The organism is Shewanella sp. AS1, assembly GCF_021412565.1.
Classification (GTDB): domain Bacteria; phylum Pseudomonadota; class Gammaproteobacteria; order Enterobacterales; family Shewanellaceae; genus Shewanella.
The window spans coordinates 1-57,671 of sequence record NZ_JAKCLJ010000004.1 but is presented as its reverse complement, the minus strand read 5'-3'; the positions used below and the strand labels follow the sequence as shown (position 1 = coordinate 57,671).

Sequence of the window (57,671 nt, the reverse complement as noted above, 5' to 3'; positions counted from 1 at the left end):
TCCCGACAAATCGACCCCTGCGTTGGCAAACGCAAAAATCGGCAGAATAGCAAAGGTGCTCCAGGGATGGAGTCTGTGCTCAAGATGCTCCGAGGGTGAGGTGCCATCTTTAGCTCGCAGCGGGATACAAAATGCGATGATCACCCCGGCTAAGGTAGCGTGCACGCCAGATTTTAATACCGCAATCCAAAGGATCAGTCCTATAAATCCGTAAGGCCAAATCGCTGTGACTCCCTTACGGTTTAAGCCAACCAATCCCAAAATGGCAATTGCAGCAATAACAAGACTGACAGTAGAGAGATCTGTGCTGTAGAACATAGCGATGATCACCACAACCCCTAAGTCATCGATAATCGCTAGCGCCAGCAAGAAGACTTTTAACGCTACAGGCACGCGGTTACCCAGTAGCGCCATAATCCCCAGTGCAAATGCGATATCGGTCGCCGCAGGGATCGCCCAGCCGTTCTGAGTGACAGGATCGCTAAAATTGAACAACAGATAGATAGCCGCAGGGAAAATCATGCCACCAATGGCAGCAAAAGTCGGCAAGGATGCCTGTTCGCGGCTCGATAACGCACCTTCTAACAACTCGCGTTTCACTTCGAGGCCGATCAACATGAAGAATAAGGCCATCAGGCCATCGTTGATCCAATGTATGAGGGTCTTATCCAGATCTAGGCTGCCAAAGCGCACCTGCATCTCTGTGTGTAAAAAACCTTGATAGATACCTGATAGTGGCGAGTTTGCTAAGATCATTGCAATGACAACTGCAGCCATCAATAAGATACCACCGGCGGATTCCTGGCTTAGAAAATTTCTAATCGCCTTTTCCATATTTAACTCCATAAACACATAATCCATTGAGTCTAGCTGAATACAATCAGGCTGAATAATCGTTTGCGTCTGCGTTAAACATCGGGATTTCCGATGTATCTACTGTAGTAGGCTATAGAGCTGTGATCAACAAAAACCGAACAAAATCTGGTTTTGGCTCCTGAGAAGGTTTATGTGAAAGCGATCACGCTTAAGATCGGAGTATTTGTGGAATTTTAGAACAAATATAATCGATTACTATATCAATATATGATGAAAGAACCAGCACTATCAACTCTGAATTTCCTCACAACGGGAGTAATACTGGAAAATAGTCGACTGAGACTGAAAGCATAACCAAGCCGTCATAAAGCAAAAAAGAAGGCCGATGGCCTTCTCTCTTTCTTCGAATAAACTAGCGCTTTTTTAAATTGCTACAGGCGCCTTAATATTCGGGTAGGCGTCATAACCTTCGAGCTCAAAATCTTCGAAGCGGTAATCGTAAATCGACTCTGGTTTACGACCAATTTTCAATTTAGGCAGATCTCTTGGTTCACGAGTCAGCTGCTCACTAATCTGCTCCATATGATTAGAATAAGCATGCAGATCGCCGAAACTGACTATCACCTCACCCGGCTCCAGGTCGCACTGCTGACACAACATATGCACCAACAAAGAGAGGCTGGCAATATTGTAAGGCAAGCCGAGGAAGATATCAGAACTGCGAATGTAGAGTTGTCCCGATAACTTACCGTTCGCCACATAAAATTGATACAGAAGGTGACAGGGTGGCAGCGCCATACGTCCCTGCTCCACATTCTCCTGGGGGCTGATGGACTCATCCGGCAGGTACTCCACGTTCCAGCCATGAAAGAGAATACGGCGGCTGTTTGGATTGTGCTTTAAGGTATCCACCACGTAATCGATCTGATTGATGGCGCCGCCATCTTTAGTTGGCCATTGAGTCCACTGCTTGCCATAAATAGGGCCAAGAGACCCATCTTCCAGCGCCCACTCATTCCAGATACTCACGCCATTGTCGGTTAACCACTGGGTATTGGTATCGCCCCTTAAGAACCAGATCAACTCATTGGCGATACTCTTAAAGTGCAGTTTCTTGGTGGTCAGCAGCGGAAAACCCTTACTTAAGTCATGACGGATCTGCCGTCCAAATACCGACAAGGTGCCGGTTCCTGTGCGATCCCCTTTCTGCGTACCGTTTTCCAGCACATCCTGTAATAGATCTAAATACGTTTTCATGCTTGCTCTCTTAATCCTGTCATAAACCAATTTGCGGCTTATCTTAAATGCTCAAATGGCCAGCTGCCAAACTTATGCTTTATTCCTTAACCCAGGGCTAACTTAATCCCGGTTAACATAAGCATCACAGCAAAAATTTTCTTCAGCAGTGCAGTCGGCCAAGTACTGGCAGCCTTGGCGCCAAAAGGCGCGGTTAACATAGAGGTGGAGACTATGCCCACCAGGGCCGGTAGGTAGATATAACCTAACATATAATCGGGTAACCCTTGAGCGCCCCAACCTGCGGCAATATAGCTTAAACTACCAAACAGGGCGATGGTAACACCGGTAACAGAGGAAAACCCAATCGCCTGGCGCATCTGTACGCCGCACCAGCAGAGGAAAGGCACTAAGAGTACGCCGCCACCTATCCCCATCAGGCCCGCAATAATGGCAATCACTAAGGCGGATAAAAACAGATAGTTGGTCTTAGGTAAGACACGTTCGCTCCCTTCCACTTTCACCGGATAAACCATCTGAAGCGCCATCAGGATCACGAACACGGCGAAGGTCTGTTTCAGGAGATCTGAACTAAACAGAGATGAGATAAAACCTGAGGATAAGGCGCCGAGTATCAGCCCCGGCAGCATGACTTTCAGCAGAGGCCAGGGCACGTTGCCACGGGAATGGTGTGCCCGAGCTGAAGAGAGTGAAGTTAGGATAATCGCCGCCAGAGAGGTTGCTATGGCAACATGGGTCAGATGCTCAGGCATCACTCCAGAGAGTGGCAGCAGATATAAAAGCACAGGTACGGCGATCAAGCCACCGCCTATCCCGAGCAAGCCCGCCATAAACCCGATAAAAGCCCCTAAAAAAACACAACTTATAAATATAGTTAGCATGAGATAGCGATCATGAAAGGGTGGAAAAGGCTAGCTTAAAGCAATTTGCCGCAGATTTAAATTACGCTCAAATCATTAACATCACAGAAATGATCACAAAAACTCCTGCAGTTGCTGAGAGGTCAAATAATCGCTCACCAACTGCCTGACTTCACCACCATTCTTTAAGGCCAAAGCTTGCGTTAACAGCGCACTGAGATCTGAATAGGATACCCGGCGAATGAGGTAGTTGATCTTAGCAAGGCTACCCTGATTCATGCTCAGCTGCTGATACCCCATGGCCACCAGCAGGATAACCCCTATGGGTTCGCCGGCTAATTCACCACACACGCTGATGGACAACTGATTCTCTTCGCTCTCTTCTCGGGCACGTTTAAGGGCGCGCAAAATGCCGGGATGATAGCAATCATACAGTGTGCTCACCCTAGGGTTATTGCGATCCACCGCCAGCAGATACTGAGTTAAGTCATTCGAGCCAACCGAAATAAAATCGACCCTTTTGGCCACTTCACCGAGTTGAAACAGCAAGGCCGGAACTTCGAGCATTATGCCTATCTTAGGTCTGATCAGCTCAGGATAGAGATCCTGCTTCACTTCTAAATAAGCCTGTTCAAGCAAGGCCACGGCTTGATCTATCTCATCAAGACAACAGACCATAGGCAAGAGTATATGTAGCTGTGAGCCACCCGAAGCTGCCACTAACATGGCACGCAGTTGCACCAAAAAAAGCTCGGGATGATCTAAAGTCAGACGAATACCACGCCAACCCAAGAAAGGGTTCTCTTCGGTAATTGGCAGGTAAGATAACGGCTTATCACCACCCACATCCAGGGTACGCATCACCACGGGTTTATCCTGCACTGAGTTAAGCACCTGACGATACACTTCAACCTGCTCGGCCTCGCTTGGAAAGCGCGTCTGGATCATAAAGGGGATTTCGGTACGGTAAAGCCCGATACCATCGGCGCCCTCGGCAATCTCAGAGGCCAGACTGCTGAGCAAGCCGGCATTCAAATACAGATGAACCCGCAGCCCATCAATCGTTTGCGCCGGCAAGGATAGCTCTTTTGCATAACGCTTTTGCAGTGCCCGCTCGGCGAATATATGACTGCGGTATTCTCTGATGAGTGTTAGCGATGGCGCCACAAATACCTGCCCGCGGGTGGCATTTAAGATTAGCTGCTCGCCATCTATGCCTGCGCTCAATATGCCTTCAACCCCAATCACGGCCGGCACACCGAATGCTCTGGCTAAGATGGCCGCATGGGAGTTAACTCCGCCCAGCTCGGTGACTATGCCCACCAACTTGTGCTGTGGAAACTCGGCAAGCATGGTCGCCGTCGCCTCTTTAGTCACTAAGATGATGGGCTTTTCGGGCTGAACGTGCATTTTTTGCGGCTCAATCAGCTCGCGCAGCACACGCTGCCCAAGGTCGCGAATATCATTGGCCCGCTCCTGCAGATAGGCATCCTGCATCTGCATAAAATGATCGACATAACGCAGCGATACCCGACTGACGGCCGAAACAGCACACCAGCCAGAATCAATCTCCCGGACATATTCACCGCCCAGACTGGCATCATCGAGCAGAGACAGGAGCGCAGAAAAGATAGACTGCACCTCTTTTTCATTCTCACCATCGAAACGCTGTGACAGTGCGCTCAAGGTATTGCGACAGGCACCGAGCGCCTGCTGCAGTTGCTGCTGCTCATGGGCGATATCGCTGGCTTTTGTCTGCGCTTGCTCCAGCGAGATATCACCACCTATGACCATGGCATTCGCAATCACTATTCCATTGGCGGCAGCAGTACCACTATAGAAACATTGATCGGGCGAGGCTTTTTCCGCTTTCTTTCGCTGCTCTCGCACGGCAACGGCAAGCTGGGCTGCGAGCGTCATCAAAAACGCCTCTTCGGCCTCTGTAAACTGCCGCTCATCGCCTTGCTGAACAACCAGAACGCCTAAGATAAGTTTTTGATAGATGATGGGGACAGCCAGAAAAGCCCTAAAATCCTCTTCGGCGGCTTCAGTGAAGAGTTTGAATCTGGGATGCAGCTGAGCATTGGCAAGATTGATAGGTTCTTCGCGTTCGGCCACCAGCCCCACTAGGCCTTGGCTTAGGGGCATCTTTACATAACCAACGGCGTTAGGATCCAAACCGTCGGTGGCAGACAGAACCAGTTGCTGATCTTCGAGAATATAAATGGAGCAACACTGAGTTTCCATGGCAGACTTGGTCTGCCTGACCAAAAGAGACAAAGCGGATTGGAGATCGGCGGCAGCGGCAACAGCCTGAGTAATATCCCTAAGCGTTTTTAACACAGCCACCTCTCCTTATCGTCTCTCACTGCTATTCCTCACTGAATAACAGAGTTAATTATCTGCGGCGTCCTCTTTTCCTGCCAGAATGTCGATTGCTGTGAGGCGAGTCCTGGGTTTGAAAGGATAATGCCGTCGGCGCAAACTCTTTCATCACTTTACGATAGACATCTCGTTTAAATGACACAACCTGTCTGACCGGATACCAGTAACTGACCCAACGCCAATCATCAAACTCAGGATGACCACTGGCACTGAGATTAATCGCAGACTCCTGGCTTTTTAATTGCAGTAAAAACCACTTCTGCTTTTGACCAATACACAAAGGTTTACTGTCTTGCCGAATTAAGCGTTTCGGTAATCTATAACGCAACCAGGAACGGGTCGAAGTTAAAATCTGCACATGCTCTGCTTTTAACCCAACCTCTTCATACAACTCCCGATACATGGCCTGTTCGGCAGTTTCGCCGTCATCTACGCCACCTTGTGGGAATTGCCAGGAATGCTGACCAAATCTTCTAGCCCACATAACCTGCCCAAAGCGATTACAGATAATGATGCCTACATTTGCACGAAAGCCGTCACTATCAATCACATGGACTCCAAATTGAAAAATTTTAATAATTCGATTGTTTCACAAAGCTGCGTTCTCGGCAATTGTCTATTAACAGATATGAGGTGAATAAAAAATAATTTTTTTCATTCTTATCAACAGAAATAGGGGAGTAAAAGATGAATATCCACAATTTCTGTGGATATCTCTGTTTGAAACTCAGTTTAAAGTGTTATTTAGATTACTTTTACAACTAAAAACGAAAGTTGACCCACTCAAACCAAAAAATATAACACCATGTTATAAAAAGAATATTTCACTCTAAATTAGATCTGGAGCGGATAAAAATAAATGACTGCTTCAATTTTAACCAAAAATACAATTTTGACTTATGAGTCCAAATCTGCAACCAGGTTATTCACAGCATCGATAAAGTTGCACCAATTACCCCGAGTAAATTCGCTTCAACTCGCTGTTTAAAACCTAACTTTCACTAAACTTAAACCCTTCCTTGTCAGTTATCCAATATATCTGTGGATAACCATGTTAGGAAGAGTGGGGATATAAATGGGTAATTCGGCACCGAGTAAAACATCTCATCATCAGCATGCAAATAATTTCTTTTAATTCATTGGTTTAAATAGAGCCCTCCTGATGTTATCTTAACTTTGTTATTAAAAGGTTATTTTTTATACAGAGTTGCTTAGTGGAATAACTTAGGTAAAATCCTCCCATGATCACCACTCCCACTTCACCTAAATCCGTTGAAGAATTGATGCAACGGGCCCAAGAGATGGCAGGCCTGACTTTGGGTCAGCTCGCTGACTCGCACCATATCAAGGTTCCCAGAGATCTAAAGCGCGATAAAGGCTGGATAGGTCAGCTCATTGAATACGAATTAGGCGCCCAGGCCGGCTCTAAACCCGAACAGGACTTCTTGCACTTAGGCATAGAGCTAAAAAGCATCCCGGTCGATGACTGCGGTAAACCAATGGAAACCACCTATGTGACTGTCGCTCCGCTGATCAATATTCAGGGACTGAGGTGGGAAGAGAGCCTAGTTTTTCACAAATTACAGCGTGTACTTTGGATCCCTGTCGAAGGAATGCGCGATAAGCCGCTGGCGAACCGCCAAATAGGTATGCCTATTCTGTGGACGCCATCGGCACAGGAACAGGCCATGATCCGCCAGGATTGGGAGGAGATCATGGAGTTGATTGCTTTAGGTAAAGTCGAGCAGATCACCGCCCGTCACGGCGAAGTGTTACAGCTGCGGCCAAAGGGCGCCAATAACCGCTCTGTTACCCAGGGAATCGATGCCCAGGGCAATACCAAACTCATTAATCCCCGTGGGTTTTATTTAAAGATCCCCTTTACTCATAAGATCCTTCAACGCCACTTCGGTTAGCCTGTGTTAATAATCGCCTCCTCAAAGCTGCGACATAGACGCAAGCGCAGAAAACTTGCGACGGCAAGGGTTACAACAGATGTGCAATGAAAACTCAATAAAATAAAAACAATTTATGGCTTTTAATCAGCATGATGAGATTTTATTTCGCCGATCTGGACTTCATTTGACCTTTATCACAATTATCACTGGAAATTGTAGGGATGTTTTCTATACACTAGCGCATCTTAAAAGATTACTCGTATTCAGGATTTTTTCTTTACCGTGAGAGCACACAGACAAGCAAAGAAATTAACGTTTGCCATTGTCGCTTGGACAATTGCCATGGCGTCCTTTGTCTTTTTCCGCTATTCACAGGCACCTGAATTACCACAATGGGCAGTAGGGTCAAGTGATCTTGCTACTTTATCTATCTACATGGGGATTATTTTCGGTAGCCTGCATTGGATGTCAAACTTGATCGCAGATTTCAGTGCGATCAACCGTATGCCCTATCTGTTTTCGGTGATCTTTAAAGGGCTTTTCCTGCTTCTGGGCGCAACCACCCTCGCCTACATTACTCAGTTTCTTAATATGTGGGCCATAGAAAACCACATGACAACCCTAAGACAGATGCTGACAGCGCACATACTCTATAGCCCAGCATTTCAGGCGCTGATGATCTATTTAGTGGCTGTGCGTATCGGATTGGCCTTTATCGAACAGATGGCACTGCTGGTTGGCCCTAAGGTATTGCTCAACATAGGGCTGGGTAAATATCACCGTCCACGGTATGAGCAACGCCTGTTTCTCTATCTGGACATGGTGGCGTCCACCAGCCACGCCGAATCCTTAGGGGATTATCGCTTCAGCCGCCTGATCCAGGACTGCTTTAGCCTGTTATCTGACACCATAGTCAACAATGAAGCCGAAATTTATCGCTATATGGGTGATGCCGTCTTGATCTATTGGCCGTTAGAGGAAGGGGTAAAACTGGATCGCAGCTTCAATATCTATTATGAGTTTAGTCAGCAGCTGAGTTGGCAAAGACGCTATTTTGAAGAGCAGTACGGCTTCGTGCCAAAATTCAAAGCCGCCGCCCACTGTGGCCAGGTGGTTGCCGCCGTCGTGGGTGTACAGAAGCAGGAGATCAGTTTCTTCAGCGATGTACTTAATACGCTTGCCCGTCTGCAGGATCAATGCAATCCACTGGGACAACGTATGCTGATCTCAGGCTCGCTCTACTCCCAGTTAGATACCAGCAGCAGCGACTATCTGTTTAAAAAGCTTGGGCCGGTAAAACTCAAGGGCAAACAGCATTCTATCGAGGTCTATGGTGTCTCGGTGAAAACATCAGACAACTAGTCATCAAGGCGCTCGCCAAACAAGTTTCATTGATTCAGACTGCCAGGCTTAAGACTCACACTTGAAGGCAAAGCCTTAAGCTCAAGTGATGGGTCAAATCTAGTATTCGACTTTGCCGAGCTAGTTAGCTTTAGCCTCTCCCATCAATAACTTTTCGATCGCCTGACCTAAGGTTCTAAAGGTCATGATCCGGCTCGATGTCTGACGCCAGACTAAGCCGATATCCCGATAAGGCGCCTCGCCCAGTGGGGTTATTACTGTTAAATCAGTATCATTTAAGATACCCGCATCTATCGCCATCTGGGGCAGAAATGTTGTGCCTAGCTTGCTGTTCACCATCTGCACTAATGTATGCAGACTGGTTGCCGCAAAGGGATTGATTTTGTCACTGTCACCCAAACGGCAGGCACTGATGGCATGGCCGGTAATGCAGTGCTCCGATTGCAGCAAGAAGATGCTCTCATCGGGTAACATCTTGTAGTCTATGGGCTGGTGAATATCTGCCGATAAATCTTTGTGGATCACCATTTTAAAAGGATCGACACCCACTTTCATACTGTGATAACCGCTGGTATTGGCCGGCAGGGCGACTAACAGCAGATCTAACTCCCCTTTACCTAAAGCATTGAGCAGCCGCTCCGTGGTGTCTTCCTTTAAAAAAAGGGTCAGCTTAGGGTAATGAGCCTGACAATGTTTGACCACGCGGCTGAGCAAAAATGGCGCTATGGTTGGAATACAGCCAAGACGGATCCCGCCTGTCATAGGTTCTCCCTGGTGTTTAACCAGTTCGACCAGATCATCAACATCGGTGAGTAGCTTGCGTGAGCGCTGCACCACCTCTTCGCCGATTGCGGTAAAAATAAAGGATTTATGATCCCGCTCAATCAACTGATGCCCCAACTGCTCCTCAAGGTTTTGGATGCCGCTTGAGAGGGTAGATTGGCTGACATGGCATAGCTTGGCCGCGCGGTTGAAATTCTGTTCCTGGTATAGATTTACCAGATAATAGAGGTTTTTTAGACTCGGCAAATGTTTCATAAAATCGATTACCAATCCGTTTTTATATTTATATACTCAATCTTACTCTAGCATACTCACCTCACCCCAGCCCGCTGTCATCACACAGTTTTGTGAGCCTAAGCGCAAAACTCAGTCAATTCAAACTGGCTAAAATAGGGCAATAAAAAAACCCGATGATCTCTCATCGGGGTCTTGAAATTTGTGCTGGCTTTCGCGCTGTTTAAATCAATCAGGCTTTCGCCTCGAGGTAATGCTTTAAACTGGCCAAGTCACTGCTGGCATAGTCGACTATCACCTGTAACCAGGTTTCATGCTCTGCATCCCACTCTGGCGCTTCACCATGCTGCAACAACTGTGCGTACTGTTGGATACGCTTTAATCCTACTGAACCCGCCGCACCCTTAAACTTATGTGCTTCAGAGCATAAGGTTTCTTTGTCCTTGGCAGTTTGAGCCTTGACCAAATTGCCAACATATTCAGGCATCAGCTGCTCAAATAAGACAACACTTTTAAGTAGAGTGCCGGCGCCGATAGCACTACAGTACTGCTCAAGTGTATTGAGATCCAATATCGATTCTAACTCTGCTGTCGCCATATTAAGGCACCCCTTATAAATAATGCTTTACTAATGCAAAAACTAAACTAAGCACATAATACAGCCTATTGTTGAAGGTGCAACCAATAGACCTATTTAAAGGTAAAAACCTTTGATTCTTTAACTATTTATTAACCAAGTGGTAATCAAAATGATCTAACTTTCACTATTTATTGCCAGATTAATTAAACTTAATTAAAAGTAAAATCAGCTCAAATAATGACCCTGTCCACCCTTAGCCTCAAGGTCATCGACAATGGCAACTAATCCATCCCAGCGAAAAGCACACCAATCAGGGGCCAGTAACATAGGCTTCTTAGCATAGGCAGTAACACGGTGAAAAACTATCTCCTTGGGCGTATAACGAATAAGCTCGGCAACGCTGTAGGCATACTCCTTAAGCGAGAGTAATTTCAATCTATCCGCTCGCCAAGCCTTAGCCATAGTGCTTCCCTCTACAACATGCAGAGGGTGGATCTTAAGTCCATCAACACCGCAAGCGAGCACAGCCTTGTGGGTCGCGAGATAATCTTCATGGGTCTCGCCAGGCAAACCTAAGATAAGATGAGTACACACCTTAATACCGGCGCGGCGGGCACGGCGCACCGTATCCTGATATTCACTAAAACCATGACCACGATTGATGCGTCTTAATGTCTCGTCATTGGCGCTTTGCAGCCCGAGTTCCAACCAGACTTCGAGCCCTTTTTCCTGATAACTTGCTAACAGTTCAATCACGTCATCCGGTACGCAATCGGGGCGGGTTCCCACACACAAGCCGACTATGTCCGGGTCTTGAATCGCTTCATCATACTTGTGTTTCAATACCCTATATTCATCATAAGTACTGGTATAGGCTTGAAAGTAAGCGATAAATTTAGAACTCTTGCCTTTTGATCGCGCACGACCTTTCGCCAACTGCTCTGCGATCGAATCGATTGTCCCGTGTTCGTGACTGAAAGACTTCACATTACAGAAAGTACAACCACCACGCCCCAAAGTGCCATCACGATTCGGACAGGTAAATTTTGCATCTATGGTCAGTTTCTTAAGACGCTCTCCATACCTTTGTCGGCACTGGACACCGAAGGTATTAACATGACTATCCAGACCCACTCAGCTCATCTCATTAATTTAACGAATGCTGATTTTATCTAATCTGCTATAGCTAAACTTTGTGCTTCTTCAAACATCCCGACAAACATCCCAACAAAAATGATTAAGAAGAAAACTTTGCGCGAGAAATCACAATGTTAAGCAACTCAAATGAGTATGATGGAAAGTTTACGCACAAGCATACCTGTAATTCCATTCACCATTACTGCAATAAAAATCATTTTTTCAAAATAAAAATTTCAACAACATTTTGTTACGCCAAAGTTAACCAAATTATTAGTAAATTCAAAAATTGCTTTTATTCATAATGTTATACAAGCAAAAACACAGTTAACGTTAACGTTAATTGATAACAAATCCCAATTAAAACACTTCTAACCACACTATTTTTATGCATAAATTTGGATTGACCTTTTATTGTGCAAAAGTTAATTTGATTGGTTCGGGTGTATGTCAATCGCTGTAACTTTCCCCTAGGAAATATGAGTAGGCCCCGAGGTAGTATGAGTAGGCATTAGCAGTATTAGGGAGTTAAAAAATGAGCTTGTATCACCCCAGTTTTGAACGGGATAACTGTGGTTTTGGCTTAATAGCCCAGATGGATGGCGAAGCCAGCCATAGAATTGTTCGCACCGCGATCCACGGTCTCGACCGCATGAAACATCGTGGTGGCATTGCCGCAGATGGCCGCACAGGTGATGGCTGTGGCTTGCTTATGCAACTCCCCATTAAGTTTTTCGAAGCAATCGCCAGCGAGAATGACTGGCACCTCAGCCGTAAGTTTGCCGTCGGCATGCTGTTTCTCAGTCAGGACTCCCAGATTGCCGAGCAGACTAAACTGCTGCTGGAGCGTGAGCTTGAAAAAGAGACCTTAAGTGTCGCCGGCTGGCGTGAAGTGCCGGTTAACTCAGAGGTGCTGGGGTCAATAGGCCAGGCCAGCCAACCCCAGATCTGGCAGGTACTGATCAACGCCCCCATAGGCTGGCGTGAGAAAGATCTTGAACGCCGTCTCTATATGGCACGTCGCCGCCTCGAGCAGCAGATGAGCGAATGTGAAGATTTTTATGTTGCCAGTCTGTCGGGTCAGGTGATCGTCTATAAAGGTCTGATGATGCCAGCGGATCTGCCCGCCTTCTATCCCGACCTGGCCGACATCCGCCTCCAAAGTGCTATCTGTTTGTTCCATCAGCGATTCTCAACCAATACTTCACCTAAATGGCCGTTGGCTCAGCCCTTTAGGTATCTGGCACATAACGGCGAGATCAACACTATTACCGGTAATCGCCAGTGGGCTAGAGCCCGCGCCTATAAATTCAATGCGCCGCTGCTGCCTGATCTTCAGCAGGCAGCCCCCTTCGTCAACGAGACAGGCTCAGACTCCTCTTCACTCGATAACATGTTAGAGATGCTGCTCGCCGGCGGCATGGACCTCTACCGTGCGATGCGCCTGCTTATTCCGCCCGCCTGGCAGAGTAATCCTGAGATGGACGATGAGCTAAAAGCCTTCTACGACTTTAACTCCATGCACATGGAGCCCTGGGATGGCCCGGCAGGCATAGTAATGACCAATGGCCGCCACGCCGCCTGCGCCGTTGACCGTAATGGTCTGCGCCCCTCACGCTATGTGATCACCAAAGATCGTATCCTGACCCTTGCCTCCGAGATAGGCATCTGGGACTACGCCCCCGATGAAGTGGTCGAAAAAGGGCGCGTTGGGCCAGGTGAACTTCTGGTGCTCGATACCCTTAATGGCCAGCTCTACTCCTCCTTCGAGATAGATAACGATCTTAAGCGCCGTCACCCCTATAAAGAGTGGATGGCAAAGAACAGCCAGACCCTGATCCCCGCCGAGCAGATGCCCGGCGAGTCTCAAGGTGCCTGTGAGTTCAGTCCCGAGACTCTACTGCAATACCAGAAACAGTTTGGCTATTCCCGCGAAGAGCTCGAACAAGTGCTCTGGGTGCTGGCAGAAAAAGGCGAAGAAGCCATAGGATCTATGGGCGATGACACGCCCATGGCTGTGCTCTCAAAAAAGTCGCGTACTTTATATGACTATTTCCGTCAGAAATTTGCCCAGGTCACCAACCCGCCCATCGATCCGCTGCGGGAAAAACATGTGATGTCCCTGGCCACCTGCATAGGTCGCGAGCAAAACCTGTTCAACGAGACCACAGGCCACGCCTACCGGGTGATGTTTAACTCCCCTATTTTGCTGTTCAGCGATTTCCATCAGCTACTAGCACTGGACGCGACCTATTATCGCGCCAATAAGGTGGATCTGAACTACGATCTGGGCGAAGGTCTGGAAGCGGCGATCCGTCGCGTCTGTGATGAAGCCGAGCGCCTCGCTCGCACCGGCACCACCTTGTTGATTCTCTCTGATCGCGCAACAGACAAGAGCAAACAGGTGATCCCTGCCGCCATGGCCGTGGGCGCGGTACAGAAAGTGCTGGTCGATAAGAGCCTGCGCTGCGATACCAACATCATAGTCGAGACCGCCTCGGCCCGCGACCCGCACCATTTTGCCGTGCTCTTAGGTTTTGGCGCGACCGCCATCTACCCCTATCTAGCCTACGAGAGCATCAGCGCCCTAGCCGTCAGACACGGAATCAAAGATATTCAGCAGCTGATGCTTAACTTCCGTTACGGCATAGACAAAGGGCTGCGTAAAATCATGTCGAAAATGGGCATAAGTACAGTCGCCTCCTACCGTTGCAGTCAGCAATTTGAGGCCATTGGCCTTGCCAGTGATGTGGTTGAGCTCTGCTTCAAAGGCGTGATCAGTCGTATCGAGGGCGCCTCATTTGAACTGCTGGAGCAAGATCAGCAGCAACTGCAGAAACGGGCGTTTCAGAAACATCAGCCCCTGCCCCAGGGCGGGCTGCTGAAATATGTCGACGGCGGCGAATACCACTGTTTCAATCCGGATGTGGTCAACACCCTGCAGCTCAGCCTAAGGGAGCAAGATTACGCCACCTATCAACGCTTTACCCAGCTGGTCGATGATCGCCCTGTGGCGACACTCAGGGATCTGTTTGGCGTAAAAGGCGATCAAAACGCCATAGCACTCGAGAAAGTCGAGCAGGCTGAGCGTCTCTACCCCAGGTTCGACAGCGCCGCCATGAGTATCGGCGCCCTGAGCCCTGAGGCCCACGAAGCCTTAGCCGTGGCGATGAACCGTCTCGGTGGCCGCTCTAACTCAGGGGAAGGCGGGGAGGACCCACGCCGCTTCAACACTGAGCGCAACTCGGCCATCAAGCAGGTCGCCTCCGGACGTTTCGGCGTCACTGCCCACTATCTGGTCAATGCCGAAGTCCTGCAAATTAAGGTTGCCCAGGGTGCGAAACCTGGCGAAGGCGGGCAGCTGCCCGGCCATAAGGTGAGTGTCGAGATCGCCGCGCTGCGTCATGCCCGCCCCGGCGTCACCCTGATCTCACCGCCGCCGCACCATGATATCTACTCCATCGAAGACTTAGCCCAGCTGATCTTCGACTTAAAACAGATCAATCCCAAGGCGATGATCTCGGTCAAACTGGTCTCTGAACCCGGTGTCGGCACCATTGCTACTGGGGTCGCTAAGGCCTACGCCGATATGATCACCATCTCTGGTTATGATGGCGGCACAGGCGCCAGCCCCATCACCTCGGTGAAATATGCTGGCAGCCCCTGGGAGTTAGGTCTAGCTGAGGTGCATCAATCTTTGGTGGAAAACGGCCTGCGCCATAAAATCCGCCTCCAGGTGGACGGTGGCCTGAAAACTGGCACAGATGTGATAAAAGCCGCGCTGCTGGGCGCCGAATCCTTCGGTTTCGGCACTGTGCCTATGATAGCTCTGGGCTGTAAATACCTGCGTATCTGTCACCTGAACAACTGCGCAACTGGCGTTGCCACCCAAAACCAGCAGCTCAGAGACAAGCACTATCACGGCCTGCCTGAGCGGGTGATCACCTACTTTGAGTTTATGGCTCGCGAGATCCGTGAATGGATGGCAGCGCTTGGGGTCAGCGAGTTTGAACAGCTGGTCGGTCGCAGCGACTGGCTCTATGCCTTAGCAGGCAGCAGTCAGAAACAGAAGCAACTGGATCTCTCTGCCATTTTGTACAAGCCAGCCATTCCCGAAGGCAGCGCCGCCACCTGGCAGGAGGCCAATCCGACCGCCGATAAAGGCCAGTTAAACCTAACAATCCTAGCCGCAGCGAAAGACGCGGTCGAACGGGGTGAGACTTTCCAGGGCCGCTTTGAGATCAACAACACGGACCGCTCAGTTGGCGCAGCGCTATCGGGCCATATCGCCACCCAGATTGGCCGCACTGGCGCCAAGGCGCCGATCCAGCTTAACTTTAGCGGCAGTGCAGGCCAGAGTTTTGGTGTGTGGAACGCGCCCGGTCTCTCGCTTAATCTCTGTGGCGATGCCAACGACTATGTGGGCAAAGGGATGTCCGGCGGCAAGCTCACCATCTATCCGCCTCTGGGCAGTATGTTCCAGAGCGAAAAGAGCGTTATCGTGGGTAACACCTGCCTCTATGGCGCCACGGGCGGTAAGTTATTTGCCGCCGGTCAGGCCGGTGAGCGTTTCGCCGTGCGTAACTCGGGCGCCATCGCAGTCGTCGAAGGCCTCGGCGATAACGGCTGTGAATATATGACAGGCGGAATAGTCGTGGTGCTAGGGAAAACCGGCGTTAACTTCGGCGCGGGCATGACAGGCGGCTTTGCCTATGTGTTCGACCGTTTTGGTCATTTTAATCGCCGGGTTAACCCGGACATGGTCGACACCCACAAGGTCGACGCCCCTATTCAGCAGCAACATCTCAAGGGATTGATTGAGGAGCACCTTGCCGAAACCGGCAGTGAGCACGCCAAGATGTTATTGAATGATTTTGAAAACTGGATAGATTGCTTCGTGCTGGTGAAACCTAAGAATATTGCCCTTAGCGATCTCCTGCGCCTGGAGCAATCTGAGCCAGAACTATCGGTAGTAGCGGGGTAACTTCAGATGAGCAATGATTTTCAATTTATTGAAGTGGGCCGCAAAGATCCTACTAAACATCAGGTCAAGGTAAGAGCAAGCCAGTTTATCGAGATCTATCAGCCCTTTGCTCAGCCCCAGGTGACTGAGCAAGCGGATCGCTGCCTCGACTGTGGTAACCCCTATTGCGAATGGAAGTGCCCCTTGCACAATTACATTCCCAACTGGCTCAAGTTAGCCCAGCAGGGGCGTATTCTCGAGGCAGCGGATCTGGTTCACGAGACCAACACCCTGCCGGAGATCTGCGGCCGTGTCTGCCCCCAGGACAGGCTGTGTGAAGGCGCCTGTACCCTGAATGACGATTTTGGTGCCGTCACCATAGGCAACGTGGAAAAATACATTACCGACACCGCCATCGCCCAGGGCTGGCGTCCGGATATGAGCAAAGTCGTTGCGCGCACTGAAAAAGTGGCCATTATCGGCGCAGGGCCTGCCGGGCTCGGCTGCGCCGACATTCTAGCCCGCAACGGTGTCAAAGCCATAGTCTATGACAAGAATCCACAAATAGGTGGCCTGCTCACCTATGGCATTCCCTCCTTTAAACTGGACAAAGCAGTGATGGCTACCCGCCGCACTGTACTAGAGGGAATGGGGATCGAATTCAAACTGGGTGTTACTGTTGGCGAGGATGTCAGTTTCGAGTCGCTGCTCGAAGAGTATGATGCCATCTTCCTCGGCATGGGCACCTACAGCGCAATGCAAGCTGGCCTTGAAAACGAAGATGCTAAGGGCGTCTACCAGGCGCTGCCCTATCTGATTGGTAATACCCATCACCTGATGGGGACAGAGTCAGAGGATGCCCCTTACCTCAGCCTTGCCGATCAGAAGGTTGTCGTGCTCGGCGGCGGCGATACCGCCATGGACTGTGTGCGCACCGCGATTCGCCAAGGTGCCAGCGAGGTGACCTGTGTCTATCGCCGTGACGAGGCAAACATGCCAGGCTCGCGCCGCGAGGTGCAAAATGCCCGTGAAGAGGGGATAGATTTCCTGTTCAACCGCCAGCCCACGGCTATCAAGACCGAGAATGGCAGAGTGGTCGGCATAGAATGTGTCGAAACCGCCTTGGGCGAGGCCGATGAATCCGGTCGCCGCCGTCCACAAGCGATTAAAGGCAGTGAGCAGTTAATCGATGCCGATGCCATCATCATCGCCTTCGGTTTCCAGCCAAGTCCAGCGACCTGGTTTGGCGCTCATGGTATCGAGCTGGATCAGTGGGGACGGGTTATCGCCCCGAAAGTGGCAGATAATCCCTTCCAGACCAGTAATCCGAAAGTGTTTGCCGGTGGCGATATGGTGCGCGGCTCAGACTTGGTGGTCACGGCGATTGCCGAGGGACGCGATGCCGCCATGGGGATCTTAAACAGCTTCGAAAGCTAGTCTAAGCGAACCCATACTTATCCGGGCGTTATCTGGGCAGAGCCTCGTTAAAGCGAACAATCTGACTGCGCCCCAGAGTCTTTCTCTGGGGCGCATTTTTATCGCTTCTTTTTCGCCTTTATTGCTTCTGGGCTTCCTCTAACGCCTGCTTGCGTTTTTCCTCTTGCTGTTTGATAAACTCATCCATGTCTTGCTCGAACTGCTTGAGCTTCTTAGGATCGCTCGGTACCTGAGGCGCGCCATTTTGATCTTTGCTTAATTCAGTCTGGGTGTTCATCTGACTCCCGCCCCCTAGCTGTTGATAAATCATATACCCGATAATCAACAGCGCCAGCAGCATGCCTATCATTCGCATGGTTCACTCCCTTGCTTAAAACCGCAAGTTCCAACTTAGCCCATTTAAGCCAAATGGTAAAATGCACGACTGGCGAAAACAAAAACGCCACTGGAATAACTCCAATGGCGTTTTAATAAACGAGTCTATTTAGCACTACCTTGGCCAGCGGCCTAAGGTGCATCTGTCGTTACTGCCAAAGTCTCTGACTGTCGCGACCGCCTCATAACCCAGCTCAATCATCTTCTGACGGACACTTAATGCCTGCTCAAAACCATGCTCCAGCAGCAGATAACCGCCCGGTGCCAGATAATCCCGCGCCGCCTGAGCGATATGAAACAGATCCGCATAACCTTGCATACCTGCGGTTAGAGCGCTTTGAGGCTCAAACCTCACATCCCCCTGAGACAAGTGCTCATCGTCCTCATCGATATAGGGCGGGTTAGAGACGATAAGATTGAAGTCATATTCCTCTATCGCATCGAACCAATCACTCTGCAGCACCTCAACCTGAGGCAGCTTAAGGTTATCCCGATTGGTTTCGGCCAGCGCCACGGCTTCGGCAATCTTATCGACCGCAGTCACCTGCCAGCTTGGACGCTCATAGGCCAGAGACAAAGCAATGGCTCCCGTACCTGTACCCAAGTCAAGCACCTTGGCATTATCGGCCAGCGGCAGATTGAGCGCCGTTTCGACTAAGATCTCGGTATCGGGACGAGGAATAAGTGTGGTCGGATTGACCTTAAAGGGCAGTGACCAGAACTCACGCTCACCGACGATATGGGCGATCGGCTTGCCAAGCGCACGCTGAGCCACCAGCTGTTTAAAGTCGCTGGCCTGCTGCACCGTCAGTCGTTCGTCCGGCCAAGTATAGAGATGATTGCGCTGCTTATGGATCACATGCAGCAAGATCACTTCTGCATCCAGTTTGGCCGTGTCTGAGACAGCGCCGAATTGAGAAGAAGCCCAATCGAGGGCTTCTGCTAAGGTGTTAAACAAAGTACTTCCTTTAATCTTCGCCTAAGGCGGCCAACATATCGGCCTGATTCTCTTGCATTAAGGGTTCGATAATCGTATTCAGATCCCCTTCCATCACTTCATTTAAGCGATACAGGGTCAGGTTGATGCGATGTTCGCTCACGCGGCCCTGGGGGAAATTATAGGTGCGGATCCGTTCAGAGCGATCGCCACTAGCCACTAAGTTGCGGCGGGTCGATTCCTCTTCACTGCGACGCTTTTCATCTTCCACCGCTTGAATACGTGCCGCCAGAACGCTCATGGCCTGGGCGCGGTTCTTATGCTGCGAGCGCTGATCCTGACACTCGACCACTATGCCCGATGGAATATGGGTAATACGGATAGCCGAGTCGGTTTTGTTAACGTGCTGACCACCGGCGCCAGATGCGCGGAAGGTGTCTACCTTCAGATCGGCGGGATTGATCTCAATCGCTTCGGCCTCTGGGATCTCTGGCATCACCACCACAGTACAGGCGGATGTGTGCACCCTGCCCTGGGATTCTGTTTCAGGTACGCGCTGTACCCTGTGACCGCCGGATTCAAACTTAAGCTTGCCGTAAACACCTTCGCCGCTGACTTTGATGATGATCTCTTTAAAACCACCATGCTCGCCTTCGTTGGCGTTCATCACCTCAATTTGCCAGCGATTGGCTTCACAGTAACGACTGTACATACGGTAGAGGTCACCCGCAAAGATCGCCGCTTCGTCACCACCGGCACCGGCACGGATCTCGACAAAAGCGTTGTTATCATCTTTGGGATCTTTAGGCAGAAGTAGGATTTGTAACTCATCTTCGAGGCTGGCCAGGGTCGCTTTCGCTAACTTGATCTCCTCTTGAGCCATCTCTTTAAGCTCAGGATCATCTTCGCTGAGCATCTCATTAGCCGATTCAAGATCTTCTTCAGCCTGCTGAAAGGCTTTAAAGGTTTTAACCACATCTTCGAGTTGTGAATACTCTTTGGACAGAGCGCGAAAACGCTCCTGGTCGGCAATAATGCCGGCATCACTAAGTAGCGCTAATACTTCTTCATTACGCTCAAGCAAGCCTTCTAGCTTGCGGATCACACTGTCCTTCATTGCAACGCTAACCTTAGTCTTTATCTAATCCAAGTGCTGCGCGTAATTGTCCTAGGCTGTTTAAGTCACCACGGCGACTGGCCGCAGTCAACGCCTGAGTCGGGGCATGGATCAACTTGTTGGTCAATCTATTCGCCAGTTCGAGTATGACTTTCTCACTGTCAGCCCCCTGGGCTAACTTATTGATCGCACGCTCGACCTCTTCATCTTTTACCGCCATGCTTCCAGTGCGATATTCACGGATACTGTCGACCGACTCCAATGAGCGGATCCACTCCATGAAATGATGAGATTCCTCTTCGACAATTACTTCAGCTTGCTCGGCGGCCTCTCGTCTTGAGGCCATATTCTGCTCAATAATGCTTTGCAGGTCGTCAACCGTGTAGAGGAAGGCATCATCCAGATCCCCGACTTCAGCCTCGATATCACGAGGAACTGCTATATCAACCAATAACATAGGTTGATGACGACGCTGTTTCAGCGCTTTTTCTACCATGCCCTTACCTAAGATAGGCAATGGACTAGCAGTAGAGGATATCACGATATCTGCTTTAGGGAGATACTCTGGGATCTGTTCGAGCGTAATTGCCTTGGCACCAAACTCTTCACACATGGCTTCGGCGCGGGAAATAGTCCGGTTTGCCACTGTCATCGCCTCGACACCATTGTCTTTCAGATGGCGGGCCACCAGCTCAATCGTCTCACCAGCACCGATAAGCAGCACCTTGGTACTGCTGAGCGCCGAGAAAATATGTTTAGCCATGCTGACCGCAGCGAAAGCGACCGACACGGCGGCGGCGCCGATCTCAGTTTCGGTGCGCACTTTCTTTGCCACAGAGAAGGTATTCTGGAACAGACGGTCTACGGTGACAGCAACGGTTCCAGCCTCTTTGGCCTTCATAAATGATTGCTTAACCTGACCTAAAATTTGCGGCTCACCTAAGATCAGCGAATCGAGACCCGCAGAGACACGCATCAGATGTTGCACAGCCTGCTGCCCCTGATACTGATACAGACAGGGCTCAACATCTTCATGTTTCAGCTGATGATAATCCTCTAACCATTTGATCACTGTCTGGGCTTCACCGGTATTACAGTAAAGCTCGGTACGGTTACAGGTCGAGACAATCACAGCTTCGCCAGTCTGGGTATGACTAGCTAGGCTCTTCATCGCTTCATGAATTTTATCAGGCGCAAACGCTACTTTTTCGCGTAGGTCTACGGTGGCTGTTTTATGGTTAATACCGATTGCTACTAGGCTCATCTGACTCTTTCTGGTCTCTAGGCATCACACTTATTGGCACTCATTCTACTGAATTGAGTCACTTAAAAACAGAATACGCTTAACAAAACCGAATAATAATCTTGTTTCTTACCCATTTTTCCAATTAAACCTTTGCCGAAACACAACAAATTCAGTGATAGCAAGGATTGTCTTGCGACAGCGTCCTTGCAGGCTTTATGGAAATTTTCCAAATGACATTGGTATTTAGATCTAGCCCTCGTATGATAGGCACAGGTTATTTCAGTAACAGATAAATAATTTGAACTATTTCACAAAATTTACCCTTCTACTGCTTCTGCCTGTGTTTGTTCTGGCTGGCTGTAGCAGTCAGCCCAAAACTAATCTAGTGCCTACCTTGGTAGAGAGCGTCGATCAAGCCTCAGCCTGGGAGATGCAAGGCAAACTGGCACTCAAAACACCGCAAGATAAATTTAGCACTAACTTATATTGGCTGCACAGCGAGCAGGAAGACAAGCTACGCCTCACCTCCATGTTAGGCACCAGCCTACTGTCGCTGGATGACTCCGCCAAGGGCGCCACCCTCATGCTGGATGATAAAACCTATCAAGCCCAAGATGCCGAGCAACTGCTGCAAGAATTAACCGGCTGGTCTATCCCCATCAACAAACTCCCTTTGTGGATCACAGGGCAGGCAGGAGAAAAGGATCTCATCATTAGCAAAGATGCCCAGTCCAGGCCCAAAGTGATGCAATCGTGGACAACCGAAAATGCAGCCAACCTCCCCTGGCAGATCACCTTTAAGCGCTGGCAAACTCAAAGTGGCGCTGAGCTGCCCAGATTACTCGAGTTGACGCGGGGCGACCTGCAGCTGAAAATTCAGATAAACCATTGGCAGGCGCTGACCGACATCGACACGTCCCACAAGTATTCAAACTCGGTTCGAAATGAATAACACCATGAAAACAACACGCTCTGATAGCTGGCCAGCACCAGCCAAACTTAACCTGTTTCTCCATATTAATGGACGCCGCGATGATGGCTACCATGAACTGCAGACCCTGTTTCAATTTATCGATCACGGCGATAACTTGGACTTTATCATCAACGACAGCGGCGAGCTGAAACTCCACTCCCAGATGAGCAGCACTGTCACCGATAGCGATAACTTAATTCTCAAAGCTGCAAAATCCCTCCAGCAACACACAGGAACCACCTTAGGCGCCGAGATCTTTTTAGACAAAGTTCTGCCCATGGGCGGTGGGATCGGTGGCGGTTCATCCGATGCCGCAACCACACTCGTTGCCCTTAATCAGTTGTGGGAGACCGGATTATCTCATGCAGAGCTTAGCGAAATCGGTCTGACGCTCGGAGCTGATATCCCTGTTTTTATTAATGGTTTAGCCGCATTTGCCGAAGGGGTTGGTGAAAAGCTGATTGCTGTTGATCTACCTGAATCCTGGTATCTGGTATTAACCCCCGATGCCCATGTTTCCACGGCGGCCGTATTTCAACACCCAGATCTGCCCCGCAATACCCCTAAGCTAACCCTGGCAGATTTAATGAACAAGGACTGGCACAACGATTGTCAGCAACTGGTCTGCCAACTTCACCCTCAAGTTGCCAAAGCATTGGCGTGGCTGATAGAATATGCGCCGTCTCGTATGACCGGAACCGGCGCCTGTGTATTTGGCGTATTCGATACTCAAGCGCAAGCTGAGGCTGTTTTTGCCAAGATGCCCGCGAGTATGCAAGGTTTCGTCGCTAAAGGGACAAATAAATCACCACTAATGTTGCGCCTAGCGCAGTGTTAAAATCATCTGGGATAACGGCTGTTTATCCCAACCATTAAATACAGCATACGCCTGAGGTCCATACAGTGCCTGACATTAAACTATTTGCCGGTAACGCAACCCCTAGTCTCGCAAAGAAGATCGCCGATCGACTATTTTGTAAACTTGGAGACGCAGATGTTGGCGTGTTCAGCGACGGTGAAATCAGTGTCCAGATTAATGAAAATGTACGTGGGGCGGATGTATTTATCATTCAATCTACCTGTGCACCAACCAACGATAACCTGATGGAACTTATCGTGATGGTCGATGCATTGCGTCGCGCATCGGCTGGTCGTATCACAGCGGTTATTCCTTACTTCGGTTATGCACGTCAGGATCGTCGTGTTCGTAGTGCTCGTGTTCCTATCACTGCCAAAGTGGTTGCCGACTTCCTGTCAAGCGTCGGCGTTGACCGCGTCTTGACCTGTGACCTACACGCCGAGCAGATCCAAGGCTTCTTCGATGTCCCTGTTGATAACGTCTTTGGTAGTCCAGTGTTGCTTGAAGATATGCTAGGTAAGAAACTGGATAATCCTGTGGTCGTTTCTCCAGACATAGGTGGCGTAGTACGTGCGCGTGCCGTGGCTAAACTGCTGGATGACTCAGATCTTGCGATTATCGACAAGCGCCGCCCACAGGCTAACGTTGCCCAAGTAATGCACATTATCGGGGATGTTCAAGGCCGCGACTGTATCATAGTCGATGACATGATCGACACTGGCGGTACGCTATGTAAAGCTGCTGAAGCCCTTAAAGAGCACGGTGCCAAGCGTGTATTTGCTTACGCAACTCACCCAGTATTTTCTGGAAACGCTGCGAAGAATATCGCCGAATCTGTTATCGACGAAGTGATTGTGACCGATACCATCCCACTATCAGCTGAAATCGCGGCTTTAGACAAAGTGACTCAATTAACCATGTCAGCGGTTATGGCCGAAGCAATTCGTCGTGTAAGCAACGAAGAGTCTATTTCGGCAATGTTTAAGCAGTAATTATCCACTGCGAATATAAAAGCCACTCCTTTGAGTGGCTTTTTTGTTGCTCTGACTTAAGACCTGTGCCTGTTAACTCATAGTGCTATCTAAACATGGCTAGTCCAATGTACGACGCAGCGCATCGTCCCGCACCGCCAGGGTCAGATCATAGGCGATAGTACGCCGCAGTTTGACTAACCATCCAGTCACTCTATTCATATCCACTTCACACTGGCTTTTACCACAGCCATCACGATTAGCGTCAATCAAGCTCACAGCGATCCCCTCTGGAGTCTCTAACAGCGCCACATTAATTTTATAACCTTTATAGTCGAGTCTAGCGAAGCGTTTATCGCCCTGACGTTCGAAAAACCAATGATTACGGGCAACCGCCTTGTCCAGCATATTATCGAGATCTGCCACATAATCACCGACGGGAATTGGATCCTGGTAGATATGCAATGCCTTTACCTGCAACGGACTGACAAAGATAAGAGCCAGAAGCATTCCTAAAACGCGATTTTTCATCTTCTGTTTTCCTTATAGATGTTGCAGCTGCTGGGCGATACTTGCCCTGAGATTTTTGATGTAATTGTAATAACCTCGGTCATTCTTGTAGCAGATCCCTTCTATAAGGTTTTCACACTGAAAATCCCCCAGAGCATCTTGGTATTTCAGTTGCACTAAAGACTCATCATACTCAATACGCATCACATTGGTGTCACCGCGATAATCGAAGCGCGCCAGGATATAGCCCTCCCCCTCGCCATCATAAATCCAGGCAAAGCCCCTAGTTTTGAGCATCCCCATCAGAATGGCATAACGGGTTTTATCCAGCCCTATGTTACGGGTTTCTATCTCCTGATGAACGGCGCGAATATAACGATCTGAAGATTTAAATTTTACGCTTTCCTTGATGGATAACGGACTTGGCTGCGCCATCAGCAAAGGACTTAGCATCATGCTCAGGCTGCAGAATAATGTTTTAACTTTCATAGCATTCACTCCCCGTGGAATCAAAAATGCTATCACAACTCTTTAACATCCACCAGATACCACTGACCACTTGAAAGTGAATCCTAAAACGATAATGACTAAGCTGGAAAAATGTTCGAGAAAATGTAGAAGATATTGGAAATGTTGATTATATGAGGAATATTGAGATTTACAGGAACAAATAAGCCCGTCTTATCGACAGGCTTATTCAATCAATACAATGGTACGGGAAGAGAGACTTGAACTCTCACACCTTGCTTTTACCAAGAAAACAGAACCTAAATCTGCTTCCAAAGTAAAGCTTTATCACTATCCTACAGATGCAAAAAAGCCCGTCTTGTCGACAGGCTCATTGCATCAATACAATGGTACGGGAAGAGAGACTTGAACTCTCACACCTTGCGGCACCAGAACCTAAATCTGGCGTGTCTACCAATTCCACCATTCCCGCATTGTATTTTCCGCCTCTTTATTTCGGGCTTATCTCCCGATTGAGACGATTCCTGTTTTACATCCGGAACAGATGATAAAAATGGCTGGGGTACTAGGATTCGAACCTAGGAATGCCGAGATCAAAACCCGGTGCCTTACCGCTTGGCGATACCCCAATCAATCTTGTCTCTGTTAAAGATAGTCACTCATATCTCTAACTTAAAATAATGGTACGGGAGGAGAGACTTGAACTCTCACACCTTGCGGCACCAGAACCTAAATCTGGCGTGTCTACCAATTTCACCACTCCCGCATCGTGTTTTACGTCTCGATTTAGACGTTCGTGATAACGAAATCTAGCGTATTCATATAACAGCCAATTTCACCACTCCCGCATCGTGTTTTACGTCTCGATTTAGACGTTTGTGATAACGAAATCTAGCGTATTCATATAACAACCAATTTCACCATCTCGCATCGTGTTTTACGTCTCGATTTAGACGTTTTCGATTTTACATCTGAAAAGATGGTAGCAATGGCGGGACTTGAACCTGCGACCCCAGCATTATGAGTGCTGTGCTCTAACCAGCTGAGCTACATTGCCACATTGTCTTTCAAAATTGGCTGGGGTACTAGGATTCGAACCTAGGAATGCCGAGATCAAAACCCGGTGCCTTACCACTTGGCGATACCCCAAAAATTGTGAAGCAAAGGAAATATAAGAAAATGGCTGGGGTACTAGGATTCGAACCTAGGAATGCCGAGATCAAAACCCGGTGCCTTACCACTTGGCGATACCCCAATCAATCTTGCTTCCAGTTAAAGACAGTCACTCATATCTCTAACTTAAAATAATGGTACGGGAGGAGAGACTTGAACTCTCACACCTTGCGGCACCAGAACCTAAATCTGGCGTGTCTACCAATTTCACCACTCCCGCATCGTGTTTTACGTCTCGATTTAGACGATTAAGATAATGAAATCTGGCGTATTCATATAACAACCAATTTCACCATCTCGCATCGTGTTTTACGTCTCGATTCGACATCCCAAGTTTTTCACCTTGGATAGATGGTAGCAATGGCGGGACTTGAACCTGCGACCCCAGCATTATGAGTGCTGTGCTCTAACCAGCTGAGCTACATTGCCATCTATATTAGTTTATGCCCCTCTTACCGAGGAACGGGGCGTATTATGCTTATTCAGCGTAGGCAGGTCAACAGCTTTTTTTCGCTAATTGAAACTCTGTGAACCATTCGCTTATAAACTCACCAAACTGAGCAGCCCTTATGCAGCCTATGCCATAAAAGCGCCGTCTGCCGCTCGATTCAGAGACGAGAAGCAGCCGAAAAACAAAACAGTCCAACGACTTTATTGGGCTGTTTTATCACTCGTTTCATATCAAAATGAAGCGAGATTGAAGCAAGCAAAGAACGCCGGATTAGACGTTAAACAGGAAGTGCATTACATCGCCGTCTTTAACGACATAGGTCTTGCCTTCGACGCGCAGTTTACCCGCTTCTTTAGCACCCGCTTCACCCTTATATTGGATAAAATCGTCATAAGACATCACCTGAGCACGGATAAAACCACGCTCGAAGTCGGTGTGGATCACACCTGCAGCCTGAGGCGCACAGGCACCAACGGGTACAGTCCAGGCACGCACTTCTTTAACACCTGCGGTAAAATAGGTATGCAGGTTCAGCAGCTGGTAACCAGCGCGGATAACGCGATCTAAGCCTGGCTCATCCAAGCCCAGATCCGCCATAAACTCCTGACGATCTTCTGCGTCCATCTCAGCCAGCTCAGATTCAATCGCGGCACACACGGCAACCACGACCGCATTTTCGCTGGCGGCGATCTCACGCACAGCATCCAGATGGGGATTATTTTCAAATCCATCTTCCGCCACGTTGGCGATATACATAGTTGGCTTTAACGTGAGGAAGTTGAGGTAGTTAACTGCAGCAATCTCTTCCTTAGTCAACTCCATCGAGCGCAGCATCTTGCCTTCATCCAGCACTGGACGCATCTTCTCTAATACGCTGACTTCAAACTTGGCTTCTTGATCGCCGCCCTTAGCGCGCTTCTGTTGACGTAGAATCGCTCGCTCACAAGAATCTAAATCCGCCAGGGCCAGCTCAGTGTTGATCACTTCGATATCGCTCGCTGGCGACACCTTATTGGCCACGTGCACAATATTGTCATCTTCGAAACAACGTACCACATGCCCAATCGCATCGGTTTCACGGATATTGGCCAGGAACTTATTACCTAGACCTTCGCCCTTAGATGCGCCCGCAACCAGGCCGGCAATGTCCACAAATTCCATAGTGGTGGGTAAAATCCGCTCAGGTTTCACAATTTCAGCCAACGCATCTAAGCGTGGATCCGGCACAGGCACTACGCCCGTATTGGGTTCAATGGTACAAAACGGGAAGTTGGATGCTTCGATACCCGCCTTAGTTAACGCATTGAACAGAGTCGATTTACCTACGTTTGGTAGGCCAACGATGCCACATTTAAAACCCATACTTTTACCTTTAATTCAAAAATATTATCGGCCAGACCAATAATAATGCTATTCACTGCCGCCGGAATAATCCGACTATCTCTTACTCACCCGCTTTAAAGGAATGCAACCTGTGCATCGCCTTACTCATATCTTCTTTAAATAAGGTTTCGGTGGCACGGACCGCTTCATCGACCACCTCTTCAATCAAACGCTGCTCGGCCTGCGGCGCACGGCCCAGCACATAGTTACTGACCAGACTCTTATCACCTGGATGACCTATACCGATACGCAGCCGATAAAAGCCTTTATCGTTCCCTAGGCTGGCAATAATGTCTTTCAATCCATTATGGCCACCGTGGCCGCCACCGAGTTTAAATTTAGCCACACCGGGCGGCATATCCAGCTCATCGTGAGCCACCAAGATCTCTTCGGGGGCAATACGAAAAAAGTTCGCCAGCGCGCCAACAGACTTGCCACTCAGATTCATAAAAGTGGTTGGAATAAGCAGACGCACGTCATGACCAAAGAGGATTGCCCTCGCCGTTAAGCCAAAATATTTACTCTCGGCCACCAGGGAAACACCACATACTCGGGCCAGCTCATTAACATACCAAGCGCCGGCATTATGCCGAGTCTGTTCATACTTTTCGCCTGGGTTAGCCAGCCCAACAATCAGTTTAATCTTACTCATTTCCCTTGCGCCTAATCTCGCCGACCCATAAAAAACGCGGCATTTTAGCACTCTATCGCCCCGGCAACAAATCCTGCGCCCTCAAGCCGATTAACGCTGAGAGAGGAGCGGGGTTATCATTCCAATCCTAGGGCGTATTTGAGGACTTTTTTCTTAATAGGAGAGTCGATATCAGCCACTTTGAGGGCCGAATTACGCAGCCATTTTAATGGCAGAATATCATTGCTAAAGCTGGCGTAGAACAGATCCATAGTCGTCATCATCAGCTGATTATCCCGATAACGCTTCGCCTGATATTGAGCCAGCAGCGCCTTATTCCACCAAGGTGCTTGCTTCTCAATCGCGTCGGATAAACACGCAATCAAGGCGGTCACATCTTTAAAGCCTAAATTCACGCCCTGCCCCGCCAGCGGATTGATGGTATGGGCCGCATCGCCAAGGAGCACTAGGTTATCATCAAAGTACCTATCCGCATGACGGCGGGTAAGCTTAAAGCTGCCCTGGGAGAGCACACTGAACTCTCTGTCCAGACGCTTGGGAAAGGCTTTATTAATTTGCTCTTTCAGCGCCGAGTGGCTTAAAGAGGTAAGCTGAGCTATACGATTGGCGTCGTCATACCAAACCAAGGAGGCATGCTTGCCCGGCAGTGGCAATAAGGATCTTGGCCCCTTGGGCGTAAACTGCTGCCAGGTAACATCCTGCTGCGGCGTCTGGGTCGCGATATTAATTAACATGGCCGCCTGGGCGTAATCCCAACCTGTGACACCTATGCCCGCCCACTGGCGAACTTGGGAGTTGGCACCATCGGCGCCCACCAAGAGGCGACAGCGCAAACGAGCCTGGCTGTCGGCCCCATCCACACAGAGCGTCAGCGAAATACCGTCATCAATGCGCTCAAACTGGGTCACTTTAGCAGGGCAGATAAGGTGCAGATTGGGGTATTTGGCAAACTCCTGCCACAGGGCCAGCTGGATCACCCGGTTCTCAACTATGTGTCCAAGATGCGATGCGCCTATCTGATCGCTATGGAAACGGGTAATAAACCCCTCCATCTCCCAGGTCTCTAATCCCTTATAGGCCACCTGGCGCATTGATTGAATTGTCTCTAGGGCGCCCATATCCGCCAGCAATTTCTCCGAGGCAACGCTGATGGCGGAAACCCGCAAGTCCAGCGGCTGCTCCGGGCTAAACGCCTTGGGCTCATAGGCCTCTACCAAGACAACATCCAACCCCAGCTTTGCCAGCCCAATAGCCGTGGCGGCACCGACCATGCCGCCGCCTAAGATAACCACATCCTGAGTTAGGTTTCGGTTTTCATTCTCACTCACCCTAAAACTCACTCCCTATAATCCTGAATAAATGTGTCTAAAGTATGTATTAAGTGTACAAATATTACAGACTGACAGAAGGATTACACTTGGTTACAAAGCACACTTCACCGCCTGGGTTTCTTTTCTACACTGACCTTGAGCTTCAAGAAAAGCGAAATCATTCGATTTATCATTTGCTATTGTGTTACGGAGAGCCCCATGAAAAACGCCATTCTAGCTGGTTTACTGTGCAGCCTAGCCATCTCCCCCTTAATGGTATCCGCCGAGACAGCGACCTCTGCAGAGAAAAAAATCGTTCCTATGGAAACTATGACTATAACCTACCGTTCACCACTGGATTATGCCCTATATCAATATACGATTGAATTGCTAACTCAATTTAGAATGGAGATCAATTCCAGCATCCATACTCAAGCCCAGATTAGCACTCAAGAAATGTATGAGGATTTTACAGCCAGTCTGGATATGAACCTACCTGAAGTGGCTGCAGTTATTGACGCAAACAACTCAGCGCCAAAATAATGCAACAAAGTAATTTCTCAGATAAAACGCGCAAACGCTAGCCAGAGCGAAGCTCAGAGGGTAAAATGTCGCGCTATTTTTCCAGTAATACCAATCTGGATGGGTAGTTGATGGTACGACTCGCTAAAGAGGCCATCCTTAGGCCGTAGATCGTTTTAAGTGAAAATAGCCATAACAAACAAAGTTATGGCTAGCTTGTATTCGAAAACAGCAGACTCGACTATCCAATGAGATTGGTATCACAACCACGGCGCAAACTGATGAGCAAGAAACTCCACATTAAAACCTGGGGCTGTCAGATGAATGAGTATGACTCATCAAAGATGGCCGATCTGTTAGACGAATATCAGGGTTATACCCTAACCGAGGAAGCGGAAGAAGCAGATGTACTACTGCTGAACACTTGCTCGATTCGTGAAAAAGCACAAGAGAAAGTATTCCACCAGCTAGGTCGCTGGAAAACCTTAAAAGATAAGAATCCCAATCTGATCATTGGTGTGGGCGGCTGCGTGGCCTCCCAAGAAGGTAAAGCCATTAAAGAACGCGCTCAGTGCGTGGATCTGATTTTTGGCCCACAGACCTTGCACCGTTTACCCGAGATGATCGAGCAGATCCAGCAAGGTGGCAAGGCCGTTATCGACGTCAGCTTTCCCGAAATCGAGAAGTTTGACCGTCTGCCCGAGCCTCGCGCCGAAGGCCCAAGTGCCTTCGTCTCCATCATGGAAGGTTGTAGCAAATACTGCTCTTTCTGTGTGGTGCCTTATACCCGGGGTGAAGAGGTCAGCCGACCTGTCGATGATGTCATCTTAGAGATCGCCCAGCTTGCCGAGCAAGGGGTTCGCGAAGTCAACCTATTAGGCCAGAATGTGAACGCCTATCGCGGCGCGACCCATGACGATGACATCTGCACCTTCGCCGAACTGCTGCGTTATGTTGCGGCTATCGATGGTATCGACCGTATTCGCTTTACTACCAGCCATCCGATTGAGTTTACTCAGGATATTATCGATGTGTATGAAGACACCCCTGAACTGGTGAGCTTCCTGCACCTACCGGTACAATCAGGTTCAGATCTGATCTTGACTCAGATGAAACGTGGCCACATGGCGATCGAATACAAGTCGATCATCCGCCGTCTACGTAAGGCGCGCCCCGATATTCAGATCAGCTCAGACTTTATTATCGGTTTCCCTGGCGAGTCCAAACAAGATTTTGCCGATACCATGAAGCTGATTGAAGAGGTGCAGTTCGATCACAGCTTCAGCTTTATTTATAGCGCCCGCCCCGGCACGCCCGCGGCGGATCTGCCTGATGATGTGTCGCTCGATGAGAAGAAAGAGCGTCTAGCGATTTTGCAGGACAGGATCACCCAACAGGCGATGCGCTACAGCCGTCAGATGCTAGGTACAGTGCAGCGTATTCTGGTGGAAGGCCCTTCGGTTAAGAACCCCATGGAGCTGCGTGGTCGCACCGAAAACAACCGTGTGGTTAACTTCGAGGGTGACCCTAAACATATCGGCAGCTTTGTCGATGTTGAGATTGTCGATGTTTATACCAACTCACTGCGCGGCACCTTTATCCGCGGCGAAGATGAGATGGATCTGCGTCGCTCTCTGCGTCCGTCGGATATTCTAGCCAAGCACAAGAAAGACGATGATTTAGGTGTGGCTCAATATATCCCCTAAGACGATCGCCTAACTTGGCCACGAGCTAAGATGATCCCTCTAAAGCGACTGAGTAGCAGTCGCTTTTTTATTGCAGAGGCAATGGCATAAACGCGCTGTTAAGATGAAATTTAAGGTTAGCATTTCAGCCCAATGGCTCGTAAACTGTGTAAAACAGCCCTCGCGGCTACTTATGGGTAAGACAAACATTTTTCGGAGTTATTTTTGTCCAATAAATTAACCACCCTTAACCTGTATCTGGAACCCTCTGATACCCGTCGACTCGCATCCCTTTGCGGCCCTTTTGATGACAATATCAAACAGCTGGAACGCCGTATCGGTGTTGAGATCAGCTACCGCAACAACCATTTTCAGATTGTTGGCCAGGCAAGAAACTGTCTTACCGTCAATAATTTATTAAAAGAACTCTATATCGAGACCCAGCCGGTTCGCGGCAGCACACCGGATCTGGAACCTGATAAAGTCCATATCGCTATCCAAGAAGCCATCGCCCTGGAGGCCGAGGCGCCGCGGGATGATAAAGAGCTCTATATCAAAACTAAGCGCGGTGTAATCAAACCCAGAAACCCAAACCAGAGTGACTATGTGGCCAATATTATCCGCCACGATATCAGTTTCGGTATTGGCCCTGCTGGAACGGGGAAAACTTATCTCGCCGTGGCCGCGGCGGTCGATGCCTTAGAACGTCAGGAAGTCAGACGTATTCTGCTGACCCGCCCTGCGGTGGAAGCCGGTGAGAAACTGGGCTTTCTGCCAGGGGATCTGAGTCAAAAGGTCGATCCCTATCTGCGCCCACTCTACGATGCCCTGTTTGAGATGATGGGTTTCGAGAAAGTCGAGCGTCTGATTGAGCGCAGCGTCATTGAAGTGGCGCCACTGGCCTATATGCGTGGCCGTACCTTGAACGATGCCTTTATCATTCTGGACGAAAGCCAGAACACCACTGTCGAGCAGATGAAGATGTTTCTGACCCGTATCGGCTTTAACTCCCGCGCCGTGATCACAGGTGATATCACTCAGATAGACCTGCCGAAAAACCAGAAATCTGGACTGAGGCACGCCATCGAAGTGCTGAGTGAAGTCGACGAAGTCAGCTTTAATTTCTTCCAGGCCAAAGACGTGGTGCGCCATCCAGTGGTTGCGCGTATTGTCGAAGCCTACGAAGAGCACGAGCAAAAACAGGCGAGTGAGAAGGCCCGTCGGGATGCCGAGCGCCACATTCAGGGAGCTAGGCAACATGAGCTCTGAAATGCAGCCACTGGCGTTAGATCTTGATCTGCAGATCGCCATCGACAGCGACAGATTGCCGACTCAGACGCAGTTTGAGTCCTGGGTCAGACTGGCGCTAGGGCAGACCATGAGCGAGGCGGAATTAACCATACGCCTGGTGGATGAAGCGGAAAGTCAGCACCTTAACCTGACATACAGAGGCAAAGACAAGCCGACAAATGTGCTATCATTTCCCTTCGAATCGCCCCCCGAGGTTGAACTACCCTTGCTTGGCGATCTGGTGATCTGTGTCGCCGTGGTCGAAGCCGAGGCGGCAGAGCAACACAAGTCGTTAGAAGCGCACTGGGCGCACATGGTTGTACATGGTTGTCTCCATCTGTTAGGTTATGATCATATAATCGACAGTGAAGCAGAAGAGATGGAGTCTTTAGAGACTCAATTAATTGAAAGCCTTGGCTTTCCTAATCCTTATAAGGAGCAGTAATTGACCATTTTGGTCAGGAAAATACTATGAGTGATGATATCCCACCGAGTACCAACGCCCATAAGAAGGGCTGGTTTGAGAAAGTAAGTCAGTTATTCCAGGGCGAACCACAGAGTCGCGATGAATTAGTGGAAGTGATCCACGATGCTGAACAAAGAGAAGTGATCAGCGAAGATACTCGCGAGATGATAAAAGGTGTTTTAGAAGTCTCCGATCTGCGCGTGCGCGACATCATGATCCCACGGGCACAAATTGTGGCGCTAAAAATTGATAACACGGTAGAAGAGTTACTCTCGACGGTTATCGGCTCGGCGCACTCCAGATTCCCAGTCGTCAATGAAGATAAAGACCATATCGAAGGCATACTGCTCGCCAAAGATCTGTTGCAATATGGCTTTAAAAACAGTGACGAACCCTTTTCCCTAGAGCAAGTTATCCGCCCGGCCGTTGTGGTGCCAGAGAGCAAGCGCGTCGATGTGCTACTCAAAGAGTTCCGCTCACAACGCTACCATATGGCCATAGTGGTCGATGAGTACGGCGGCGTTTCCGGCCTGGTGACCATTGAGGATATTCTCGAAGAGATAGTCGGTGAAATCGAAGATGAATTCGATCACGACTCGGCCGAAGAGACAGAGATCCGCAAGGTGGGTAAGCAGCTCTACATGCTCAAAGCCCTAACCCCTATCGAAGATTTTAACGAGACCTTCAACACTAACTTCAGTGATGAAGAGTTCGATACGGTTGGCGGCATGGTCTCCCACGCCTTTGGCCATCTGCCCGAACGCAACGAAAAAATCATGATCGATGGTATCGAGTTTAAAGTGATCAGTGCCGATACCCGTCGCTTAGTCCAGCTAAGAGTCAAACTTCCCGATCCTGAAACGGAAGAAGAAAGCGCTTAATTCACTCCCTTGATGAGGCTGTAATGCTGCTACAACTCAGGGCACTCGCCCATCATTCCAAGCTTAGACTGGTACTCGCTTATTTAGCGGGTGCCAGCACGGCTTTAGCCTTCGCCCCTTATGCACTCTGGCCGATTTACCCGCTGGCGATGGCTTTGGTATTAATCCAGAGTGATACCCTCTCCCCTAAACAGGCTTTCTACCATTGGCTCAGCTTCGGTTTTGGTTGCTTTAGTGTGGGGATCAGCTGGATACATGTCAGTATCGACACCTTTGGTGGTGTCCCCCTTATCGCCTCCCTGGGTTTGATGGCGTTGCTAGCCCTCTATTTGGCGCTCTACCCAGCCCTTGCAGGCCTTTTGCTGGCAAAGTTATCCCCCAAGTCACGCAAACTGAAATACCTGCTGCTGTTCCCGGCAATTTGGGTGCTAACCGAATGGGCAAGAAGCTGGGTATTGACCGGTTTTCCCTGGCTATGGGCAGGCTACAGCCAGACCCTGAGCCCCTTAAGCCCTCTTGCCAGTGTGATTGGCGCACTGGGGTTAAGCTTTGTGGTGGCCTGGTTATCTGCCGCTATCGCACTGTTATACTTAGATAAAAAGTCCGTTTTTTATCGCGCAATTCCGCTGCTGTTTGCCCTCATTTTGCTGCCGCTCACGGCCTACCTTAGCCAACACTACTCACCCGTCGCTCAGACAGGCAAAGAGGTGAAAATCACCCTAGTGCAGGGCAATATTGCCCAGAGCATGAAATGGCAACCTGAGGCCCTGTGGCCAACCTTGCTCAAATATATGGATCTCTCTCGCCCTAAATTTGACGATACCGATATTTTTATCTGGCCCGAGGCGGCGATCCCGGCCCCCGAATATATGGTGGAAGCCTTCTTGGACAACGCCAATAAAGTGGCAAATTTAAACGACAGCGCGATCGTTACAGGCATTATCAGCCGCCCAGAGGCCGATTTTTACAACTCCTTGATAGTGCTTGGCAATCATAATGAGGCGAAGCAGGCGCAAGGGGATTATCGCGCCAATGGCCACAATGAGTTTCGCAAGCATCACCTGCTGCCCATAGGGGAGTTTGTGCCACTAGAAGATCTGCTACGCCCCCTGGCCCCTGTCTTTAATCTGCCTATGTCCTCTTTTTCCCGGGGCGATTATTATCAGCCCAATTTAAAGGCTAAGGGGTATAGACTGGCGCCGGCCATCTGCTATGAAATCGCCTTTCCTGAACAGCTGCGCGACAATGTCAGCGATGAGACAGATCTGCTGCTGACCGTCTCCAACGATGCCTGGTTTGGTCAATCGAACGGTCCCTTGCAGCACATGGAGATTGCACAGATGCGCGCCATCGAGCTGGGACGACCTTTAGTGCGCGCCACCAATAATGGCGTCACAGCTATAGTCAATCCTCAGGGGCAGATAACAGCGCAATTGCCGCAGTTTGAGACGGGCGTGCTGCATGCCAGCATCCCCTTAGTTCGAGGCGAAACACTGTTTTTAAAATGGGGGCAATGGCCTGTGCTGCTACTCAGCATGAGCATCGCCCTACTGGCGATTATCAGAAAAACGGCGCTTAGAGTCAGTGCAAAAACACAAACAGCACAAACCTGTCCTGTAGAAGAGTAATGAAAAACCCTAGGCATCTGAGGAAGATGCCTAGGGTTATAAGTGTTAGGGCGCGAGCGCCTCGCGGGTAAACTGCTCACACTCACATTCGGGGCAATCGGGTATCACCCCAGGGAATTCAATTCGCATCTGATGGCCACAGGCGGTGCAGATCAAGGTTCCCTGAGCCACTATCTCACCACTTTGATAAAAACCATTATGTTTCAGATCCTGAGTCACTTCGTGCCACTCTATCTGACTGCGATCGGTAATTTCACTTAACCAGTGCCACAAGGTATTCTCTGCCGCGATCACAGTTGGGCTGTGGCTCAACTCTTCGGCATTTTGTTCCTGTAAGTAATTGGCTATCTCACGTTTTAGAAAATGTTCCACTAAGGCAAGCTCATCATCCTTCGCCTGTTTCTTGATAGCCAAGAACTCTTTACTTGCTGTCACAAGTTTATATAACTCTTTTACAGTCATAGAGTTATCTTCAGAAAAATCGGCTTTTACCTGTGCTATCAGAGTCTCGTAAAGCGACAGTAAGGCATGGCTTCTTTCACTCATGTTCAATACTCCTTCATGGGAACCTTTTTAATGACTCACTTCTAGTTTATTCTATGCAGATCTAACTCGCGCGACTAAACTGCGCAAGGTCAAATAATAAGCGGCATGGCCGGGAATCATCAATGCAAGAGCAATATCTACCTTCAGAAATTGAAGCTAAGGTGCAACAGCACTGGCAAGACACTAAAACATTTGAAGTCACCGAAGATGAGAGCAAAGAGAAGTTTTACTGCCTCTCTATGTTCCCTTACCCGTCGGGTCGACTGCATATGGGCCATGTCCGTAACTACACCATAGGCGATGTCGTCTCTCGTTACCAGCGCCTGCAGGGTAAAAACGTATTACAACCCATAGGTTGGGACTCTTTCGGCCTGCCCGCCGAAAACGCCGCCATCAATAATAAAACCGCGCCGGCGCCCTGGACCTATGAAAATATCGACTACATGAAAAACCAGCTCAAGATGCTGGGTTTTGGTTATGACTGGAGCCGTGAAATCGCCACTTGTACCCCTGAGTACTATCGTTGGGAGCAGTGGTTCTTCACTAAGCTGTATGAGAAAGGTCTGGTCTACAAGAAAACCGCATCGGTGAACTGGTGTCCAAACGATGAGACAGTACTGGCTAACGAGCAAGTACAAGACGGCTGCTGCTGGCGCTGTGATACCCCAGTGGTGCAAAAAGAGATCCCACAGTGGTTTATCAAGATCACCGACTACGCCGAAGAGCTGCTAAACGATATCGACCAGCTCGATGAATGGCCTGAGCAGGTCAAGACAATGCAGCGCAACTGGATTGGCCGCAGTGAAGGCATAGAGATGACCTTTGAGGTTGAAGGATCCGATCAGAGCTTCGACATCTACACCACACGCCCAGACACCGTCATGGGCGTCACCTATGTCGCCATTGCCGCTGCTCACCCATTAGCCGAACAGGCCGCAGCCAATAATCCAGAACTCGCGGCCTTTATCGAAGAGTGTAAAAACGCCGACACCACAGAAGCTGCCATGGCCGCGATGGAGAAGAAAGGGGTCGATACTGGCCTTAAAGCTATCCACCCCTTAACGGGCAGATTAGTGCCTGTGTGGGCGGCTAACTTCGTCCTGATGAACTATGGCACAGGCGCGGTGATGTCGGTTCCAGGTCACGACCAACGTGACTACGAATTTGCCACTAAATATGGTCTGTCTATCGAAGGGGTGATTAAACCTGTTGATGGCGAGCTGAATATCAGCGAAGAAGCCTACACAGAGAAAGGCGTGCTGTTTAACTCAGGTGAATTCGATAACTTAGATTTCCAAGCGGCCTTCGATGCCATCGATGCGAAACTTAGCAGCCAAGGCAAAGGCAAGCGTCAGGTCAACTACCGTCTGCGCGACTGGGGTGTCTCACGTCAACGTTACTGGGGCGCACCTATCCCTATGGTGACGCTGGCCGATGGCACTGTGATGCCAACACCAGAAGATCAACTGCCGGTGATCCTGCCTGAAGATGTGGTGATGGATGGTATCCAAAGTCCCATCAAGGCCGACAAAGAGTGGGCCAAAACCCAAGTCAACGGCCAGGAAGCTTTCAGAGAAACCGATACCTTCGACACCTTTATGGAGTCCTCCTGGTATTATGCCCGCTACTGTAGCCCGAAAGCCGATCAGATGCTGGATCCCGCCAAGGCCAACTACTGGCTGCCTGTGGATCAGTATATCGGCGGTATCGAGCACGCCTGTATGCACCTGCTCTACTTCCGCTTCTTCCACAAGCTGCTGCGTGATATCGGCTTAGTGAACAGTGATGAGCCGGCAAAACGCCTGCTAACCCAAGGTATGGTGCTGGCCGATGCCTTCTACTACACAGATGAGAAAGGCGCCCGTGTCTGGGTATCGCCCAACGATGCCAAAGTTACAGAGACAGACGACAAAGGCCGTATCATAAAAGCGGTAGATGGCAAAGGCCATGAGCTGGTTTATACCGGCATGAGCAAGATGTCTAAGTCGAAAAACAACGGCATCGACCCGCAAGAAATGGTGGACAAGTATGGTGCCGATACTGTGCGTCTATTTATGATGTTTGCCTCACCACCAGAGCTAACCCTCGAGTGGCAAGAGTCTAGCGTCGAGGGCGCGCACCGCTTTATTAAGCGTCTGTGGAAGCTGGCCCACGACCATATCTCGCAGGGCCCAACTGTCGCCTTAGACATTGCCGCTCTGAATGGCGACCAGAAAGCCCTGCGCCGCGAACTGCACAAGACTATCGCCAAGGTAGGAGATGATATCGAGCGTCGTCAGATGTTCAACACCGCCATCGCCTCTGTGATGGAACTGATGAACCGCCTGCAAAAAGCACCGCTGGAGAGCGAGCAAGACAGAGCCATGATGCAGGAAGCCTTATCTGCCGTAGTACGTCTGCTTTATCCAATTATTCCACACACTTGCTTTACCCTGTGGCAAGCCTTAGGCTTTGAGCAGGTGATTGAAGAGACGCGCTGGCCGCAAGTGGATGAGTCTGCTTTGGTGGAAGACAGCAAGCTGATTATCGTCCAGGTTAACGGAAAGCTGCGCGCCAAAATCACTGTGGCTGCCGACGCCGATAAAGAGACGGTTGAAGCTGCCGGCATGGCCGAAGAGGGCGTGCTAAAACACACTGAAGGTAAAACGGTACGCAAAGTGATTTATGTACCGGGTAAACTGCTGAATATCGTGGCAAACTAAGCCATTAAAATAAGCCATTATTGGTAGTACACTCAAGCGAATGGCTGAGTCATAGAGACAAAATCGATGATTCAGCCTTATCGCTTCACACATTAGGAAATAGATGACCTAAGCTATGTTTATCAAACGCTTGTGTTTCGCACTATTGACCCTCACTCTGCTCGCCACCAGCGGCTGCGGCTTTAAGCTGCAACGCAGTTACTCTATCCCGGAATCTCTCAAAACCTTGCACCTGAGCAGCCAGGATGAATACAGTGAACTGACCCGTTTAGTGCGCGATCGCCTGCGCCTTAACAGCATCAGTGTGGTCGAACAAACCGACACCACGCCCGTCCTGCACATTATCAATGACTCGTTAAATCGTACAACCTTGTCGCTCTACCCCACAGGCAATGTGGCCGAGTATGAACTTAACTATCTGGTCTCCTTCGCGGTGCAGATGCCAGAGCGTGAGGGCCAACGCTTCGAAGTCGGGATTCACAGGGATTATCTTGACGATCCACGTACCGCGCTGGCTAAGAGCCGCGAGATGGAACTGCTAGTCAAAGAGATGCGGATTCAGGCGGCTGATCAGATAATCCAAATTCTGGCATCCATAGAGACCAATTAATGCGGGTATATCCGGATCAACTCAGCAAACACTTAAGCCCACTTAAGCCTTGCTATTTAGTATTTGGGGATGATCCCTGGTTATGCGAAACCAGTAAGGCCGCCATCTGTGCCCAGGCCAAACAGGCGGGATTTGAAGAGAAGATCCAGCTGGTACAGGAAACAGGTTTTAACTGGAACGAACTGCTTGAGCAGTATAATGCCATGAGCCTGTTTGCCAGTCGCCGCATCATAGAGCTGGAACTCCCCCAGGGGAAACCGGGCAGCGACGGCAGTGCCCAGCTGCAAAGCCTGATGCAATCGCCTAATCCCGATAACCTACTCATCATCACTGGGCCTAAACTGGCCAGCGAGCAAACCCGCTCGAAATGGTTTAAGGCGCTCGATGATCAGGGGATCTATATTCCCTGCACCACACCCGAAGGGGCTCAGTTTCAGCGCTGGTTACAGGGCCGTATTCATCATTTCAGCCTTAATCTGACTCAGGATGCGCAGCAGCTGCTATTTAGTCTTTACGAAGGCAATCTATTGGCTGCCGATCAGGCGCTGCAACTACTGCAGCTGCTCAGTCCCAATGCACAAATTAGCAGCGCGCAACTGAGCCAATATTTCGAGGATCAATCCCGCTTTAGCGTATTCCAGATCGATGACGCCCTGCTCAGCAATCAGCAGGATAAAGCGCAGCATATTCTGGCGCAGCTTCAGGCCGAAGGCGTTGCCGTGCCTATCCTGCTCTGGGGGCAGTTTAAAGAACTCAGTACCCTGTTCACCCTGAAACAGGCGCAGGAACAGGGAGAGAACCTGAGTGCACTGTGGAGCAAACTGCGGATTTGGGATAAACGCAAAGGCTACTATCAGGCGGCCTTATCCCGCCTGAGTCTGGCGCAGATAGAAGCCATGCTGGCATTTGCCGGTAAGATCGAGCTGAGACTCAAGCAACAAGGCATAGAGGATTGGACAGCCCTGAGCCATCTCTGCCTGCTCTATGACAGTTCGGCTCATAAAACCCTTAGCCATATCGCGTTAGATTAAGTCTGGCGTACTCTTATGCAAAGCGGCTTACGGCTATGATGAAGATCGGTATATGACTATTAATAAAGAGCGAAATACGGCCATGCGAATAGGTATCCTAGGCGGTACATTCGACCCCATACATTTCGGTCATATCAGACCCGCTCTGGCGGTGCAGCAGGCGCTCACTCTCGACCAACTCTGGCTGATGCCCAACCATATTCCCCCCCATAAGGCGCAGCCTAACAGCAACAGCGCCCACCGCCTGGCGATGGCGCAATTAGTGTGCGAGCAATACCCGCCCTTCTCTGTCTGCGATATCGAAATCAACCGCGAAAGCCCCTCCTATTCAGTCGTCACGCTGCAAACCCTGCGCGAACGTCATCCCAAAGATCAACTCTTGTTTATCATGGGAATGGATTCCTTTATCAAGCTACCAAGCTGGTATCAGTGGCAGCGGCTGCTCGAGCTGTGCCATATTGTGGTCTGCCGCCGCCCAGGCTGGACACTGACCGACCATCCACAGATGATGCAGCTGCTTGAGAAACACAGAGGCGAGCCGGCGCTGCTCGATGATCCCAACGCATTACACGGCGCCATCTTTCAGGTTGAGATAGCCGAGCAGCCCTACTCATCGACTGCACTGCGTGCGCTGCTGACCGAGTCAGATGAAGTCACCAACCAAGCGCAATTGGCCAAGGCACTTCCAGCCGATGTGTGGGACTATATCAAGCGGCACAGACTCTATCTCGGTTAAAAAGCCGCTGCGGCGCCTAAAATCCCAGACAGGCGCCACCACAGGCGCTTACTTTGCCCCTATAACCTGTTATACTGCCCCGTTGTTAAAAATGAATGAGGAAACCCGCGTGCAAAGCGCCGAGCTAAAACAGTTTGTCATCGACAAAGTTGAAGATTTAAAAGCCAGAGATATAGTCGTACTCGAAGTCACCAACCAGTCCAATATCACGGATTATATGGTGGTCTGCTCGGGCACATCAAAAACCCATGTGAAAGCCATCGCCGAAAATGTGGTGGTTGAAGCTAAGCGCGCCGAGCTGCACATCTATGGCGTCGAAGGCCGTGACAGCAGCGAATGGGTTTTGGTGGATCTTGGCGATGTGATTTTGCATGTGATGCAAGATCAGACCCGTGATTTCTACCAGCTAGAAAAACTCTGGTCAGAAAGACCCGAATAAGTCATCTAGCCTAATGAAGTTACAGCTAGTTGCCGTCGGCACCCGCATGCCGGGCTGGGTCACAACCGGATTTGAAGAGTATCAGCGACGTTTCCCCAGGGATATGGCGCTGGAGCTGACCGAGATCCCGGCGGGTAAACGGGGCAAAAATGCCGACATCGCCCGCATCCTCCACAAAGAGGGCGAGTTGATGCTCGCAGCGATCCCCAAGGGCAACCATATTGTCAGTCTGGATCTTCCCGGTAAAAACTGGACAACCCCAGAGCTGGCAAATCAGCTCAGTCGCTGGCAACATGATGGACGCGATGTCAGTTTATTAATCGGTGGTCCAGAAGGATTGGCGCCCGCCTGTAAACAAGCGGCGGCCCAAAGCTGGTGTCTGTCTGCCCTGACTATGCCTCACCCTTTGGTGAGAGTCATGGTGGCAGAGAGCCTCTACCGCGCCTGGAGCATTAACAATAACCATCCATATCATAGAGAGTAAGCTCTCTGTAGGCCATAACCCCACTGAAGGCAGGCTATGATACCAAGCACCCACTTATCACTGGAGAGAGTATAATTGGCGCCACGTAAACGGATGGCAATGCATGACCACGCGGCCGAGGCCGCCCTGTTTAAACGACGAGCCATCTTCACTTTCGCCTGTGTGGTGGTGCTGTTAACTGTACTCTTCAGTAATCTGTATCAGCTGCAGATCCTCTCCTTTAAGGATTATGAAACCCGCTCCAACGACAACCGTATTCGTGTTGTACCTGTGGCGCCCAGCCGCGGCCTGATCTACGACCGCCATGGCGTTTTACTCGCGGAAAACCAGCCCTTTTACGCCCTGGAATTGATTCCTGAGAAAGCCAGTGATATTGCGGACGCGCTGGACAGAGTCAGCAAAATTATCCCCATCTCGGCCGAAGAGCGAGAGAACCTAATAGAATCACTGAAATTCCACCGACGCTTTAAACCACTGACTATCAAAAACCGCCTGACAGAAAAAGAGGTCGCGCTCTTTAGTGTCAACCAGCATGAATTTCCAGGATTTTCCATCCAGGCGGGGCTGAAACGTTACTATCCCTACGGCAGCCTACTCACCCATGTGCTCGGCTATGTGGGCCGGATTAATAACCGCGATCAGGCCGCGCTGCAGGCCAACGGCCAGTGGCATAATTACGCCGCCACCCATGACATAGGCAAGCAAGGGATCGAGAAGTATTATGAGAGCCTGCTACACGGTCAGCCAGGCCACCTCGAAGAGGAGGTCAATAACCGCGGGCGCACCATTCGCACCCTCAAATCCATTGCCCCCAAACCCGGCCAGGATATCTATCTCACCATAGATCTCAAACTGCAACAGAAGGCGATGGAGCTGCTGGACAGTCGCCGCGGCTCGATTGTGGCCATAGATCCTCGCGATGGCGGCGTGCTGGCTATGGTCTCCAGCCCAAGTTACGATCCTAACCAGTTCGTTCACGGCATCAGCTCTAAAGCCTACAGCGAGCTGCTCAATTCACGCTCGCGCCCCTTGATCAACCGGGCAACCCAGGGACAGTACGCACCGGCATCCACGGTCAAGCCCCACATAGCACTGCTGGGGTTAGATGATAACGTAGTGACACCAAAGACCCGTGTCTGGGATCCCGGCTTCTGGCAGATCCCAAATGTCGAACGTAAATATCGCGACTGGAAGCGTTGGGGCCATGGTTGGGTCGATGTTGCCGACGCCCTCATCCACTCCTGCGACACCTATTTTTATGATCTCGCCTATAAAACCGGTATCGACAAACTCAGCAATTTTATGACTCAATTTGGATTTGGTGAACTCACCGGCATAGATATCAATGAAGAGTCGGCTGGGATCATGCCCTCTCGAGACTGGAAGCGGATCCGTTACAACCAGCCCTGGTACATAGGCGACACCATCTCGGTCGGGATCGGTCAGGGCTACTGGACGACTACGCCACTACAGTTAGCCAACTCGGTTACCATACTTGCCAATAAGGGCGAGCGGTTTGTTCCCCATCTGCTCAAATCGATTAAAGATGACACCCGCATGGTCGATACTCCCGCCGACAAGATGCCGCCAGTGGTGCTCAACAATCCCAAAAACTGGGACGTCATTAATCTCGCCATGAAAGACACGGCTCATAAATCCCGTTTCGTCGATGCGGGTTATAACGCCGCCATGAAAACCGGAACGGCCCAGGTGTTCAGTGTCGCAGAAGATGAAAAATATGATGCCGATACCATTGAGGAGCATCTGAGAGATAACGCCCTAATCGTGGCCTATGCGCCTTATGAAAACCCAAAAATCGTGCTCGCCGTGGTACTGGAGAATGCCGGTTGGGGCGGTGTGAATGCCGGCCCTGTGGCCCGCGCTATGCTGGATGAATACATATTGCGTGATAACCCACCCGGTGATACGGCGGAGCCCAAATCATGAGTACACCTAATCACAGGCCCAATATCTGGCAGCGGATGCACTTGGATCTTCCCCTGCTTATCGGCCTGCTAACCCTGATGGGCTTTGGCCTGTTTGTGATCTATTCAGCCGGCGGCGAAGATATGGCACTGATGGAGCGTCAGTTAATCCGCATGGCACTCTCGCTGGGGATCATGCTGTTTGTCGCACAGATCAATCCCGAAGTGCTGCGCCGCTGGGCGTTTCCCATCTATATAGCGGGGATTATTCTGCTGCTCGGCGTTCACTTCTTTGGTGAGATCAACAAAGGCGCCCAGCGCTGGTTAAACTTGGGCTTCATGGAGTTTCAGCCTTCGGAGCTGATGAAACTGGCCTTCCCTATTACCATGGCCTGGTATATCAGTAAATTCCCCCTGCCGCCCAAGAAACGCTATCTAGCGGGTGCGGGTGTGATCCTACTGATCCCCACACTACTTATCGCCAAGCAACCGGATCTGGGGACCTCGATTCTAGTTGCGGCCTCGGGGATCTTCGTGCTGTTTCTCTCGGGAATGAGCTGGGTGATTGTCGGTAGCTTTATCGGCGCAGTACTGGCTCTGCTGCCTGTACTCTGGTACTTTTTGATGCATGACTATCAACGCACCCGGGTGTTAACCCTGCTGGACCCTGAAAAAGATCCCCTCGGCGCGGGTTACCATATTATTCAGTCGAAAATTGCTATCGGTTCCGGCGGCATGTGGGGCAAAGGCTGGCTCGATGGCACACAATCCCAACTGGAGTTTTTGCCCGAGCGCCACACAGACTTTATCTTTGCCGTGATAGGCGAAGAGTTTGGTCTGATCGGCAGTTTACTCCTGCTCGCCCTCTACCTGTACATAATTGGCCGTGGTCTGGTTATCGCTGCCAGGGCTCAAACCAGCTTTGCCCGTTTACTCGCGGGCAGTATTACTTTAACCTTTTTCGTCTACATCTTCGTCAATATAGGCATGGTATCGGGGATCTTGCCCGTGGTGGGCGTACCGCTGCCGCTGATCAGTTATGGGGGTACCTCTATGCTGACGCTGATGATAGGTTTTGGTATTTTAATGAGTATTCACACTCACAGACGTTTTATCGACAGATAAGGGAGTCAGGATTGAAACCAATAACACGCCTTTGCAGCACCCTATTATTTGCATCAATTGCAACTTTCTCTCAGGCTCAGGAAGGTGTTATCCCACAAGAGGGCGATATCAGTTCACTCAGGCAGGAGTTTGTTAGCACACAACTCGCAGCCGGCTTCAGTCAGGAGTCGGTGGATAAGTTCCTGGGGCAGGCTCACTATAATCAAAAGGTGATCGATGCCATTACCACCCCCTGGGAAGCCAAACCTTGGCACAAGTACTATCCCATTTTCCTGACCGAGCAGCGTTTAGCCAAAGGGCTGGAGTTTTGGCATAGCCACAGTGACACCATCACACGTGCGGCCAATCAATATCAGGTCGATCCACAAATCATAGTCGCCATTATCGGTATTGAAACCTTTTATGGCGGCTACATGGGCACTTATCCGGCCATCGACGCCCTCTATACACTCGGCTTTCACTACACGCCCCGTGCCGATTTCTTTCGCAAGGAGCTGGCCAACCTACAGCAGCTAGTCGCTGAGGAAAGGCTGGATATCACTCAGCTTAATGGCTCCTACGCCGGCGCCATGGGATATGGTCAATTTATCCCCTCCAGTTATCGTCATTTTGCGGTGGATTTTGATCATGATGGCAAACGGGATCTGATTGGCAGTCCTGTCGATGCCATAGGCAGTGTGGCCAACTATTTTCATCAGCATGGCTGGCAGCGTGGTGAAGACGTGGCGCTACCACTCACAGCCCATCAGCTGCCCGATAACCTGAGTGTCTGGAAGAGTGGCAAACCCAATTACACTGTGGCCGATATTCTCTCTCCTGAGTTAGCATTAGCCCAAAACAGGGATCTGGATATCAGCCAGCCCGGCTTGATCGTCGAATTAATTCAGGCTGAGCAGACAGACTATTGGCTGGGCTTGAATAATTTCTATGTGATCACCCGCTATAATCGCAGCCCATTATACGCCATGGCGGTTTATCAATTTAGTCAGCAATTAAAAGATGCTTATGGGAAAGGTTAACCTCATGGCTAAGCTGATTATTCTCTGTCTCTCACTGCTGCTGGCCGCCTGCAGTTCCGGTAATCGTTACAAGATGAGCAATGACACAGGGCCGAAAAATGCCCCCGATGTCACTAAAGTGGAAGATGCTCACCCCAAATATGAACCCTACAGCCGTGGCGGTAATCCTAAGAGTTACACTGTGCTGGGTAAAACCTATCAGGTGATGCCATCGGGCAAAGGTTTTAAACAGAGCGGAGTCGCCTCCTGGTATGGCGCCAAATTCCATGGTCATCTCACATCAAACGGTGAAACCTACGATATGTACTCTATGTCGGCGGCCCATAAGACCCTACCTCTGCCTAGCTATGTTAAAGTCACCAATGTCGCAAACAATAGCTCGGTGATCGTACGCGTTAACGATCGCGGCCCTTTTCATGATAATCGCATTATCGATCTCTCCTACGCCGCCGCCCATAAGTTAGGCATGTTGAAAACCGGCACCGCTAACGTCGAGATTGAAGTTATCTATATCGAAAGCCCGGAATCACTCGCCCTTGCCCAGCTGAAACAGACTCAGGTGTATTTCGTTCAGGTGGTGGCGCTTTCCAATAAAGCGAGTATCGACCAACTGGCTGAGAAGCTGGCGGGGCAATATCAGGTTAAGACCCGAGTCCTGCAAGCGGGTAACATATACAAGCTGCAGTTAGGCCCCTTTGGCCAGCAACAACTTGCCAATCAGCTGCAAACTGAGCTACAACAAAACGGGTATCCAAACAGCTATCAAGTGACCGAATAAGGCCATACCGGTGAGTTTTCAATAAGATTAATGAACCTTCACTGAAATCCAGGGTCGACTAATGTTATACTCGATGCCAGTATCTTTTTCTTTTCGCATTCAACTAAAAGACGTGTCTTTGTAATATGAAATTAATGAATAAATGTGCCAAATCACTCCTCTTTCTCGCTTCTCTCTCCAGCACAGTCGTGAGTGCCGCACCGATAATAACGCCAGACGCCCCTAAGGTCGCAGCTAAAGCCTTCATTTTGATGGATTATAACTCGGGTCAAATCATCGCAGAGGAGAACGCTTATGAAAGCCTCAACCCTGCAAGTTTGACCAAGATGATGACCAGCTATGTGATAGGTCAAGAGATCAAGTTGGGCAATATCAAGTCCAGCGACATGGTCACCATCAGCAAGAATGCCTGGTCGAAAAACTTCCCCGATTCCTCCAAGATGTTTATCGAAGTGGGTAAGCAGGTATCGGTGGACGATCTGAACCGCGGCATCATAATTCAATCTGGCAACGATGCCTGTGTGGCTATGGCAGAGCACATTGCCGGCACCGAAGATGCTTTCGTCGATATGATGAACTCCTGGGCAACACAGCTGGGAATGAAAGACAGCTATTTCGAAAACTCACACGGTCTTGACTCTCAAAGCCACAAATCCACAGCCTATGATATGGCACTGCTGGGCGCCGCCTTAATTCGCGATGTACCTGACGAATACCATATCTATTCCGAGAAATCTTTCACCTATAACGGCATCAAACAATACAACCGTAATGGCCTGTTGTGGGATAAGAGCATGGATGTTGACGGCATCAAAACCGGTCATACTTCGGGAGCGGGTTACAACCTGGTTTCCTCTGCGACTAAAGATGGCATGCGCCTTATCTCAGTGGTCATGGGTACAGGAAGCGAATCAGCCCGTAAAGCCGAGAGTAAAAAACTGCTCACCTATGGTTTTCGTTTCTTCGAGACAGTGACGCCTTACAAAGCTGGCGATAAGTTTGTTACCCAGAAAATCTGGTACGGCGATACCGATGCAATCGATCTTGGCGTGATGACAGATACACCTATCACTATTACCCGAGGTGAGACTAAAAATCTGCAGGCAAACTTCGAGCTCAATCAGGAACTGACTGCGCCGCTCGCCAAAGGCCAAGTGGTTGGTCGCGTTTATTTCCAATTAGATGGCAAAGATATTGCCCAATTCCCGCTTGTGACATTGCAGGATGTACAGGAAGGCAGCTGGTTCAATAAGCTGATGGATTACTTTAAGCAACTGTTTGCAAGCTGGTTTAAGTAAATAGCCCCCATTTGATAAAGGCCACATTCAGTGGCCTTTATATTTTATGCCCTTTTCATCGTGATTGTTTTCCCATCTGTGGCTTGAATTCGCTATAATCTCCCCCATTTAGAGACTATTGTTTTCGGCAAGAGAGTTAGCCAATGTTAGATACCAATTTCCACGAACTCATGGAGTTCCCCGCATCATTCCCATTTAAGGTTGTCGGCGATGCGCGCGATAATCTGGCCGATGATGTGGTCAGTGTCGTGCAGCGCCATGTACCCGGCGACTACGTACCCTCATCCAAAGCATCAAGCAAAGGCACATACCACTCTGTGACTATTCGCGTCACGGTCAACAGTAAAGAGCAGATAGAGCAGCTCTATATCGAACTGGCCGCCATCGAAGGGGTTAAGCGGGTACTTTAAGCCCTGCATCTAGGCAGATGAAGTGTGATCTGCCTTACATTTGCCAATTTCAAGCGTATAATAGGCTCACAAAATAGTGAGGGGAGAGGTTGCCCTTGAAGGATAAGGTTTTACATATTCGTCATCTTGGACAACAGGATTACGAGTCAGTGTGGCATGCGATGCAGGCCTATACAGACAACCGAGATGAAACTAGCCAGGATGAATTATGGGTTGTGGAACATCCGCCAGTATTCACCCAAGGGCAAGCAGGCAAGAGCGAGCATATTCTTAACCCGGGCGATATCCCAGTGATCCAAGTCGACAGAGGCGGCCAGGTAACTTACCACGGCCCGGGACAACTGGTTGTCTATCCTCTGCTGGACATTAAACGGCTTAAGATAGGCGTGCGCCAGCTGGTAACCGATATTGAGCAGAGCATAGTCAATATGCTGGCCATGTACGATATCGAGGCTTATGCCAAGGCCGACGCGCCGGGTGTCTATGTCAATGAACGTAAAATCGCCTCTTTAGGACTCAGAATTCGCAAGGGCTGCTCCTTCCATGGACTGGCTCTGAACGTCGATATGGATATGTCCCCTTTCCAGCGCATCAACCCTTGTGGTTATGCAGGTTTAGAGATGGCTCAATGCAAACCGTTAAATGGACCCCAAACGGTGCTTGAAGCCGGTGAAAAACTGATTCAAACCTTTAGCCAGACCTTAGGCTATCAAGCGTTAGAACATCATCAAGGGTTAGCAAACTAATATGAACAGGCCTGAAAGACTACAACCTGGCGTAAAACTACGCGACGCAGATAAGGTGTCACGCATTCCAGTAAAGATTATGCCTTCCGAGCGCGAGACCATGTTGCGCAAGCCCGATTGGCTCAGGGTCAAACTGCCCTCTTCAAATCAGCGCATTCTCGACATCAAGCAAGCACTGCGTAAGAACGGTTTACACTCTGTGTGCGAAGAAGCCTCCTGCCCTAACCTGGCCGAATGTTTCAACCATGGCACAGCCACCTTTATGATTTTAGGGGCGATTTGTACTAGGCGTTGTCCGTTTTGCGATGTGGCCCATGGTCGTCCGCTCAAACCCGATAGCGAAGAGCCAGTCAAACTGGCGCAAACTATCCGCGACATGAAGCTCAAATATGTGGTGATCACTTCGGTTGACCGTGACGATCTCAGAGATGGCGGCGCCCAGCATTTTGCCGATTGTATTCGCGAGATCCGTAAACTCAACCCTGAGATAAAAATAGAGATACTTGTGCCCGATTTCCGTGGTCGAATCGATGCGGCGCTGGATATCTTAGCCACCGAGCCGCCCGATGTGTTCAACCACAACCTGGAGACGGCGCCTAAGCATTATCGTAAGGCACGTCCAGGGGCGAACTATCAATGGTCGCTGGATCTACTGAAGAAGTTTAAAGAGCGTCACCCACACATCCCGACTAAATCAGGCTTGATGATGGGTCTTGGCGAAACAAACGAAGAAATCGCCCAGGTACTGGTTGATCTTCGTGCCCATAACGTCGAGATGCTCACCTTAGGCCAATATCTACAGCCATCGAAATTCCACCTGCCGGTCGAACGTTATGTGCCGCCAGCAGAATTTGATCAGCTAAAAGAGTTTGCCGAAGAGATTGGTTTTACCCATGCAGCGTGTGGCCCTATGGTACGTTCAAGTTACCATGCCGATCTGCAGGCTCAGGGGAAAGAGGTCAAATAAACAACCGCTTAGGCAGCCCCTTGTCCACCAATACGAAAATAAAAATCCGCTATCTGTGTAGCGGATTTTTATTATTTAGCTCCAGTAAAAACAAGTCGAAAACTAAAGATGACGCTCCATCAGCAGGGCATCTTCCTTGCCATCAATTAGAGGATAATAATCTTTGCGGAGCCCGACTTGCTCGAAGCCAAAATAGCGATACAGGGCAATGGCTCGCTGACTGGATACCCGCACTTCAAGCATGATCCGCTCTGCGCCCTCTGTGGCAGCCGTATCGACCAAAACCTTGATCAATTGCTGAGCTATGCCTCGGCCTTGATGCTCAGGATGCACACAGATATCCATTAAGGTCGCATCTTCAAATACCCGATGCAGTACGGCAAAACCGACTAAGGCATCATCTTGATAATAACCGAACACCTTATAGAAGCGACCAAAGCAGGACTCTATGTTAGTAAAAGACATGGGGAATTGATGACACAACTGTGCTATCTGATGGATCTGCGCCGCCTCATCGATACTCAAGAGTTTAAGTTGCATCGCCAATACCCAGATAACCGTCCCAGCTATGGATAGATTGCCATAACTGTTTCTTTGCCTGCACAGTTTGCTCAAGCTCAGATAAAGGTGGCGAGCTGAGGATACACTCCACTTTAGGGTGCTTTAAGCACCGAAGATCCCACATAATGGCCGACGATTTCCCGGCAGACTTAGGTAACACTGTGCTCACTTTCACCTGCTCAGCATTGATGTTCAGCAGAGCCAACACCGACTTCACAATCGGATGCTCAACCTCAATTCTGACACCTTTATCGACCAGAATATAACAAGGGTCTACAGCCTCACTGCGCTCACGCCAGCGCGTGATCCCCATGGCATCTAAATATGCGTTTCTATTCACATCGCCCCCTATCAAACTCATAGTAGGATAACGCTTGCTGGCTTAGGTGTCATTAAATGCTCATACCAATGGGCAGGAAACAGGGGAAATTTAAGTTGAATAGCAGAAAAGGTTCGAATAAAAAACAAAGGCCTAGCATTTCTGCTAGGCCTTCTGGAATTTGGCAGGGGTGGCAGGACTCGAACCCGCAACCATCGGTTTTGGAGACCGCTGTTCTACCAATTGGAACTACACCCCTGTTGACGTCGGGCATTATGCTAAAACGCCTCCCAAAGGTAAAGGACTTTTTGTCCTCAGAGAGATCAATTGGAGTATTTTCATCCAAATATGATAACTCATGGGCACTCCTCTGGCTCTATGCTCCCAAGGGCGATAACCAGAGGCCCACGAGAGTGATATTTTCATATCTCGATTATGCTTGCTATAGTCATAGAGGCAAATACATTTATTGAGGGATAACGCTGACTCGTATGTACGCACCCAAACAGACATTCCTATCCAATCAATCTTTCAATCCAACAGATATCGCCCTTTTTGTAGACTTCGATGGCACCTTAGTGGACTTTGCCGACACTCCCGAAGCTGTCATCGTTTCCAACCAAATAAACCTGCTACTGGAATCACTCCATTTGCACCTTAATGGGGCGTTTGCACTTATTTCGGGACGGACACTCGACTCCTTAATGGCCTTAGTGGATGCTGATATCAATATGGCAGGTAGTCATGGCGCCCAGTGGCGATATCGAAATGGTGCCCGTCAGTCAGTTTCTTTACCCGGCAGCGAGTTCATTAATATCAAAGCCTTGTTAGCGGAATATGGCAAAGCCAAAGGGCTACTTATCGAAGATAAAGGCAATGCCCTCGCGCTTCATTATCGAACCGCCCCCGAGCAGCAACAAAGCCTGGACAGCTTTATCGATAACACACTTAAACTCCCGCAACGCAAGGATATCCGCATCATTCGGGGAAATTGCGTTCGAGAAATACTGCTTGCCGGCACAGATAAAGGGGTAGCTATCGCCCGCTTTATGAGTCAGCCCCCTTTTTACGGCCGTAAACCTCTGTTTATCGGCGATGACACAACAGATGAAGATGGTTTCGCCTGGGTAAATGCACATAAGGGGATATCGATAAAAGTGGGTGAAGGAGTCAGCTGCGCAGTTGAACGTTTTTCAAACACTGGCGAGGTTCTTGCATTTTTAACTATGACAATAAAGCAGTTAGAGAATAGCGAGGAGCGATTAGATGACACAACGCAACCTGGAACTGGCACTCATAGGTAACTGCGCTATTGGCGCACTCATAGATAAAAAAGCCGAAGTGGTATGGTGCTGCTTTCCTCGATTCGATGGCGATCCCATCTTCTGTTCTCTGCTAAAAGATGGTGAGACGCGGTCCCTCACAGGCACCTACACTATTGAGCTGGATAACTTCAGCCACAGCGAGCAACACTACCTAAAAAATACCGCCATACTCATCACTACCCTCTATGATACCCAAGGCAACAGTGTCACAGTCACCGACTTTATTCCCAGATTCAATCAATTTGATCGCACCTTTCGCCCAATAAGCTTACACAGAAAACTCACTCCTTCTGGTCGCCCAAAAATCAAAGTGCTTGCCCGCCCAGCCCATAGCGATGGGGCTAAAACCTTCGATAAGATCCAGGGGAGTCATCATATCAGTTATGTCAGCGATAAGTTCTCGCTGAGATTAACCACAGATCTTTCTGTGAGCGCCATCTTAGATGAAACCTGGTTTATCTTAGACTCCGAGCACTACCTGCTTTTGGGTGACAATGAATCGATTAATGAATCGATAAAGCAATTGAGCGATCGCTTCTACAGCGCCACCGAATCTTACTGGCTTGAATGGTCACGCTACCTCGCTATCCCCTTTGAATGGCAAGATGCCGTCATCCGCGCCGCCATCACCTTAAAACTCAGTGCCTTTGAAGATACAGGCGCCATCATTGCCGCTATGACTACCTCAATCCCGGAAGCACCGGATACTGAGCGCAACTGGGATTATCGCTTCTGCTGGCTGAGGGATAGCTATTTTACCGTCCATGCCCTTAATCGCCTCGGCGCCACACGCACCATGGAGCAATACCTGCATTATCTGGTTAACATAGTTGCCGAAATGGATGATGAATATTTGCAACCCGTGTTTTGCATCAATGGCACTAAACAGATGACGGAGCGCATAGTGACTCAATTGCCTGGTTATCGCGGCATGGGGCCGGTGAGAATGGGAAATCAGGCGGCTGAGCAGATCCAGCACGACGTCTATGGCGCTATTGTACTATCGGCAACTCAGATGTTCTTCGATGAACGTATTCGTCACCCAGGCGGCAAACCACTATTTGAACTACTTGAAACCATAGGCGAGAAAGCCGCCAGTTACTATAACCAGCCCGATGCAGGACTCTGGGAGCTCAGGGGCTCGAAAAATGTGCATACCTTTTCCAGTATGATGTGTTGGGCCGCGGCCGATCGCCTTGCCAAAATCGCCAAGCGTCTGGAACTTGCCGAGCGTCACAGCTATTGGCAAGGGATAGCAAACAAGATACGTGAGGCTATCGACGAGCATGGCTTCAATCCATCCCTTAATGCCTACACAGCAACCTGGGGAGGCAACACCATGGACGCCAGCCTACTGTTAGCCTGTGAGCTTGGTTTTGTTGATGGTACAGCACCTCGATTTATCGGCACCATAGCTGAAATCGAAAACCAGCTTATGCCACAAGGTAGTAAGTATTTATTCCGCTACATCATAGAAGATGACTTCGGCATCCCGGAAAACGCCTTTACCATCTGCTCATTTTGGTACATTGATGCCTTGGCCGCCTCTGGGCGTAAGGATGAAGCCAGAGTCCTTTTTGAAGATCTCCTCTCAAAGCGTAACCACTTAGGTTTAATGTCTGAAGATCTGAACCCCATTACAGGCGAATTATGGGGTAACTTCCCACAAACTTACTCTATGGTTGGCATTATCAATAGTGCCCGTCATCTCAGTAAATGCTGGGAACAAGAGCTATGAGTAGGCTTATCGTGGTATCCAACAGAGTCGCAAAAAGCGATGGTACCAATAAAGGTGCTGCCGGCGGCTTGGCCGTGGGAATTATGGCGGCAATGGAACAAGCAGGTGGCATCTGGTTTGGCTGGAGTGGCAAAATCACTAATAAGGCAAGCGAGCCACAAAAGGAGACTTTGGGCAAAATCGACTATATCACAGTCGATTTACGCCAAAGTGAATACAATCAATATTATAAAGGTTTCGCCAACGGCGTGCTCTGGCCACTCTTTCATCAACGTCCCGAATTAATGCGCTATAGCGATACCGAATTAAGTGGCTATATTCACGTTAATAAAAAGTTTGCCACCGAACTACTTAAACTGCTGCAGCCCAGTGACACCATCTGGATCCACGACTACCACCTGCTGCCATTAGCGCAAATCCTTCGTGATGCGGGGGTGAGAAATCCTATCGGCTTCTTTTTACATACGCCTTTTCCTTCCTTGGATCTGCTACGCACCATTCCCGACTACAAAAGGCTGCTTAAAGCCCTGTTGCATTACGATTTAGTGGGGTTTCAGACAATCGGCGATCTTACCGGGTTTCGTATGAGTGTCCTGCTCGGACTCGGTGGCGAAACGCTGGATAAAGATCAACTCCGCTTTGGCGATCGTCACTGCACCGCCAGAGTCTATCCCATCAGCATAGAGACGCAGGCTATCCCTGAGATTGTAAAAAGCGGTGAAAAAACACAAGCATTTAAACGGCTCAACAAGAGCCTGAGAAAACGAAAATTGATTATTGGAGTAGACAGGCTCGATTACTCAAAGGGACTAGTACAACGCTTTCAAGGCTATGAAGGCCTGCTACGCCACTATCCAGAATTTATTCGTAATCTTGTCTATCTGCAAATATCCCCCACCTCAAGAGGCGACCTGCAAGCCTATGGCGACCTGGCCGAACGTATCGACAGAGAAGCAGGTCATATCCTGGGAACCTACGCGGACTTTGACTGGATGCCCCTACGTTATATCAACCGAGGCTTTCACCGCAGCACGGTTCTCGCCATGCACTCCCGCGCCGATGTCGGTCTGGTAACACCGCTAAAAGATGGGATGAATCTGGTTGCTAAAGAGTATGTTGCCGCCCAGAATCCTGACGATCCTGGTGTACTCGTTCTTTCTCATCTTGCTGGCGCAGCAGATGAGCTTGACGCCGCCGTCATCATCAACCCCTATGATATTGGCGCCATCTCAGGCGCACTGGCAAAAGCACTGAATATGCCATTAGATGAGAGGGTCGACCGCTGGAAACAGATGATGGCAGTGTTAACCAAACAAGATATCTATGCATGGCAAAGCAGTTTCTTAAGTGATCTCAAGTCAATCACTTCATAGAGATTTGGCCATTTGAGTCAATAAGGTGCTCCAAGCAATTAAACTCTTTAAACTCTCTGCCACAAAACGCAAAAAATCCACCTCATTCGGGTGGCTTCTTCACTACTCTTTCGAGATTATTTTGTCTTCACTACTTCTCTTATAAAGAGCAAAAGTGAAAACCAAAGTGGCGTCTGTCATGGCCAGCTTCGAGCAAGCTCTCCGCGTTCAGAAGCAGCATCAAGCTTCGCTTGATAAGCGCAACCCCTTCCCCCTACTCTTTATTATCCCCGAAGGGGGCACATGGGGGCGAAGAAGCTCTGCTATGGATGCAACGCATTCAAGGGCTTTGAAGCGCGCAGCAGCTGTGCTGCAAGCTGAGGGGCCACCCACGAAGTGGCTGTGGGCTGCATGTGAAGTAGCACTTTCGCGGAGCGTATAAAGCAAAGAGCCCTAGCGTTTTAGGCTAGGGCTCTTTGCTTTATTAGGCGCCTGGAAATGACCTACTCTCACATGGGGAGACCCCACACTACCATCGGCGCGATTGCGTTTCACTTCTGAGTTCGGGATGGGATCAGGTGGGGCCACAATGCTATGGTTTCCAGACAAAATTGTTAAATTCAGAAAGCTGTTCTTTATTGAGTCACACTAAAATCAAGTGTCGGTATTCTTCTGTTCAAGTTTTACCATTAGAAACCCATTAGGGTTGTATGGTTAAGCCTCACGAGTCATTAGTACAGGTTAGCTCAACGCCTCACAACGCTTACACACCCTGCCTATCAACGTCCTAGTCTCGGACGGCTCTTCAGTGGACTTAAAGTCCAAGGGATGACTCATCTTAGGGCTCGCTTCCCGCTTAGATGCTTTCAGCGGTTATCGATTCCGAACGTAGCTACCGGGCAATGCGATTGGCATCACAACCCGAACACCAGCGGTTCGTCCACTCCGGTC

At 49.6% G+C, this 57,671-nt stretch carries 50 protein-coding genes, 9 tRNA genes and 2 rRNA genes (1 of these 61 running past the window's edge); 30 read left to right on the top strand and 31 right to left on the bottom strand.

The features are described 5' to 3' along the window. The 5 genes from nhaA to rppH all read right to left on the bottom strand — a co-directional run. Positions 1-834, bottom strand: partial view of a Na+/H+ antiporter NhaA gene (gene nhaA, locus LZP69_RS07655; RefSeq protein WP_234199645.1) — the 5' portion only. It extends 342 nt beyond the left edge of the window; the window shows 834 of its 1,176 coding nt (coding positions 1-834); the start codon lies at positions 832-834; its stop codon lies off the left edge, out of view. A gap of 405 nt (positions 835-1,239) precedes the next feature. Continuing rightward, the gene (locus LZP69_RS07650) at positions 1,240-2,073 is read right to left on the bottom strand and encodes a thymidylate synthase (protein ID WP_234199644.1); all 834 of its coding nucleotides are present in this window, start codon (positions 2,071-2,073) and stop codon (positions 1,240-1,242) included. Positions 2,074-2,159: 86 nt separating this feature from the next. Next, positions 2,160-2,954 carry a sulfite exporter TauE/SafE family protein gene (locus tag LZP69_RS07645; RefSeq protein ID WP_234199643.1) on the bottom strand — a complete coding sequence of 265 codons (795 nt, stop codon included), beginning with the start codon at positions 2,952-2,954 and terminating at the stop codon, positions 2,160-2,162. A 93-nt stretch (positions 2,955-3,047) separates the two neighbouring features. Beyond that, positions 3,048-5,276: a phosphoenolpyruvate--protein phosphotransferase gene (gene ptsP, locus LZP69_RS07640; RefSeq protein WP_234199641.1), complete on the bottom strand. Its 2,229-nt coding sequence runs from the start codon at positions 5,274-5,276 to the stop codon at positions 3,048-3,050. 55 nt (positions 5,277-5,331) lie between these two features. Further along, on the bottom strand, positions 5,332-5,868 hold the full coding sequence (gene rppH, locus LZP69_RS07635; protein WP_234199639.1) for an RNA pyrophosphohydrolase: 537 nt from the start codon (positions 5,866-5,868) through the stop codon (positions 5,332-5,334). Between the two features lie 691 nt (positions 5,869-6,559). Here rppH and mutH point away from each other — a divergent pair. Both mutH and LZP69_RS07625 read left to right on the top strand, forming a co-directional pair. Beyond that, on the top strand, positions 6,560-7,234 hold the full coding sequence (gene mutH, locus LZP69_RS07630) for a DNA mismatch repair endonuclease MutH (RefSeq protein WP_234199638.1): 675 nt from the start codon (positions 6,560-6,562) through the stop codon (positions 7,232-7,234). A gap of 264 nt (positions 7,235-7,498) precedes the next feature. After that, the gene (locus tag LZP69_RS07625; RefSeq protein WP_234199636.1) at positions 7,499-8,578 is read left to right on the top strand and encodes an adenylate/guanylate cyclase domain-containing protein; all 1,080 of its coding nucleotides are present in this window, start codon (positions 7,499-7,501) and stop codon (positions 8,576-8,578) included. A 120-nt stretch (positions 8,579-8,698) separates the two neighbouring features. On the opposite strand, the gene oxyR is transcribed toward LZP69_RS07625, so the two are convergent. The 3 genes from oxyR to LZP69_RS07610 form a co-directional block, all read right to left on the bottom strand. Next, positions 8,699-9,616, bottom strand: a complete 918-nt coding sequence (gene oxyR, locus LZP69_RS07620; protein ID WP_234199634.1) for a hydrogen peroxide-inducible genes transcriptional activator OxyR — start codon at positions 9,614-9,616, stop codon at positions 8,699-8,701. A 211-nt stretch (positions 9,617-9,827) separates the two neighbouring features. After that, positions 9,828-10,193, bottom strand: coding sequence for an Hpt domain-containing protein (locus tag LZP69_RS07615; RefSeq protein ID WP_234199633.1), 366 nt, complete (start codon positions 10,191-10,193; stop codon positions 9,828-9,830). Positions 10,194-10,400: 207 nt separating this feature from the next. After that, positions 10,401-11,309: a TIGR01212 family radical SAM protein gene (locus LZP69_RS07610; RefSeq protein ID WP_234199631.1), complete on the bottom strand. Its 909-nt coding sequence runs from the start codon at positions 11,307-11,309 to the stop codon at positions 10,401-10,403. A gap of 538 nt (positions 11,310-11,847) precedes the next feature. Here LZP69_RS07610 and gltB point away from each other — a divergent pair. Beyond that, a complete protein-coding gene (gltB, locus tag LZP69_RS07605) occupies positions 11,848-16,296 on the top strand; it encodes a glutamate synthase large subunit (RefSeq protein WP_234199629.1) in 4,449 nt (1,482 codons plus the stop codon). Positions 16,297-16,302: 6 nt separating this feature from the next. Then, positions 16,303-17,712 carry an FAD-dependent oxidoreductase gene (locus LZP69_RS07600; RefSeq protein WP_234199627.1) on the top strand — a complete coding sequence of 470 codons (1,410 nt, stop codon included), beginning with the start codon at positions 16,303-16,305 and terminating at the stop codon, positions 17,710-17,712. Positions 17,713-17,830: 118 nt separating this feature from the next. Here LZP69_RS07600 and LZP69_RS07595 read toward each other — a convergent pair whose 3' ends face one another. The 4 genes from LZP69_RS07595 to hemA form a co-directional block, all read right to left on the bottom strand. Beyond that, the gene (locus LZP69_RS07595) at positions 17,831-18,067 is read right to left on the bottom strand and encodes a hypothetical protein (protein ID WP_234199625.1); all 237 of its coding nucleotides are present in this window, start codon (positions 18,065-18,067) and stop codon (positions 17,831-17,833) included. 135 nt (positions 18,068-18,202) lie between these two features. Beyond that, entirely contained in the window at positions 18,203-19,045 is an 843-nt protein-coding gene (prmC, locus tag LZP69_RS07590; protein WP_234199624.1) for a peptide chain release factor N(5)-glutamine methyltransferase, read from the bottom strand. 10 nt (positions 19,046-19,055) lie between these two features. Next, on the bottom strand, positions 19,056-20,141 hold the full coding sequence (gene prfA, locus LZP69_RS07585) for a peptide chain release factor 1 (RefSeq protein WP_234199623.1): 1,086 nt from the start codon (positions 20,139-20,141) through the stop codon (positions 19,056-19,058). 13 nt (positions 20,142-20,154) lie between these two features. Further along, positions 20,155-21,405: a glutamyl-tRNA reductase gene (hemA, locus tag LZP69_RS07580; RefSeq protein WP_234199622.1), complete on the bottom strand. Its 1,251-nt coding sequence runs from the start codon at positions 21,403-21,405 to the stop codon at positions 20,155-20,157. Positions 21,406-21,676: 271 nt separating this feature from the next. Here hemA and lolB point away from each other — a divergent pair, with 271 nt between their 5' ends. From lolB to LZP69_RS07565, 3 genes are all read left to right on the top strand, one after another. Further along, positions 21,677-22,339 carry a lipoprotein insertase outer membrane protein LolB gene (lolB, locus tag LZP69_RS07575; RefSeq protein ID WP_234199896.1) on the top strand — a complete coding sequence of 221 codons (663 nt, stop codon included), beginning with the start codon at positions 21,677-21,679 and terminating at the stop codon, positions 22,337-22,339. Positions 22,340-22,343: 4 nt separating this feature from the next. Further along, positions 22,344-23,198: a 4-(cytidine 5'-diphospho)-2-C-methyl-D-erythritol kinase gene (gene ispE / locus LZP69_RS07570; RefSeq protein WP_234199621.1), complete on the top strand. Its 855-nt coding sequence runs from the start codon at positions 22,344-22,346 to the stop codon at positions 23,196-23,198. Between the two features lie 65 nt (positions 23,199-23,263). Then, positions 23,264-24,211: a ribose-phosphate pyrophosphokinase gene (locus LZP69_RS07565; RefSeq protein ID WP_234199620.1), complete on the top strand. Its 948-nt coding sequence runs from the start codon at positions 23,264-23,266 to the stop codon at positions 24,209-24,211. Positions 24,212-24,310: 99 nt separating this feature from the next. Here the strand turns inward: LZP69_RS07565 and LZP69_RS07560 are convergent, their stop codons facing one another. From LZP69_RS07560 to LZP69_RS07500, 13 genes are all read right to left on the bottom strand, one after another. Continuing rightward, positions 24,311-24,721, bottom strand: coding sequence for a hypothetical protein (locus LZP69_RS07560; RefSeq protein WP_234199619.1), 411 nt, complete (start codon positions 24,719-24,721; stop codon positions 24,311-24,313). 12 nt (positions 24,722-24,733) lie between these two features. Further along, on the bottom strand, positions 24,734-25,189 hold the full coding sequence (locus LZP69_RS07555; RefSeq protein WP_234199618.1) for a hypothetical protein: 456 nt from the start codon (positions 25,187-25,189) through the stop codon (positions 24,734-24,736). Between the two features lie 366 nt (positions 25,190-25,555). Then, positions 25,556-25,640 (bottom strand) — tRNA-Leu (locus LZP69_RS07550). Positions 25,641-25,722: 82 nt separating this feature from the next. Then, positions 25,723-25,797, bottom strand: a tRNA-Gln gene (locus tag LZP69_RS07545). A 52-nt stretch (positions 25,798-25,849) separates the two neighbouring features. Next, positions 25,850-25,934, bottom strand: a tRNA-Leu gene (locus LZP69_RS07540). A gap of 214 nt (positions 25,935-26,148) precedes the next feature. Beyond that, positions 26,149-26,225, bottom strand: a tRNA-Met gene (locus tag LZP69_RS07535). Between the two features lie 17 nt (positions 26,226-26,242). Then, positions 26,243-26,317 (bottom strand) — tRNA-Gln (locus tag LZP69_RS07530). A gap of 31 nt (positions 26,318-26,348) precedes the next feature. Beyond that, positions 26,349-26,423, bottom strand: a tRNA-Gln gene (locus tag LZP69_RS07525). A gap of 53 nt (positions 26,424-26,476) precedes the next feature. Then, positions 26,477-26,561: transfer RNA gene (locus tag LZP69_RS07520), tRNA-Leu, on the bottom strand. 132 nt (positions 26,562-26,693) lie between these two features. Further along, a tRNA-Met gene (locus tag LZP69_RS07515) sits at positions 26,694-26,770 on the bottom strand. Positions 26,771-27,062: 292 nt separating this feature from the next. Further along, entirely contained in the window at positions 27,063-28,154 is a 1,092-nt protein-coding gene (ychF, locus tag LZP69_RS07510; RefSeq protein ID WP_234199617.1) for a redox-regulated ATPase YchF, read from the bottom strand. An 82-nt stretch (positions 28,155-28,236) separates the two neighbouring features. Further along, a complete protein-coding gene (gene pth / locus LZP69_RS07505) occupies positions 28,237-28,827 on the bottom strand; it encodes an aminoacyl-tRNA hydrolase (RefSeq protein ID WP_234199616.1) in 591 nt (196 codons plus the stop codon). A gap of 116 nt (positions 28,828-28,943) precedes the next feature. Then, a complete protein-coding gene (locus LZP69_RS07500; protein WP_234199894.1) occupies positions 28,944-30,098 on the bottom strand; it encodes an FAD-dependent monooxygenase in 1,155 nt (384 codons plus the stop codon). A 258-nt stretch (positions 30,099-30,356) separates the two neighbouring features. On the opposite strand from LZP69_RS07500, the gene LZP69_RS07495 reads away from it, so the two are divergent. The 6 genes from LZP69_RS07495 (at position 30,357) to lnt (ending at position 36,609) form a co-directional block, all read left to right on the top strand. After that, the gene (locus LZP69_RS07495) at positions 30,357-30,680 is read left to right on the top strand and encodes a hypothetical protein (RefSeq protein WP_234199615.1); all 324 of its coding nucleotides are present in this window, start codon (positions 30,357-30,359) and stop codon (positions 30,678-30,680) included. Positions 30,681-30,940: 260 nt separating this feature from the next. Then, positions 30,941-32,365 carry a tRNA (N6-isopentenyl adenosine(37)-C2)-methylthiotransferase MiaB gene (miaB, locus tag LZP69_RS07490; RefSeq protein ID WP_234199614.1) on the top strand — a complete coding sequence of 475 codons (1,425 nt, stop codon included), beginning with the start codon at positions 30,941-30,943 and terminating at the stop codon, positions 32,363-32,365. A 204-nt stretch (positions 32,366-32,569) separates the two neighbouring features. Then, positions 32,570-33,613 (top strand): PhoH family protein, encoded by a 1,044-nt coding sequence (locus tag LZP69_RS07485; protein WP_234199613.1) that lies wholly within the window; start codon positions 32,570-32,572, stop codon positions 33,611-33,613. Between the two features lies 1 nt (position 33,614). Further along, on the top strand, positions 33,615-34,079 hold the full coding sequence (ybeY, locus tag LZP69_RS07480; RefSeq protein ID WP_442800672.1) for an rRNA maturation RNase YbeY: 465 nt from the start codon (positions 33,615-33,617) through the stop codon (positions 34,077-34,079). A gap of 26 nt (positions 34,080-34,105) precedes the next feature. Next, positions 34,106-34,981 (top strand): CNNM family magnesium/cobalt transport protein CorC, encoded by an 876-nt coding sequence (gene corC, locus LZP69_RS07475; RefSeq protein ID WP_234199611.1) that lies wholly within the window; start codon positions 34,106-34,108, stop codon positions 34,979-34,981. 23 nt (positions 34,982-35,004) lie between these two features. Beyond that, complete coding sequence (lnt, locus tag LZP69_RS07470) at positions 35,005-36,609, top strand: apolipoprotein N-acyltransferase (protein WP_234199610.1); 1,605 nt, start codon at positions 35,005-35,007, stop codon at positions 36,607-36,609. A gap of 45 nt (positions 36,610-36,654) precedes the next feature. On the opposite strand, the gene LZP69_RS07465 is transcribed toward lnt, so the two are convergent. Beyond that, the gene (locus LZP69_RS07465) at positions 36,655-37,155 is read right to left on the bottom strand and encodes a zinc ribbon-containing protein (RefSeq protein ID WP_234199609.1); all 501 of its coding nucleotides are present in this window, start codon (positions 37,153-37,155) and stop codon (positions 36,655-36,657) included. Positions 37,156-37,277: 122 nt separating this feature from the next. Between LZP69_RS07465 and leuS the strand changes: the two genes are divergently transcribed. The 14 genes from leuS to lipA all read left to right on the top strand — a co-directional run bounded on the left by leuS (position 37,278) and on the right by lipA (position 51,425). Next, positions 37,278-39,857 (top strand): leucine--tRNA ligase, encoded by a 2,580-nt coding sequence (gene leuS, locus LZP69_RS07460; protein ID WP_234199608.1) that lies wholly within the window; start codon positions 37,278-37,280, stop codon positions 39,855-39,857. Positions 39,858-39,972: 115 nt separating this feature from the next. Beyond that, the gene (locus tag LZP69_RS07455) at positions 39,973-40,467 is read left to right on the top strand and encodes an LPS-assembly lipoprotein LptE (protein ID WP_234199607.1); all 495 of its coding nucleotides are present in this window, start codon (positions 39,973-39,975) and stop codon (positions 40,465-40,467) included. Next, positions 40,467-41,498 carry a DNA polymerase III subunit delta gene (gene holA, locus LZP69_RS07450; protein WP_234199606.1) on the top strand — a complete coding sequence of 344 codons (1,032 nt, stop codon included), beginning with the start codon at positions 40,467-40,469 and terminating at the stop codon, positions 41,496-41,498. The genes LZP69_RS07455 and holA overlap by 1 nt, the downstream gene beginning before the upstream one ends. An 82-nt stretch (positions 41,499-41,580) precedes the next feature. Continuing rightward, complete coding sequence (gene nadD, locus LZP69_RS07445; protein WP_234199892.1) at positions 41,581-42,234, top strand: nicotinate-nucleotide adenylyltransferase; 654 nt, start codon at positions 41,581-41,583, stop codon at positions 42,232-42,234. A gap of 109 nt (positions 42,235-42,343) precedes the next feature. Next, a complete protein-coding gene (rsfS, locus tag LZP69_RS07440) occupies positions 42,344-42,673 on the top strand; it encodes a ribosome silencing factor (RefSeq protein ID WP_234199605.1) in 330 nt (109 codons plus the stop codon). A 13-nt stretch (positions 42,674-42,686) separates the two neighbouring features. After that, a complete protein-coding gene (gene rlmH / locus LZP69_RS07435) occupies positions 42,687-43,157 on the top strand; it encodes a 23S rRNA (pseudouridine(1915)-N(3))-methyltransferase RlmH (protein WP_234199604.1) in 471 nt (156 codons plus the stop codon). Positions 43,158-43,232: 75 nt separating this feature from the next. Continuing rightward, the gene (gene mrdA, locus LZP69_RS07430) at positions 43,233-45,104 is read left to right on the top strand and encodes a penicillin-binding protein 2 (protein WP_234199603.1); all 1,872 of its coding nucleotides are present in this window, start codon (positions 43,233-43,235) and stop codon (positions 45,102-45,104) included. Further along, positions 45,101-46,207 carry a rod shape-determining protein RodA gene (gene rodA, locus LZP69_RS07425; RefSeq protein ID WP_234199602.1) on the top strand — a complete coding sequence of 369 codons (1,107 nt, stop codon included), beginning with the start codon at positions 45,101-45,103 and terminating at the stop codon, positions 46,205-46,207. The genes mrdA and rodA overlap by 4 nt, the downstream gene beginning before the upstream one ends. A 56-nt stretch (positions 46,208-46,263) precedes the next feature. Further along, complete coding sequence (mltB, locus tag LZP69_RS07420; RefSeq protein ID WP_234199890.1) at positions 46,264-47,226, top strand: lytic murein transglycosylase B; 963 nt, start codon at positions 46,264-46,266, stop codon at positions 47,224-47,226. Positions 47,227-47,230: 4 nt separating this feature from the next. Next, positions 47,231-48,004 (top strand): septal ring lytic transglycosylase RlpA family protein, encoded by a 774-nt coding sequence (locus LZP69_RS07415; protein WP_234199601.1) that lies wholly within the window; start codon positions 47,231-47,233, stop codon positions 48,002-48,004. Positions 48,005-48,129: 125 nt separating this feature from the next. Beyond that, positions 48,130-49,302, top strand: a complete 1,173-nt coding sequence (locus LZP69_RS07410; protein ID WP_234199600.1) for a serine hydrolase — start codon at positions 48,130-48,132, stop codon at positions 49,300-49,302. A gap of 143 nt (positions 49,303-49,445) precedes the next feature. Next, the gene (ybeD, locus tag LZP69_RS07405; RefSeq protein ID WP_234199599.1) at positions 49,446-49,712 is read left to right on the top strand and encodes a DUF493 family protein YbeD; all 267 of its coding nucleotides are present in this window, start codon (positions 49,446-49,448) and stop codon (positions 49,710-49,712) included. Positions 49,713-49,807: 95 nt separating this feature from the next. After that, positions 49,808-50,458 carry a lipoyl(octanoyl) transferase LipB gene (gene lipB / locus LZP69_RS07400; protein WP_234199598.1) on the top strand — a complete coding sequence of 217 codons (651 nt, stop codon included), beginning with the start codon at positions 49,808-49,810 and terminating at the stop codon, positions 50,456-50,458. 1 nt (position 50,459) lies between these two features. After that, positions 50,460-51,425, top strand: a complete 966-nt coding sequence (gene lipA / locus LZP69_RS07395) for a lipoyl synthase (RefSeq protein ID WP_234199597.1) — start codon at positions 50,460-50,462, stop codon at positions 51,423-51,425. A 102-nt stretch (positions 51,426-51,527) separates the two neighbouring features. Here the strand turns inward: lipA and rimI are convergent, their stop codons facing one another. The 3 genes from rimI to LZP69_RS07380 all read right to left on the bottom strand — a co-directional run bounded on the left by rimI (position 51,528) and on the right by LZP69_RS07380 (position 52,564). Next, the gene (gene rimI / locus LZP69_RS07390; RefSeq protein WP_234199595.1) at positions 51,528-51,965 is read right to left on the bottom strand and encodes a ribosomal protein S18-alanine N-acetyltransferase; all 438 of its coding nucleotides are present in this window, start codon (positions 51,963-51,965) and stop codon (positions 51,528-51,530) included. Further along, positions 51,955-52,326, bottom strand: coding sequence for a DNA polymerase III subunit psi (locus tag LZP69_RS07385; protein WP_234199593.1), 372 nt, complete (start codon positions 52,324-52,326; stop codon positions 51,955-51,957). Before LZP69_RS07385 ends, rimI begins: the two co-directional genes overlap by 11 nt. A 161-nt stretch (positions 52,327-52,487) precedes the next feature. Further along, a tRNA-Trp gene (locus LZP69_RS07380) sits at positions 52,488-52,564 on the bottom strand. Between the two features lie 232 nt (positions 52,565-52,796). On the opposite strand from LZP69_RS07380, the gene otsB reads away from it, so the two are divergent. From otsB to LZP69_RS07365, 3 genes are read left to right on the top strand one after another with little or no spacing between them, the layout of a single operon-like run. Continuing rightward, positions 52,797-53,609: a trehalose-phosphatase gene (otsB, locus tag LZP69_RS07375; protein WP_234199592.1), complete on the top strand. Its 813-nt coding sequence runs from the start codon at positions 52,797-52,799 to the stop codon at positions 53,607-53,609. Further along, on the top strand, positions 53,572-55,368 hold the full coding sequence (locus tag LZP69_RS07370; RefSeq protein ID WP_234199591.1) for a glycoside hydrolase family 15 protein: 1,797 nt from the start codon (positions 53,572-53,574) through the stop codon (positions 55,366-55,368). The genes otsB and LZP69_RS07370 overlap by 38 nt, the downstream gene beginning before the upstream one ends. Beyond that, the gene (locus tag LZP69_RS07365) at positions 55,365-56,741 is read left to right on the top strand and encodes an alpha,alpha-trehalose-phosphate synthase (UDP-forming) (RefSeq protein ID WP_234199590.1); all 1,377 of its coding nucleotides are present in this window, start codon (positions 55,365-55,367) and stop codon (positions 56,739-56,741) included. The genes LZP69_RS07370 and LZP69_RS07365 overlap by 4 nt, the downstream gene beginning before the upstream one ends. 469 nt (positions 56,742-57,210) lie before the next feature. On the opposite strand, the gene rrf is transcribed toward LZP69_RS07365, so the two are convergent. Together rrf and LZP69_RS07355 are read right to left on the bottom strand one after the other, a co-directional pair. Then, positions 57,211-57,326, bottom strand: a 5S ribosomal RNA gene (gene rrf, locus LZP69_RS07360). A 104-nt stretch (positions 57,327-57,430) separates the two neighbouring features. Further along, positions 57,431-57,671: ribosomal RNA gene (locus LZP69_RS07355) — 23S ribosomal RNA — on the bottom strand; the annotation flags it as partial.

Coding starts and splice junctions, on each gene's coding strand:
- LZP69_RS07650 (WP_234199644.1), bottom strand. CDS start 2,073: ATGAAAACGTATTTAGATCTATTACAGGATGTGCTGGAAAACGGTACG.
- LZP69_RS07645 (WP_234199643.1), bottom strand. CDS start 2,954: ATGCTAACTATATTTATAAGTTGTGTTTTTTTAGGGGCTTTTATCGGG.
- mutH (WP_234199638.1), top strand. CDS start 6,560: ATGATCACCACTCCCACTTCACCTAAATCCGTTGAAGAATTGATGCAA.
- oxyR (WP_234199634.1), bottom strand. CDS start 9,616: ATGAAACATTTGCCGAGTCTAAAAAACCTCTATTATCTGGTAAATCTA.
- LZP69_RS07615 (WP_234199633.1), bottom strand. CDS start 10,193: ATGGCGACAGCAGAGTTAGAATCGATATTGGATCTCAATACACTTGAG.
- gltB (WP_234199629.1), top strand. CDS start 11,848: ATGAGCTTGTATCACCCCAGTTTTGAACGGGATAACTGTGGTTTTGGC.
- LZP69_RS07600 (WP_234199627.1), top strand. CDS start 16,303: ATGAGCAATGATTTTCAATTTATTGAAGTGGGCCGCAAAGATCCTACT.
- LZP69_RS07595 (WP_234199625.1), bottom strand. CDS start 18,067: ATGCGAATGATAGGCATGCTGCTGGCGCTGTTGATTATCGGGTATATG.
- prfA (WP_234199623.1), bottom strand. CDS start 20,141: ATGAAGGACAGTGTGATCCGCAAGCTAGAAGGCTTGCTTGAGCGTAAT.
- hemA (WP_234199622.1), bottom strand. CDS start 21,405: ATGAGCCTAGTAGCAATCGGTATTAACCATAAAACAGCCACCGTAGAC.
- ispE (WP_234199621.1), top strand. CDS start 22,344: ATGAAAACAACACGCTCTGATAGCTGGCCAGCACCAGCCAAACTTAAC.
- LZP69_RS07560 (WP_234199619.1), bottom strand. CDS start 24,721: ATGAAAAATCGCGTTTTAGGAATGCTTCTGGCTCTTATCTTTGTCAGT.
- LZP69_RS07555 (WP_234199618.1), bottom strand. CDS start 25,189: ATGAAAGTTAAAACATTATTCTGCAGCCTGAGCATGATGCTAAGTCCT.
- ychF (WP_234199617.1), bottom strand. CDS start 28,154: ATGGGTTTTAAATGTGGCATCGTTGGCCTACCAAACGTAGGTAAATCG.
- pth (WP_234199616.1), bottom strand. CDS start 28,827: ATGAGTAAGATTAAACTGATTGTTGGGCTGGCTAACCCAGGCGAAAAG.
- LZP69_RS07500 (WP_234199894.1), bottom strand. CDS start 30,098: ATGGTCGGTGCCGCCACGGCTATTGGGCTGGCAAAGCTGGGGTTGGAT.
- LZP69_RS07495 (WP_234199615.1), top strand. CDS start 30,357: ATGAAAAACGCCATTCTAGCTGGTTTACTGTGCAGCCTAGCCATCTCC.
- miaB (WP_234199614.1), top strand. CDS start 30,941: ATGAGCAAGAAACTCCACATTAAAACCTGGGGCTGTCAGATGAATGAG.
- ybeY (WP_442800672.1), top strand. CDS start 33,615: ATGCAGCCACTGGCGTTAGATCTTGATCTGCAGATCGCCATCGACAGC.
- corC (WP_234199611.1), top strand. CDS start 34,106: ATGAGTGATGATATCCCACCGAGTACCAACGCCCATAAGAAGGGCTGG.
- lnt (WP_234199610.1), top strand. CDS start 35,005: ATGCTGCTACAACTCAGGGCACTCGCCCATCATTCCAAGCTTAGACTG.
- LZP69_RS07465 (WP_234199609.1), bottom strand. CDS start 37,155: ATGAGTGAAAGAAGCCATGCCTTACTGTCGCTTTACGAGACTCTGATA.
- leuS (WP_234199608.1), top strand. CDS start 37,278: ATGCAAGAGCAATATCTACCTTCAGAAATTGAAGCTAAGGTGCAACAG.
- LZP69_RS07455 (WP_234199607.1), top strand. CDS start 39,973: ATGTTTATCAAACGCTTGTGTTTCGCACTATTGACCCTCACTCTGCTC.
- holA (WP_234199606.1), top strand. CDS start 40,467: ATGCGGGTATATCCGGATCAACTCAGCAAACACTTAAGCCCACTTAAG.
- nadD (WP_234199892.1), top strand. CDS start 41,581: ATGCGAATAGGTATCCTAGGCGGTACATTCGACCCCATACATTTCGGT.
- rlmH (WP_234199604.1), top strand. CDS start 42,687: ATGAAGTTACAGCTAGTTGCCGTCGGCACCCGCATGCCGGGCTGGGTC.
- rodA (WP_234199602.1), top strand. CDS start 45,101: ATGAGTACACCTAATCACAGGCCCAATATCTGGCAGCGGATGCACTTG.
- LZP69_RS07415 (WP_234199601.1), top strand. CDS start 47,231: ATGGCTAAGCTGATTATTCTCTGTCTCTCACTGCTGCTGGCCGCCTGC.
- LZP69_RS07410 (WP_234199600.1), top strand. CDS start 48,130: ATGAAATTAATGAATAAATGTGCCAAATCACTCCTCTTTCTCGCTTCT.
- ybeD (WP_234199599.1), top strand. CDS start 49,446: ATGTTAGATACCAATTTCCACGAACTCATGGAGTTCCCCGCATCATTC.
- lipA (WP_234199597.1), top strand. CDS start 50,460: ATGAACAGGCCTGAAAGACTACAACCTGGCGTAAAACTACGCGACGCA.
- rimI (WP_234199595.1), bottom strand. CDS start 51,965: ATGCAACTTAAACTCTTGAGTATCGATGAGGCGGCGCAGATCCATCAG.
- otsB (WP_234199592.1), top strand. CDS start 52,797: ATGTACGCACCCAAACAGACATTCCTATCCAATCAATCTTTCAATCCA.
- LZP69_RS07370 (WP_234199591.1), top strand. CDS start 53,572: ATGACACAACGCAACCTGGAACTGGCACTCATAGGTAACTGCGCTATT.
- LZP69_RS07365 (WP_234199590.1), top strand. CDS start 55,365: ATGAGTAGGCTTATCGTGGTATCCAACAGAGTCGCAAAAAGCGATGGT.